Origin of the sequence: Xanthomonas sp. NCPPB 1638, assembly GCF_041475635.2 — a bacterium.
GTDB classification, from domain to species: Bacteria; Pseudomonadota; Gammaproteobacteria; order Xanthomonadales; family Xanthomonadaceae; genus Xanthomonas; species Xanthomonas cucurbitae.
In genome coordinates, this window is the sequence record NZ_CM192984.1 from 4001399 (window position 1) to 4059069 (window position 57671).

The 57671-nt window shown below is 61.6% G+C and carries 40 protein-coding genes and 5 pseudogenes (2 of these 45 running past the window's edge); 27 read left to right on the plus strand and 18 right to left on the minus strand.

The window, feature by feature from the left end:
- The 3 genes in view from sctJ to ACCQ13_RS17320 are tightly spaced (at most 31 nt apart) and all read right to left on the minus strand, a layout consistent with a single transcriptional unit that may run on beyond the window.
- Window positions 1–443, minus strand: the 5' portion of a protein-coding gene (gene sctJ / locus ACCQ13_RS17310; protein WP_159407635.1) for a type III secretion system inner membrane ring lipoprotein SctJ. 334 nt of this gene lie to the left of the window's left edge; 443 of the gene's 777 nt are visible here — the first part of the coding sequence; its start codon is at window positions 441–443; the stop codon falls past the left edge of the window.
- Window position 444: 1 nt separating this feature from the next.
- A complete protein-coding gene (locus ACCQ13_RS17315; RefSeq protein WP_159407636.1) occupies window positions 445–837 on the minus strand; it encodes a type III secretion protein HrpB2 in 393 nt (130 codons plus the stop codon).
- A 31-nt stretch (window positions 838–868) separates the two neighbouring features.
- Window positions 869–1324, minus strand: coding sequence for an HrpB1 family type III secretion system apparatus protein (locus ACCQ13_RS17320; RefSeq protein WP_159407637.1), 456 nt, complete (start codon window positions 1322–1324; stop codon window positions 869–871).
- Between the two features lie 214 nt (window positions 1325–1538).
- Between ACCQ13_RS17320 and sctU the strand changes: the two genes are divergently transcribed.
- The 16 genes from sctU (at window position 1539) to ACCQ13_RS17400 (ending at window position 15353) form a co-directional block, all read left to right on the plus strand.
- Window positions 1539–2615 carry a type III secretion system export apparatus subunit SctU gene (sctU, locus tag ACCQ13_RS17325; RefSeq protein WP_104605273.1) on the plus strand — a complete coding sequence of 359 codons (1077 nt, stop codon included), beginning with the start codon at window positions 1539–1541 and terminating at the stop codon, window positions 2613–2615.
- 8 nt (window positions 2616–2623) lie between these two features.
- Window positions 2624–4546 carry an FHIPEP family type III secretion protein gene (locus ACCQ13_RS17330; protein ID WP_104605271.1) on the plus strand — a complete coding sequence of 641 codons (1923 nt, stop codon included), beginning with the start codon at window positions 2624–2626 and terminating at the stop codon, window positions 4544–4546.
- A complete protein-coding gene (gene sctP / locus ACCQ13_RS17335) occupies window positions 4546–5163 on the plus strand; it encodes a type III secretion system protein SctP (RefSeq protein ID WP_159407638.1) in 618 nt (205 codons plus the stop codon). The genes ACCQ13_RS17330 and sctP overlap by 1 nt, the downstream gene beginning before the upstream one ends.
- 152 nt (window positions 5164–5315) lie before the next feature.
- Window positions 5316–6212: a type III secretion system cytoplasmic ring protein SctQ gene (sctQ, locus tag ACCQ13_RS17340; RefSeq protein ID WP_104605267.1), complete on the plus strand. Its 897-nt coding sequence runs from the start codon at window positions 5316–5318 to the stop codon at window positions 6210–6212.
- Window positions 6199–6843 carry a type III secretion system export apparatus subunit SctR gene (sctR, locus tag ACCQ13_RS17345; RefSeq protein ID WP_104605265.1) on the plus strand — a complete coding sequence of 215 codons (645 nt, stop codon included), beginning with the start codon at window positions 6199–6201 and terminating at the stop codon, window positions 6841–6843. The genes sctQ and sctR overlap by 14 nt, the downstream gene beginning before the upstream one ends.
- Before the next feature lie 4 nt (window positions 6844–6847).
- Window positions 6848–7108 (plus strand): type III secretion system export apparatus subunit SctS, encoded by a 261-nt coding sequence (gene sctS / locus ACCQ13_RS17350; RefSeq protein WP_104605263.1) that lies wholly within the window; start codon window positions 6848–6850, stop codon window positions 7106–7108.
- Window positions 7109–7263: 155 nt separating this feature from the next.
- Window positions 7264–7905, plus strand: coding sequence for a 4-hydroxyphenylacetate catabolism regulator HpaA (locus tag ACCQ13_RS17355; protein ID WP_223214368.1), 642 nt, complete (start codon window positions 7264–7266; stop codon window positions 7903–7905).
- Window positions 7902–8840 (plus strand): HrpD5 family protein, encoded by a 939-nt coding sequence (hrpD5, locus tag ACCQ13_RS17360; protein ID WP_159407640.1) that lies wholly within the window; start codon window positions 7902–7904, stop codon window positions 8838–8840. Before ACCQ13_RS17355 ends, hrpD5 begins: the two co-directional genes overlap by 4 nt.
- Window positions 8841–8875: 35 nt before the next feature.
- Window positions 8876–9118, plus strand: coding sequence for a serine kinase (locus ACCQ13_RS17365; protein WP_104605257.1), 243 nt, complete (start codon window positions 8876–8878; stop codon window positions 9116–9118).
- A 75-nt stretch (window positions 9119–9193) separates the two neighbouring features.
- Window positions 9194–9460, plus strand: coding sequence for a serine kinase (locus ACCQ13_RS17370; protein WP_104605255.1), 267 nt, complete (start codon window positions 9194–9196; stop codon window positions 9458–9460).
- A 63-nt stretch (window positions 9461–9523) separates the two neighbouring features.
- Window positions 9524–9994, plus strand: a complete 471-nt coding sequence (locus ACCQ13_RS17375; RefSeq protein WP_104605253.1) for a CesT family type III secretion system chaperone — start codon at window positions 9524–9526, stop codon at window positions 9992–9994.
- 270 nt (window positions 9995–10264) lie between these two features.
- Window positions 10265–11242, plus strand: a complete 978-nt coding sequence (locus ACCQ13_RS17380; protein ID WP_104605293.1) for a pectate lyase — start codon at window positions 10265–10267, stop codon at window positions 11240–11242.
- A gap of 684 nt (window positions 11243–11926) precedes the next feature.
- Window positions 11927–12226, plus strand: coding sequence for an IS66 family insertion sequence element accessory protein TnpA (gene tnpA, locus ACCQ13_RS17385; RefSeq protein WP_274391989.1), 300 nt, complete (start codon window positions 11927–11929; stop codon window positions 12224–12226).
- Window positions 12220–12561, plus strand: a complete 342-nt coding sequence (gene tnpB, locus ACCQ13_RS17390) for an IS66 family insertion sequence element accessory protein TnpB (RefSeq protein WP_159406699.1) — start codon at window positions 12220–12222, stop codon at window positions 12559–12561. Before tnpA ends, tnpB begins: the two co-directional genes overlap by 7 nt.
- 20 nt (window positions 12562–12581) lie before the next feature.
- Window positions 12582–14162, plus strand: coding sequence for an IS66 family transposase (tnpC, locus tag ACCQ13_RS17395; RefSeq protein ID WP_506185078.1), 1581 nt, complete (start codon window positions 12582–12584; stop codon window positions 14160–14162).
- Between the two features lie 228 nt (window positions 14163–14390).
- Window positions 14391–15353: an IS1595 family transposase gene (locus tag ACCQ13_RS17400; RefSeq protein ID WP_159407642.1), complete on the plus strand. Its 963-nt coding sequence runs from the start codon at window positions 14391–14393 to the stop codon at window positions 15351–15353.
- Between the two features lie 138 nt (window positions 15354–15491).
- On the opposite strand, the gene ACCQ13_RS17405 is transcribed toward ACCQ13_RS17400, so the two are convergent.
- The 3 genes from ACCQ13_RS17405 to ACCQ13_RS17415 form a co-directional block, all read right to left on the minus strand.
- The gene (locus ACCQ13_RS17405) at window positions 15492–16610 is read right to left on the minus strand and encodes an ISL3 family transposase (RefSeq protein WP_159407643.1); all 1119 of its coding nucleotides are present in this window, start codon (window positions 16608–16610) and stop codon (window positions 15492–15494) included.
- Window positions 16611–16833: 223 nt separating this feature from the next.
- Complete coding sequence (locus tag ACCQ13_RS17410) at window positions 16834–17025, minus strand: hypothetical protein (RefSeq protein ID WP_104605773.1); 192 nt, start codon at window positions 17023–17025, stop codon at window positions 16834–16836.
- Between the two features lies 1 nt (window position 17026).
- Window positions 17027–17233, minus strand: a complete 207-nt coding sequence (locus ACCQ13_RS17415; RefSeq protein WP_104605775.1) for a hypothetical protein — start codon at window positions 17231–17233, stop codon at window positions 17027–17029.
- Window positions 17234–18108: 875 nt separating this feature from the next.
- Between ACCQ13_RS17415 and xopN the strand changes: the two are divergent.
- Window positions 18109–20213: pseudogene (xopN, locus tag ACCQ13_RS17420) on the plus strand (type III secretion system effector XopN).
- A 324-nt stretch (window positions 20214–20537) separates the two neighbouring features.
- Here the strand turns inward: xopN and ACCQ13_RS17425 are convergent.
- Both ACCQ13_RS17425 and xopAD read right to left on the minus strand, forming a co-directional pair.
- A complete protein-coding gene (locus tag ACCQ13_RS17425) occupies window positions 20538–21656 on the minus strand; it encodes an ISL3 family transposase (protein WP_506185079.1) in 1119 nt (372 codons plus the stop codon).
- 475 nt (window positions 21657–22131) lie between these two features.
- Entirely contained in the window at window positions 22132–30405 is an 8274-nt protein-coding gene (gene xopAD / locus ACCQ13_RS17430; protein ID WP_274391990.1) for a XopAD/skwp family type III secretion system effector, read from the minus strand.
- A 240-nt stretch (window positions 30406–30645) separates the two neighbouring features.
- On the opposite strand from xopAD, the pseudogene ACCQ13_RS17435 reads away from it, so the two are divergent.
- Window positions 30646–30720 (plus strand): annotated as a pseudogene (locus ACCQ13_RS17435) (hypothetical protein); the annotation flags it as partial.
- 59 nt (window positions 30721–30779) lie between these two features.
- On the opposite strand, the pseudogene ACCQ13_RS17440 reads toward ACCQ13_RS17435, so the two are convergent.
- The 8 genes and pseudogenes from ACCQ13_RS17440 to xopAE form a co-directional block, all read right to left on the minus strand.
- Window positions 30780–30923: pseudogene (locus ACCQ13_RS17440) on the minus strand (transposase); the annotation flags it as partial.
- Window positions 30924–31038: 115 nt separating this feature from the next.
- Window positions 31039–32019 (minus strand): IS5 family transposase, encoded by a 981-nt coding sequence (locus ACCQ13_RS17445; RefSeq protein WP_159407646.1) that lies wholly within the window; start codon window positions 32017–32019, stop codon window positions 31039–31041.
- Window positions 32020–32083: 64 nt separating this feature from the next.
- A pseudogene (locus tag ACCQ13_RS17450) lies at window positions 32084–32155 on the minus strand (transposase); the annotation flags it as partial.
- Window positions 32156–32226: 71 nt separating this feature from the next.
- A pseudogene (locus ACCQ13_RS17455) lies at window positions 32227–34725 on the minus strand (HrpF/NolX family T3SS translocon protein); the annotation flags it as partial.
- A gap of 544 nt (window positions 34726–35269) precedes the next feature.
- Window positions 35270–36388: an ISL3 family transposase gene (locus ACCQ13_RS17460; RefSeq protein ID WP_159406429.1), complete on the minus strand. Its 1119-nt coding sequence runs from the start codon at window positions 36386–36388 to the stop codon at window positions 35270–35272.
- A gap of 276 nt (window positions 36389–36664) precedes the next feature.
- On the minus strand, window positions 36665–38050 hold the full coding sequence (locus ACCQ13_RS17465) for an IS701 family transposase (protein WP_223214363.1): 1386 nt from the start codon (window positions 38048–38050) through the stop codon (window positions 36665–36667).
- Between the two features lie 105 nt (window positions 38051–38155).
- Window positions 38156–39106: an IS30 family transposase gene (locus ACCQ13_RS17470; protein ID WP_159407000.1), complete on the minus strand. Its 951-nt coding sequence runs from the start codon at window positions 39104–39106 to the stop codon at window positions 38156–38158.
- Window positions 39107–39251: 145 nt separating this feature from the next.
- Window positions 39252–40856, minus strand: coding sequence for a type III secretion system effector XopAE (xopAE, locus tag ACCQ13_RS17475; protein WP_223214467.1), 1605 nt, complete (start codon window positions 40854–40856; stop codon window positions 39252–39254).
- A gap of 612 nt (window positions 40857–41468) precedes the next feature.
- On the opposite strand from xopAE, the gene ACCQ13_RS17480 reads away from it, so the two are divergent.
- Window positions 41469–42569 (plus strand): IS5 family transposase, encoded by a 1101-nt coding sequence (locus tag ACCQ13_RS17480; protein ID WP_159407650.1) that lies wholly within the window; start codon window positions 41469–41471, stop codon window positions 42567–42569.
- 260 nt (window positions 42570–42829) lie between these two features.
- Complete coding sequence (locus ACCQ13_RS17485; RefSeq protein ID WP_159406429.1) at window positions 42830–43948, plus strand: ISL3 family transposase; 1119 nt, start codon at window positions 42830–42832, stop codon at window positions 43946–43948.
- 61 nt (window positions 43949–44009) lie between these two features.
- On the opposite strand, the gene aceK is transcribed toward ACCQ13_RS17485, so the two are convergent.
- Both aceK and ACCQ13_RS17495 read right to left on the minus strand, forming a co-directional pair.
- Window positions 44010–45749, minus strand: a complete 1740-nt coding sequence (gene aceK / locus ACCQ13_RS17490) for a bifunctional isocitrate dehydrogenase kinase/phosphatase (protein WP_104603869.1) — start codon at window positions 45747–45749, stop codon at window positions 44010–44012.
- 245 nt (window positions 45750–45994) lie between these two features.
- Complete coding sequence (locus ACCQ13_RS17495) at window positions 45995–48226, minus strand: NADP-dependent isocitrate dehydrogenase (RefSeq protein ID WP_104603868.1); 2232 nt, start codon at window positions 48224–48226, stop codon at window positions 45995–45997.
- Between the two features lie 202 nt (window positions 48227–48428).
- Between ACCQ13_RS17495 and ACCQ13_RS17500 the strand changes: the two genes are divergently transcribed.
- The 7 genes from ACCQ13_RS17500 to cas1c all read left to right on the plus strand — a co-directional run.
- On the plus strand, window positions 48429–50135 hold the full coding sequence (locus ACCQ13_RS17500) for an SWIM zinc finger family protein (protein ID WP_159407651.1): 1707 nt from the start codon (window positions 48429–48431) through the stop codon (window positions 50133–50135).
- Window positions 50136–50344: 209 nt separating this feature from the next.
- Window positions 50345–52627, plus strand: coding sequence for a CRISPR-associated endonuclease Cas3'' (locus tag ACCQ13_RS17505; RefSeq protein WP_104603877.1), 2283 nt, complete (start codon window positions 50345–50347; stop codon window positions 52625–52627).
- Between the two features lie 84 nt (window positions 52628–52711).
- Window positions 52712–53386 carry a type I-C CRISPR-associated protein Cas5c gene (gene cas5c, locus ACCQ13_RS17510; protein WP_104603866.1) on the plus strand — a complete coding sequence of 225 codons (675 nt, stop codon included), beginning with the start codon at window positions 52712–52714 and terminating at the stop codon, window positions 53384–53386.
- The gene (gene cas8c / locus ACCQ13_RS17515) at window positions 53383–55227 is read left to right on the plus strand and encodes a type I-C CRISPR-associated protein Cas8c/Csd1 (RefSeq protein ID WP_104603865.1); all 1845 of its coding nucleotides are present in this window, start codon (window positions 53383–53385) and stop codon (window positions 55225–55227) included. Before cas5c ends, cas8c begins: the two co-directional genes overlap by 4 nt.
- Window positions 55224–56090, plus strand: a complete 867-nt coding sequence (cas7c, locus tag ACCQ13_RS17520) for a type I-C CRISPR-associated protein Cas7/Csd2 (RefSeq protein ID WP_159407652.1) — start codon at window positions 55224–55226, stop codon at window positions 56088–56090. The genes cas8c and cas7c overlap by 4 nt, the downstream gene beginning before the upstream one ends.
- Before the next feature lie 20 nt (window positions 56091–56110).
- Window positions 56111–56743, plus strand: a complete 633-nt coding sequence (gene cas4 / locus ACCQ13_RS17525; protein ID WP_159407653.1) for a CRISPR-associated protein Cas4 — start codon at window positions 56111–56113, stop codon at window positions 56741–56743.
- 2 nt (window positions 56744–56745) lie between these two features.
- Window positions 56746–57671: the 5' portion of a type I-C CRISPR-associated endonuclease Cas1c gene (gene cas1c, locus ACCQ13_RS17530; RefSeq protein ID WP_159407654.1), read on the plus strand. The gene runs 109 nt beyond the window's last position; the window shows 926 of its 1035 coding nt (coding positions 1–926); the start codon lies at window positions 56746–56748; its stop codon lies beyond the right edge, outside the window.

Sequence of the window (57671 nt, forward strand, 5' to 3'; positions counted from 1 at the left end):
GCGCTGGATGGCTTGATCGACGTGGAAAGTGGGTCATTGTTTGGCAATACTATCTCCACGTCGGCAGCGATGACACCGTCGATATTCGACAAGGTCTGCGACAGTTGCTGGGAGACACCATAAATAAAACGTACGCGCTCTTCGGTCGGGGTGGAAATCAGCCCATCCTTCTTGAACATCTCACCGAGGTTGGCATGACGCTGATGAGGCATGCCATGGGTACGCAACACATCCAGCGAGTAGGACACCTGATCGCGAGGGGCATTGATCGCCCAGGTCTTGCCGTCGTCGGGCGTGACCTTTTCCGCGTCCACGCCCGCACGCAACAGCACTGCCAACATGTCGTTTGCATCGTTTTCAGTAAGTCCGGAGTACAGCTGCTGGCTGCAAGCGGACAGCAGCAGCACCAAGAGCAACACCACCACATATCTGATCGAACGCATGTTATTGGTTCTTGAACAGTGTCTGCACGGCGGACTTCCCCGACTGAGCAACGCCTACGCTTACATTGAGATTGAAGCCAACCATCGTGAGTTCGTTCATCAGCTTTATTTGCTGCGCTGCCATCTCCTGCGGGCCCAGGTTCGGTGCCTGTGCGCTGAATGCCTCGATATGATCGGAGATGGTGCGCACACTGTCGTTCTGCACATCGACTATCCTGCTCATCATGCTCGGCTCTCCCACACGCTGCATCTGGGGCGGCAACGCACTGGATGACTGCATCAGAGCCTGGAATCGATTGACCAGTGTCTGGTGTGGCGCTACGCCAGGCGCTAGCGCTTGCGTCGAAACACCGGTGCTCGCGGCAATCGGTGCGACAGGAGGAATAATCGTCATGGCGAATCTTTCCTGCTGGATTGAAGTCGGATCAGGCGCGCAGGTAATGCGCGTTCGGCATCTCTATTGGCGCACTTTCGTCGACTGACACGTCAGATGCGTCAGGCATCGCCGAGTAGCGGCCTGACAGCGCCTTCACCAAAGCGACTGCATCGGCATCAGCATCCGCTTCGATCAGGCTATCTGCGATGCCGTGCCAAGAAGCATCTCCCACCGCGAACATGCAGCATGCATAAAGCGCCTTGCACAGTGGATTGGAGGAGGTGTCAACCTCCATCTCGCGCAGCAGGCGCGATCCTTCCAAATAATTTCCGCGCTTGATCGCAATCCATGCATCAAACGTGTCCAGCGCTTTCAGTTCCGGCCGAAGCACTCGCACGGCAGCGAGTACAGCGCCTGCCTCATCCAGCTTATCATGCGTCAATCCAACCGTGATCAACTCAATCAGACCCGTGACTACCGATGCCGGGCATTCAATTTTCTCCATATTTCACCTCGTTGCTTGACGGCGTCGAATAGCGGACGTGCGTAACGTTACCTACTTGCACAGAAAACAACTTCCTTAAAGCGAATATCGGCCCACCATTGCGAAAGGACACGCCACACTTCGCCCGTCCACACATACGTTCGCGCGGGACGTCTACGGCCTCGAAAAGGTGTGTACAAACTAATTTCCTGGACATACAGGCCGGAGTTCGTGAATGTCCGATGAAAAAACCGAAAAGCCGACTGAAAAGCGGCTCCAGGATGCGCGCCGTGATGGTGAGCTGACTATCAGCCCGGATGTAACCGCAGCTGCCGTTCTTCTGGGAGGATTGTTGGTCATCACTCTCGCAGGCACCTATTTTGCCTCGCACTTGCGCGCGCTGGTGACCATTGGCTTTGACATCAACGCCAAAACGCGCGATGGAATTTCTCTGCAGCGCGCGATTGCTTCGATCGGATTGCAGGCCCTCTGGCTTGCAATTCCGTTTCTCGTCGCCTGCATGATCGCAGCGCTGACTGGTGCCTTCCTGCAAACCGGAATGAACGTTTCGCTGAAACCTGTCACGCCCAAGTTCGACTCACTCAACCCGGTCAACGGCTTAAAGAAGCTCTTCTCGCTACGAAGCTTTATCAACCTGGTCAAGTTGACCGCCAAGGCGTTGATTATCGGCGTAGTGCTCTGGGTAGGCGTGCGTTCCTTGTTGCCGGCCATCATCGGCCTCGCCTACCAGCCCCCATCCAACATCGCACAAATAAGCTGGCGAGCGCTCGGCACGCTATGTGCGCTGGCAGCGCTCACGTTCGTCATTGTAGGTGCTGCGGACTGGAGCATTCAGCACTGGCTATTCATTCGGGACAAGCGAATGAGCAAGGATGAGCAGAAGCGCGAGCACAAGGAAAGCGAGGGCGACCCGGAAGTGAAGGGGAAGCGCAAGGAGTTCGCCAAGGAGCTGGTATTCGGCGATCCGCGCGAACGGCTGGCGAAGGCCAAGGTCATGGTGGTCAACCCGACCCACTATGCGGTCGCGCTTGCCTACGATCCCGACGGCTTCGGATTGCCGCAGGTGGTCGCGAAGGGAACGGATGATGAGGCAATGGCGCTGCGTGCGTTTGCGCACCAAACCGGCATTCCGATCGTAGCCAACCCTCCCCTTGCGCGCGCCTTGCACCAGGTTGAACTCGGCGATGCGGTTCCCGAAGCACTATTCGAAACCGTGGCAGTCGTGCTGCGGTGGGTGGATGAACTCGGCGGCGCTAACGACAACGACGGCCACAGCCATCTGCCTTGCTAGGAGACTACATGCGACTGACACGCTATTTCGCATATACCGGCGAGGTGGCCATCGCTGCCCTCGTCGTGGCCGTGATCGGACTGATGATCCTGCCGCTGCCCACGCCGCTGATCGACATGTTGCTCGGTATCAACATCACACTCAGCGTGGTGCTGTTGATGGTGACGATGTATGTACCGGACTCGATATCACTCTCTTCGTTCCCCTCGTTATTGCTCTTCACCACCCTGCTGCGGCTGTCCTTGAACATCGCCTCCACCAAATCGATCCTGTTGCACGCCGAGGCCGGCCACATCATCGAGAGCTTCGGGGAATTGGTGGTCGGCGGCAACATCGTCGTAGGCCTGGTGGTGTTCCTGATTATCACCACCGTTCAGTTCATTGTGATAGCCAAGGGCTCCGAGCGCGTTGCGGAGGTGGGCGCACGCTTCACGCTCGATGCAATGCCCGGCAAACAGATGAGCATCGACGCAGACTTGCGAGGCGGCAACCTGACTGCCGAAGAAGCGCGCGGCAAACGCGCACGTCTGGCCATTGAGAGTCAGCTACATGGCGGCATGGATGGCGCCATGAAGTTTGTAAAGGGCGATGCGATCGCAGGGCTGGTAATCACGCTGGTGAACATCCTGGCTGGCATTGTCGTTGGCGTTACCTATCACGGCATGACGGCGGGCGAGGCCGCAAACCGCTTTGCGATCCTGTCGGTGGGCGATGCCATGGTGTCGCAGATCGCCTCGTTGCTGATCTCGGTGGCCGCTGGCGTGATGATCACCCGCGTGGCCAACGAAAACGAGACCAAAGTCAGTTCGCTAGGCCTGGATATCGGTAGGCAGCTGACCAGCAATTCTCGCGCATTGCTCGCTGCAAGCGTGCTTCTGGCGTGTTTTGCATTCGTGCCGGGGTTCCCGGCCGTGCTGTTCCTACTGCTGGCGGCCGCAGTGGGTACCGGCGGATACACGATCTGGCGCAGGCAACGCGACGGCGGCAGCGACGACAAGCCGGGGCTACCATCGATGAGCCGCAAAGGTGCCAAGGGTAATGTGCCGCATATCCGCAAAAGTGCGCCCGAATTTGCCTCGCCACTGTCGATGCGCTTGTCCGCACAACTCGCCGCCAGATTAGATCCAGCATTGCTGGATAAAGCAATCGACAGGGAACGCACCCAGCTGGTCGAATTGCTTGGCCTGCCGTTCCCAGGCATTGCGATCTGGGAGAGCGACGCGCTGCAAGGCATGCAGTATGAGGTCCTGATTCACGACGTCCCGGAACGGCGCGAAGAGCTGAGCGACAGCGCCGACCTGCAGACATCGCTTGCCGAACATGCCATTGCCCCCCTCAAGACCCGGGCCCATTTGTTCGTCGGTATCCAGGAAACACAATGGTTGCTCGAGCAAGTGGAAGTGGACTATCCGGGTCTTGTCGCGGAGGTCAATAAGTCCATGCCGCCACAACGTATCGCCGATGTCCTGCGACGACTGCTGGAGGAGCGCATTCCGGTCCGCAACATCAAGATCATTTTCGAGAGTCTTGTGGTCTGGGGCCCCAAGGAGAAGGATCTGTTGATGCTGACCGAATATGTCCGCTGCGACCTCGGTCGCTACCTTGCACATACCGCAACCGCAGGAACCGGGCAGTTGCCGGCGGTTATGCTAGATCACGACGTCGAACAACTGATTCGCCAGTCAATTCGTGCCACGCCTGCTGGTAACTTCCTGGCCCTTCCACCCGATCAGGCCAATCAACTCATCGAGCAGGTGGAACAGATCGTACAAGATAGGCAGCAGCACCCACTTGCGATCGTCGCCTCAATGGACGTGCGTCGGTATGTCCGCCGGATGATCGAGGCACGTCTCAACTGGCTACAGGTCTACTCGTTCCAAGAATTGGGTACGGAGGTTCAATTGCAGCCAATCGGCCGGGTGGTGGTGTGATGCGCAAGCTCCCCATGCGCCCGGTGCGTATTCTATCCACTCCGGCTATGACCGTGACGCCGTTACCACTACGGCAGGCACAGCGTGTGCAGTTCCTGCAGCTGCGTCGGCGCCCTCATCCGGGCCGCATTGCCGAGCCGGACATGCCGGGGGGCGAGATGAACGGACTCCAAACACGCGACGACATAATCGGCATCGCAGCCTGCGAGCCCTCCGCAGAGGACATCGTGCAGGCAACGCCTCCACACGTCGATCAGTACGGTGCGCATCAGCAGGACGAGGGCCGCGAGTGTCTGGACCAAAGGATCGCAGCCGAATTCGTCAGAACGCAATGTGCGCAGATGTCCATCGACAGCATTGCGTTACACGTGGCCGATTTCTGCAATTCTCAGCCGGTGCGTGATGCGGGGATCTGGGAGGCCACTTTGCCCATTCGCCAGGACATGATTGGGAAAACCACGTTATTTCTTAGGCTTTCGCCCGACCAGCTATTACTTCGCTTCGACAGTAGCTCTCCCGATGCACGCGAGCTACTTTGGAGCGGAAGGGAGCAATTGCGCGTTGCCCTGAAAGCTGCACTCAGCAACGTGCATGAGATCCGTATCGAGGTTATCTAGAAAAATTATCCCCGCATACCTGGCAACTGCATTACTAGAGGGATTCCGTCTTGTCATCCGAGCCGAGCCCAGTACCGTCGGCACGTGCAGTTTCTCAGGCGCTTACCAACGTGCCTTCGGGACTTGCGCAACTAGCCAGATTGCTAGGCGACATGAGACTGTCCCATCACTGCGGCGTGAGGCTGCATCAGCGGCCCATACCGCAGGCCGACGCGGTGCGCGCATGCCTGCAACTGGACAGCGGCAACCTGGAATTCTGCGTGGCCGCCCGCGACGGATTAGCGTTGGTAGCCAACGAGGCAGACGGAGAGGTTCGCGTGGCGCTGGCGGGTCTGCTCATGGGCGAACCGCTGCGCAGCCTTGAACCGCTGGGACTTGGCGAGGCGCAGCTCCTCGCTTTCGACCGCTGCGACGAGTTGTCTGAACCCGCCGGTATAGGCGTGACGGTCGGCGGCATCGACATGATCGCGGAGGCCGCGAGTCCCGCCTTGCTGTCGGCCCTGCAGAGAGCTGTCGAGGCACTTCAGATGCCTGTGTCCGGGTGGCCAGGTTCGCTGCGCATCCCCACCAGCTTGTGCATCGGCCAACGCTCTGCTTCCGCCGGGATGTTGCAGTCGCTGCGCGCGGGCGACGTGCTGCTGCACTGCCTTGCCAGCTCGCCGCTGCGCGCAGGCGAGCTGCTTTGGGGGGCCCCGGGTAGCGGCTCAATGCGTGCCGCGGTGCGCCTGACCCCACAACAGATGATTCTGGAGACTTGCCCCACCATGCATGACGATCTACCTCCACCCAATGCCGCACAGCCGGCGTCGGACCTGTCTTCGCTGGAATTACCGGTTCGCCTCGAAGTTGACCAGCTTGCGCTTTCGCTCTCGGAGCTGTCGGCATTGCAGCCCGGTCAAATCCTGGAATTGTCGGTTCCACTGGATCAGGCGGACATCCGGCTAGTCGTCTATGGCCAGACCGTGGGCATTGGTCGCCTGCTGGCGGTGGGTGAGCATTTGGGCTTGCAAATCCTCAGCATGTCGGAGACACCTCGTGCAGATGCCTGACGTAGGCTCTCTGCTGGTGGTTGTCATCATGCTGGGGCTTTTGCCCTTCGCAGCGATGGTGGTCACCTCCTATACCAAGATCGTGGTGGTGCTAGGCCTGTTGCGCAACGCCATTGGCGTACAGCAGGTTCCACCCAACATGGTTCTCAATGGTGTCGCATTGCTGGTGTCCTGCTTCGTGATGGCACCGGTGGGTATGGAAGCGTTCAAGACCGCACAAACCTACGGCGCAGGTGCGGACAACAGTCGCGTCGTGGTGTTGCTGGACGCTTGTCGCAAGCCTTTCCGAGAGTTCCTGCTCCAGCATACCCGCGAGCGCGAGAAGGCTTTTTTTGTCCATGCAGCGCAGCAGATCTGGCCAAAGGACAAGGCTGATGCGTTGAAGTCCGATGATCTGCTGGTACTGGCTCCTGCCTTCACGCTCAGCGAACTTACCGAAGCCTTTCGGATTGGCTTCCTGCTGTATTTGGTGTTCATTGTCATCGACCTTGTCGTGGCCAATGCCTTGATGGCCATGGGCCTTTCGCAGGTCACACCAACCAATGTGGCGATCCCGTTCAAGCTGCTGTTGTTCGTGGCATTGGACGGCTGGTCGATGCTCATTCACGGCCTGGTTTTGAGTTATCGGTGACGCCATGGACCACGAAGATCTGGTGAGATTCACGTCCGAAGCCTTGCTGCTCTGCCTCAAGGTGTCTCTGCCTGTGGTCGGCGTCGCCGCAGCAACGGGCCTGCTGATCGCTTTCCTGCAGGCGGTGATGTCGTTGCAGGATGCATCGATCTCCTTTGCGCTGAAGCTGGTGGTCGTCGTGGCCGCGATCGCGGTGACTGCTCCCTGGGCCGCCGCCGCAATCCTGCAGTTCGGGCAGGCACTGATGCAGGCCGCCTTTCCATGATACGCCGCCTGCCATCAACCGGATCGGTCCTTCCGACGGCCCCCGCACAACCGCAAACCAGTATGGATGTGCCCCACGCGGAGGTGCCACAAGCCGCCGATGCCATCCACCATCGGCTCCGTCCCGCTCCCTCGCCCCGCAGGCGTCGGCGCGGCATGGGTGCACTGGACGGGATGGACGAAGGATTTGATGCCGCAGAACTGCAGGAGGCAGAAGCGGCGCGGGTGTCAGCGCTGCGTGGACGCGTCAAAGTCGTTGCTGCCCCGTCACAGGACAACAAGCACGACGGGCAACGAGACGAAAACTCGTCCGGGCACGATGGCGACCCGCAGTCGGCACAACGACCACTGGCTTCCATAGACCCGTCGAACCTGGAGATCCTTTCGCATATCGACGGTATTCTAGATCGCTATGTACAGGCATGCACCAGCAATGAGGCGGCCTCATCCAATGCGCTGGTGATCGCGCTTGCCGAGTTCCGCGCTATCAAGCTTGCACACCCAGAAAGCGCCCCGCTGACGACAATAGTCTGGAGGCTGATGCGCGATCATTTACGGCATTGCAGCTCGTCACCACCCCAAGAAACGCTAAGGGCCCTGCGCGAGCGTCTATTGACCCTGATCACGCCAGAGTCCAACGCATCCTCGGCTCTGCGCAGCTTTCATCTGCTGATTCCGCTCATGCTGCTCAATGCACAGCGGCCACGTCGCCTGCGGGATCGCATAGGCGCGGTCAAACGGTTGAACGCACTTATGAAAGAGCGCAGCGATTCGTCTTATGAAGAGATTCGCTCATGACCATGCAAATTCGCGTACTCACTGGAACGCATGCCGGCGCACGACTAGACTTGTTGCCTGGTTGCTATGGACTTGGCAGTGATTCACGCGCCGACATCAGGATCGAGGACTGGCCTGGCGGCCCTTTCGTTATTGAGGTAGATTCGGATGGTCAGATTCGCTATCACAACGATGAAGCATCGAGCGCGACATTCACCGCAATGCATCCAGTCCGATTCGGCGATGTGGTGCTGTGTGTTGGCGATTGTGCGTCGCAGTGGCCCAGCGACATGGAGCTCATCGAGCGCCTGCTCCCCTCACCCTCACCCTCGCAGGCAGATGCTCCGCCGCGCAAAAGGCAGCACAAGGCGCTACGCGCAGGCCTCGGGGCGATCCTAGCGCTAGGTGCAGCAGCATTGGTGCCCGCCTTGCAACCGGCCTTCCTTTCCGAGGCTGCTCCGCCACCGCGCGAGCAGAATCAATATGCGCAGGTAAAGGCCGTTCTTGGACAGCTCCGTCTGGGCGAGACGCGCATCGCACATGCTGGAGCTCAGTTGCGGGTTGAAGGCCTGGTAGCAAGCAGCGCTGACGCGGCACGTTTGCGCCTGCGCTTAAGTGGGTATCGGCCCGCAGTGAAGTTGGACGTGATTGTAGTGGATGAAGTGCTGGCAACCATTCGCGATACCTTGGCCGACCGCAATCTCAACGTCCGATATGAGGGGCGGGGCGTCTTTTCCATTGCCGGCCAGAGCGACGATGCAGAGCGGACAGCGCGACGTATTGATGAACTGCGTAGCGACTTGGGATCACAGATCGGCGCGATCCACGTCGATGTCATCCAGCAGGACCCATCCACCAAACTGCCGGCTCACTACGACGCGGCCCTTCTGGCAGATGGCCTGCATTACGTCGAGACCCCGGATGGAACAAAACATCTGAGTTCGACGGGTTACTGAGTTCCCCCGATTTGAAATCGATTGGAGGTACCAACGTGTTTGAATATATCACCGACGAAATCGCCCAAGACATGAGCGCATTGCTCAAGGTCAAGTCCGAGGACCAAACCGGCCATCGTCTGCTTGCCATCACAGACGCCCTGGCTAAGACAAGGCAGCAAGTTCAGGTGCACTGGCAGGCCGCCAGCGACGCAGAAGCACGCGTCGCACTAGGAACACTCCAAGAGGGCATGGCCGCCGCCCACACAATAGTAACGCACATCATGGCTTCTGCTTGACATCTTAACCTGTCCCTCGCTCCAGCGGGGATTCCATGCGCAACTCATGCGCGCTTAAAACAGAGGAGCAATACCATGGGAATTTTTGAAGGCTTGAACAGAGGCGGCTCGTTCAAGGACACAATTATCGGCGGTTTCAAAAATAAGTTTGATGGTGGGTTGAACAACTTCGGTGAAGACATGCAGGAGAGTTCCTTACGATCCTCGGTTGGCGGCTCGGTCTCCGGGCAGATGCGCACCAACAATTTCTTAAGTAAGGAAATGAATGAATTGAATTTCAACGTCGCTCTCAACCAGGTCGTCAAGAAAGCAGGAGAAAATGCAAAGACCCTGACCCAGTAAGTTTCTTTTTCTTTTCGCACAGGCCCGCAAACACGGGCCTGTGGATTGGACGACGGGACGGCAATGCCCTCGGCACGTTTTGAGCAACTGGTTTCGGAACTATGTGATGTCCTTGGGCTTGCAGATAAACAAGGGCTGCTTGAGCATCGCACTATCGAGATCGAAGGATTTGAAGTCTACCTGCACCTGCCAGAGACGCAGCCAGACGATGAGGTCCAGGAAGAATCGCTGTATCTGCGCATGTCCTATGGGCTGGCGCCTGCTGGCAGAACCCTGGTCGTTTTCCGACTGTTGCTAGAAGCTAATCTTTCGGTATACGCGCAGGATCAGGCGCAACTCGGGCTTGACGAGAACGGCGTCATCGTATTGATCGTTCGCGTACCGCTGGATGCCGACCTCGATGGAGCATGGATCTGCGATCTCTTGGCCCACTACGCCGAGCACGGTCGTTACTGGAACAACAATATTTTCATCGCACACGACGACATGTTTGAAGGTATCGCGACGGGAAACTACTTATGGTTACGCGCCTAAGTCACTTCCATCCGTCTGCGGGCAATGCCCGTCACGAGCAGCATGTCCGGGCTGTGCAACACGCTGGCACGTACAATTAAGTCAGCCGTGCTGCGTCATAGCTCACATGCTTAGATGCACAGATTTCGAGACGAACAACGTCACCGGGTTTATCTTGCATAGGGATGTCCGCCAATGAGTCTTTCCATAGCTCCGCATTCAACTGCCAATTTCCAGTCATCGGCATTCTCCGTCTCACAGGAGCAAGCGTTGGCGGCAATGGTCATGAGCATGATGGCGTATTGCATGCAGCGCATGTTCAAGGACCTGATGCAGCGCCAGCATCAATATTCGGGCAACGATCAGCCGCCGGTCTTCATGCCTCCCCCCCCATCGATGCCCAGCAGCCCTATGCCTTGTTTCTCCAATCTCGGCGGACAACACGGCAGCGATACCGGTGGCGGCAGCCGGAACCCCGGGAATCATGGCCGGACCATGGAAACAGACGACGGAAACGCCCCATCTGACACCGGGCCTAGCCGCCCCACACCGGCATCCAGTCCAACAGGTACGCATGCGTCGCTTCCGCCCGGTACCGTCGTCACTGCGCCCCCTGGCATCCAGAACAAGACCATCGTGGTGCACAAGGGCGAAGTGTTTGATGGCAAGAACCAGACCTACATCGGCGGCAGCAGCCTGGGCGATGGTTCCCAAAACGAGCACCAACAACCATTGTTCATCGTGGAAGACGGCGGCTCCCTATGCAATGTCCGTATGAAAGGCGGCGGCGACGGTGTGCATTTTCTGGGCAGTGGCAAGATGGTCAATTGCGTCAACGAGGACGTCAGCGAGGATGCCATAACCATTGATGGGCAGGGCAACCGTGAGCATGATTCTCGCATTGCCGGCTGCGGTCCCGGAGTCAGCGGACGGCCGCACGTCGAGATCATCAATTGCACATTCAACAATGCCTCGGACAAAATCGTGCAAGACAACGGCCCTGCAGACGTGGTGATGCGTGGCTGCACCGTGAACGGTGCCGGCAAGGTTTTCCGCACCAATGGCGGGCATACGGATATCAACACGCATCTGCAGATCGAGAACTGCCAATTCAACCATGTGAAGGAAGCGGTCTTCCGTACAGACGCGCCCAGTGCAATGGTCAATTTTACAAACCTGAGGACCGATGCGCCCTACCAGGTAATTGCTCCTAATGCATCCCAGGCGATCGGGGCGACGCGTATCGGTCATAAGGCCTACAGCGGTTAGCCGCGTTCCTGCAGGACGTTATCCCCGTCGCGCCCCGGCGGATGCGATCTCTGCAGGGCGCGGCGATGGCTGTATCGCACCTGCCCAACTGACGATCACCTGGCACCTCGATGCAGTGGCTTGCCCTTCAGCGTCGACGAGGCGTCTCGCGCGGCACATGACCCGGTGCCAGGCATTCGGTTATCTGAAGATCACGACGGAGAGGGGCGGCCCACGCGGCGCCACGTATGCGAACTCCCTCGCCTCTCTGGGACAGGTATCACGCACCAAAGTTCGACACTGCAGTGCTTGTCTTCCCGGGTACACCCACGGGTTTCGGCGGTGCCGACGGTCCGCCCCTGCGAGGGCAAGCGATCGACTCAGGCCGCCAGGTATTGGAACGGATCAAGGCCACAGTCAGGCCTGGAAAGTCGCACGTATTTCCGGCAAATCATGCTGCCACGGACCTACGCCCACTCGCCAGTCGCTTGCCAGCACTACCCTGAGATGGCCGCCGCGCAGTCACTGTTGCTGCCGCTAGTCCACTGAATCCGAGAAATCGGCTGTAATGCGCCGAGTGGGATCGGCGAACGTCTACTTCAACGGCTTGGGGTCCTTGTTGTACTGTAAGCGTCCGCCAACCTCACCTATACAAGCAGCCAGCAGCCCGTTGGGATATCGCGTTCTTCCCAACGGATCTCCCCGATGTCTTCAAAGCACGATGATTGGTCCCACCGCATTGCTGCCTGGTCCGCCAGCGGCGCCACGCCATCGGCGTGGTGCAGCGAGCACAGTGTCTCGTTGAGCAGCTTCACCTACTGGCGCGGCAAACTTGCAGCGTCCGCAGCGCCTGCAGCACTTCCAGCCACACTACCGCTGCACATCACCCCCGCCGTTCCCACGACCAGCGTGGAGATCCGTCTCGCCGGTGGCATCAGCCTCAGCGTGGCGGCCGGTGATCCGGGCTGGCTTGCGCGTCTGCTGCGCGAGCTTGGTGCATGCTGAGCGTGTCGGCGTGGCATCTTGTCACCGCCCCGGTGGATCTGCGCTGTGGCATGGACCGGCTCTTGCTGCAGATGCAGTCACTGCTGGATCGCCCCGTGGCCGAGGGCGAGGCCTACGTCGTCGTCAATCGCGCGCGTAGCCGCCTCAAGGTGCTGTGCGTTGATCGTCATGGTGTCTGGCTGTGCGCGCGCCGGCTGCATCAGGGACACTTCATCTGGCCGCGTGTGGGCGATACCGCGTGGACCTTGAGCGCTGAGCAATGGGCCTGGTTGTGCGTGGGCGTGGACTGGCAGCGGTTGTCCATTGCACCAATGGCAGGTGTGCGTCAGCTGTAACCCGTGGCATCGTGGCGGACATGGACCTGTCCGCCCTCGATACGATTGATGATCCGCATGCGCTGCGCCAGGCTGCACGCGCCTTGCTGGCGACCGCGCAGACCACCATTGAACGCCAACAGGCGTTGATCGATACGCGCGAACGCACCATCACCCTGCGCGATGCGCAGATCGCCGCGCTCACCGCCGAGATCGCCCGCCTGCGCCGGCTGCAATTCTCGGCCAAGACCGAGCGCATGGACCCGGACCAGCGCCAGCTGTTCGAAGACACCATGGCCGCCGATATCGCCGCAGTGGAAGCGCAGTTGGCCGCGCTCCAGGCCGAGGGCGAGACCGCAGCGGTGACCCAGAAGCGTCGGCGTGCAGCAAACGCCGGGCGCAAGCCGTTACCCGAGCATCTTGAGCGTGTAGAAACTCGGCACGAGCCGGCCAGCTGCAACTGCCCGCAGTGCAACAGCGCGCTGGTGGCCATCGGCGAGCATGTCAGCGAGCGTCTGGCCTGCAAGCCGCTGGAGTTCTACGTCAAGCGCGATGTGTACCCGCAGTATTGCTGCCGTCGCTGTGAGCTGATCGTCGCCGAGCCGGTGGCGGCGGCGATCATCGAGCGCGGCCAGGCCGATGCCAGCCTGCTGGCCCAGGTCGCTGTCGCAAAGTATGTCGATCACTTGCCGCTGTATCGGCAGGAAGCCATTTATGCACGCAGCGGCGTTGCCTTGTCGCGTAGCACGATGGCCGAGTGGATCGGCGCCATCGGCGTGGCGCTGCAACCGTTGGCCGACCGCCTGGCGGTGCGGATGCAGCAGCAATCGGTGCTGCATGCCGATGAAACCCCGGTGCAGCTGCTGGATCCAACAGCAGGCTCCTCCAAGCGTGCGTATCTGTTTGCGTATGCCACCGCCCACCACCCGGGCGCCGATCCACCGATGGTGGTATTCCAGTTCCAGACCAGCCGCAGCGGCCAGCACGCACGCGATTTCCTTGGGAAGTGGCGCGGCGCACTGATGGTGGACGACTACAGCGGCTATAAAGCCAGCTTTGCGCAGGGTGTCACGGAGCTGGGGTGTTGGGCCCACGCCCGGCGCAAGTGGCATGAGCAGCATGCGGCCAGCGGCAGCGCGATTGCGGCTGAAGCGATCGCGCGCATCGGCGTGCTTTACACCATCGAAGCGGCAGCCAGCGCGCTGAAGCCCGATGAGCGTCTGGCTTACCGACAAGAACACGCCGTGCCGGTGCTATCGCGGCTGAACTGCTGGTTGTTGGAGTTGCAGCAGACGGTGATGGGCAACAGCGGCACCGCGCGTGCACTGGCCTATACGCTCAAGCGATGGGACGCGCTGACGCGTTATGTCCAGGACGGACGTTACCCGATCGACAACAACCTGATCGAAAACGCGATTCGTCCGGTGGCGCTGGGACGCAAGAATTGGCTGTTTGCCGGCTCAGCGCAGGCGGGCAGGCGCGCGGCGGCGATCATGAGCCTACTGGCCACCGCCAAGGCCAACGGTATCGAACCGCATGCCTGGCTGCATGACACCCTGGCGCGGCTGCCGACGACCTTGGATCGGGACATCGATCAATTGCTGCCGTTGCGCACGGAGTGAGGTTTCGGGGTAGGTGAGGTTGGCGGACGCTTACGTTGTACTGGCGGATGTAGCACATGAGCTTCTTGTCCAGGTCTTTGATAGAGGTGAAGACACCGCGCGTGATGACGTCTCGCTGGATTCGGGAGAACCAGTTTCCTGATTAGCCCCATTCCTCAGCCGGTAGTTGCAGGATTTGCGACGGGTCGGCTGGACAATGGCCCCACTTGAAGGCAACGGAGGTGGGGCATGGGTATCAACATCGTGCAGTTTCAGCCTGGATTGTCGATGACAGAGTTCGTGGATCGTTACGGAACCGAAGCCAAGTGTTATCGGGCCTTGTATCGGTGGCGCTGGCCGAATGGATTTCGCTGCCCGCAATGCGAAGGCCGCGCGCGCTCGCGCTTTCGACGCGATGGGCAGGTGGACTACCAGTGCCGTGCGTGCCGGCATCAGACCACCTTGCGTGCTGGCACGCTGTTTCAGTCCAGCAAGCTGCCCTTGCGCTTGTGGATGCAGGCGATCTACCTGCTGACATCCAGCAAGACCAACCTGGCGGCGCTGGAGTTGAAGCGGCATCTTGGAGTGAACTACAAGGCGGCCTGGCGCATGAAGCACAAGATCATGCAGGCGATGGTCGAGCGCGAAGAACCGCGAAAACTCAGCGGATTTGTGCAAATCGATGACGCGTACCTTGGCGGCGAACGCACCGGAGGCAAGCGCGGACGAGGCTCGGAGAACAAACAGCCGTTCGTGATCGCAGTGCAAGTGGACCAGAACAATGAACATCCTACCTTTGCGGTGATCGAGCCGGTGAAGGCTTTTGACAACGCCTCGCTGAAGGACTGGATCGAACGGCGTCTGGAGCCGGAATGCGAAGTTTACAGCGACGGATTGGCTTGCTTTCGCCGTCTGGAGGAGGCTGGGCATGCCCACACCACCCTCGATACCGGCGGTGGTCGTGCCGCAACCGAAGTCCAGGGAGCACGTTGGTTGAATGTGGTGCTGGCCAACGTCAAACGTGCCATCAGCGGCACCTACCATGCGGTGCGCCAAGCCAAGTATGCGCGGCGCTACCTGGCCGAAGCAGCTTATCGATTCAACCGCAGATTTCGTCTGGAACAGATGCTGCCGCGACTGGCGACGGCGCTGATGCGCTGCAAGCCTTGCCCAGAGCGAGTTTTGCGCATGGCAAGCAACTTTCTTGGCTGAGGGATGGGGCTAATCAGGTAGAGAAATTTCCGAATCTAAGATGTAGAGCGGTTTCTGCGCAGTTTATGCAGAATGGGCGAATCGCGATGTTCGAGTTGGCAATGCAGGACGATGATATTAAAGTGGGGTCTTCGCGGATCACTGTGGGTGCAATCGAGCATTTTCGGGTAGCGCGGGCAGGAAGCTGGCGATGATCTTGAGCCTCAGGAACTCCTCGTCGCGATAGCCGTAGGCGCTGCGCTGGATGACCCGGATCTTGTTGTTGAGCCCTTCCACCAGGCCGAGGCTGACCTTGTTCTCCGGCCTGCAGTACGCCGCGATGCCGTCCCAGTGCCGCTCGATCATCCCCACGAACGTCTGGTAGGGCGCAAGCCGCTGCCAGCGCAGACTCTGCTTCCAGCGCTCGAAGAACTCCCATGCACCTCGCTCGGTGCGGTAGCTCCACAGCTGCCCGAAGGACTCTTTCAGCAGGTACGCCGTGTTCAGACGTTTGTTGGCCGCCAGCAGCTTGGCGAGCGCCTTTCGACCGTCCAGGGTAAGGTTTTCGCGGTTGCTCAGCAGGGTGTAACGCTGGCCCTTGATGTAACTGCGATCCTGGCCTTGAAGGCGCTTGTACTCGTCGCGCCGCACCTGGTCGAGCGCGTCGGACAGGTGGCGCATGATGTGGAACTTGTCGAACACGATGCTGGCGTTGGGCGCATTCTTGCCCACCGAGTTGCGAAACGGCCGCCACATGTCCATCACCGCCACGTCGATGCCGGCGCTACGTTTTGGGCCCAATTCGGCGAAGAACTGGTCGATGTCCGCCTCGGTGCGCCCACTGCCGCCGAACCAGATCGGTCGGCCGCGCTCCAGATCGCTGACCACAACGCGGTAGTCATGGCCCTTGTGGATCGCGATCTCGTCGATGCCGATGGCGCGCGGCGCCGGCGTCCCCGCCCGGCGCACCTGCTCGGCCATGTACAGCTTGGACAGCTCCTTGACCGTGCTGTCGTGCAGGCGCTCCAGCTCAGCCACGGCCTTGTGCGTCATGCTCCGGCACAGATTGCCCACATGCAGGGCGAATCGCTCGGTGTAGCGCGGATTCTTGGCCAGCCAGTCCAGCCGCTCTACGTGCACGCCGCCGCACCCCGGGCAATCGACCCGCCAGCGCTCGAACTCCACGAACAGCATCCAGCCGGCCGCCCGCAAGTCGCGGGCGCGGCACAGGCGCTTGTCGTAGCGGCTGCGACACCGATGGCCACAGTTGGAACACACGGCCGTTTTTTTCGGCGCCGCAAGGTCACGATCCGCGCCTTCGGGGCGCCGAACACGCCCTTGAGCGTGGACTCCGCCGCAAAGCCGGGGAAGGAAAACAACTCACTCAGCCGACGGCCCGTTTTCATGCAGAACACCGCGTCAAGAAGTCAGCACAGGATGTACCACCTTCTGGGACGGTGGAAAGGGCCTGTTTCCAAGGCTCAACGCAGATTCAGGGGCCTCAAGGCACCCACACGAATCCGCGATGAGCCTTTTTTGAAAGCACCAGCAACGCGGCGGTTTCTGCCAATGCCGTATTGTTGCGAAGCAACTCCCGCTCAAGCATCGCGGGTGCGACGCCGATCCTGCCGGTCCTGCCGCGTGTCGGTCCCACGCTCACCCGGCCCGGCAAGGCTCTGCTGCGCAAGATCATGCTACTGCGCCAACCCATGTGGATACACGCCTTGACTGCAGCACCGCGCATTGCGCGTGGCTTGGTCCAGCAACGCTGTCGTCAGCACCGCGTCGAACCGCGACGCTGCCGTCCACACCCGTCCCCGCGCCGGGTCACCCAGCGACTGGCTCAGCCACCGCTCCAGCGTCGCCTCGCTGATGCCACTCGCGCGCGACACTTCCCACATCGCCGCGCTCTCCGGCGGCAGCAAGCACGCCACCCTTTTGTTCTTGAACTGCTGTCCGTATCTGGCCACATCCACCTCGCGTTATCGCCCCATGTCTGATTCCTATCCGGGCGACAACTAGGCTGACGTAGGGGGCGGCTTCCCATTATCCGGGAGATGAATTCGTCGCAGTCGGCGAGTACGGATTTGCGATGTGAAAAACGAAATGGGATGGCACTGCCATCCCATTTCAATCCCGCCGATCGACTACTGACTACTGACTACTCGGTCAAGCCACGGATTTCCAGCAGGGACTTCGCTGGGGTCCCTGCCGCAGAAATCGCAATACAGCGCGGCCAGGTCGACCGATTCTTGAGCTGTTGTTCCAACATCAGCATCCCAGCCACGAGGGGATTCCGGTATGGCAACACCGATTCGCTGACCGGTCAGGATGCTGCCAGCGGAGTCATTTAGCCTACGCGCGATGCGATTCGCCATTGAATATCTCTTCTCACAAACGCCTGCATCGCGTTATTTATCTTGATATTTTTTCGGAACCATGGTCAACGCGCTGCTCATCGACACTGGGCCCGGTTCCGGGATTGCGTAGCGATCGCATTCTTCGGCACTAGATATCGATCGATGCCGCCACTCCAAAGAGAACCAAGGAATATCTGATGAAGAGCGCAATTTCATCCAATCCACTCAACCCCAGTGCATCAGCCGCAAGTCTGCATCTCCACGAGACTGAACTCACGTCCCCGAAAGCCTCGCCCAGCCGTCCGGATCAACGGCCCGAGGGCGCATTGACCAAGCTATCGCCGCGTCCGAGTAAGGGCAGCAAGCAAGCTGCTCGCCCCCCTGGTGCGACTGGCCCGCAAGTTGCACAGTCTGTTCTGTCCTCGCCGCCTGGCACGGCGGTAGAAGCCAGTGGATCCGCCAATTCACTCAAGCCCGGTGCGCCGACCTCAAGCCCGTCCTTCCACGAGATCGAAGAGACGTCCCCACCTGGCTCGCCCGAGGGCGCACTGCTCATGCCGTCGCCCCGCCAGAGCAAGCGCAGCAAGCAGACCGCCACTGACACGGGACAGATAGCTCAGGCTGCTAGCCCCGTGGGTGCGTCAGATCTGCGGGTTTCGCAGCCTGCAACTTCCTCGTCCAGCTGCACAGCATCGCTGGTTCGACTCAAGGAAACATTGATTTCCGATAACCTGCGCCAAGTCAGGGCGGAACTGGCCGCCGAACTCATCAACAAGATCAGGCCGATGGAATCACCGGCCGCTAACGGAACCCGTGAACGCGCAGCAACCCATGCAGATCTGCTGAATCGTATTCACGAAGCAGATGCAATGGCATGGTATGAGGCGCAAGGATTAAGCGAACGCGAAGTATTCAGGATGAGGCGCACTGCATTGCTGTCCGGTATGCCCAATCCCACCGGCAGTTTCCTCAACAATGCGATGCAGTACATCGTCTCGCCCTGGATCAACAACGCAACCGGTCGGCCTTGGGCAGGCACTGGATTCGGAATAGGAACGATGTTCATCGCCGCACCGATGAACGCCGCACAGCAGTCGGCGGTGGTCAGCCTGTGCGAGTCCATCCGCGAGCATGGCGGTCACGTCATCGTGCCGGACAAGAATGAGATCAACGACAAGCACTGGCTTCCGGATCTGGCGAAAGCGCTGGAAAGCCACCTCAAAGAATTCGGTGCATGCTGCGACAGGTTCCGCGAAGCCAAGGACCCCGCCACAGCCCAACAATTGCTTGAGTCAGAAAGGCGCCTGCATCAAGCCCAGCACGACTTTGTGATGACCCAGGGTGCGCACGAACGGCAATGGATGGGCAATCGCTGGCAGGCCGTCCCTCGCATCCTGCGTTCGCCATTGGCGAGCACGCTGGGCCTGCTCATCAAAACCGGTGCAATGCGGGCATTGTCGCCAACCGCGCAGACCGTCGGTGCCCTGCTGATGACAGCGGCGCAGCATGTGGCTGCCGGCTTCGACGAACAGGCCAAGCAGGATTACAACAACAAGCTCAACCTGCTGTACGCGGATGTAGTGACAGAAACAGGCAAGTCGAAACTTGCACGTGGTGAGCCGATTGCGGCAGAGGAGATCGACCAGAGCAAACTCAAGAAACTGATTCAATCGCCCACTCAGGCTTTGGTGAAACGTGTCATCAACGGATTGGCGTCGATGGAAGAAGTGCTCAAGGAGGAAATTGCCGCGTCGCCCTCGCCGCAGGGATTGGCAAACGCGGACGACCTTGATCTGGAGGCGGGCCACGGTGGCGGCCTGACGAAGAAATTGAACTTGCTGAGCCAGGACCTGCAAGCCATGCGTGAAGGCAGGTTGGACGAACTCGACCCCAACGGGGTCGCTGCGGCATTGCTGCTAGGCGCCGAGAAGTCGGTGATGTCGCCTCAACTGATCCGCGATATCCTCAGTAAGTACACATCTCGCGAGTTCTCCGCACAGACTGCCCAACGCTTTGGCCAAATGTTCCATCTCGGCGTACTGGGCAGCGCAGCGTCGTCGGTGATCGGCAAGGTCACCTCTGCGGCACAAGGCGGAACGCAAAATGTTTCGACCGCGCAGACACTGGGAATCGCAACATTGTCGGGAGCCATGGCTGCGGTCGGCGCGCTGAATCAGCACACCGCCATCACCGTCAAGAACAATCGCCGCGAGGGCGACATCGACATCGGCTTGAAGCAGCAAGTCCTGCGCGGCGTGATGGGTGGTGTCAACGAAGCGCTATCGCAGCGTCGGGCGACCAAGGCGAGTCAAGCGATCAACACATGTTTGCAGGGCAGCGATGTGGAAGAATTATTGTGTCACGCCAAGGCGCTCATCCAATAGTTCGGGCAACCTCATGCGCAGCGCAGGGAGCGCTGCCGCAGACCATGAAAAACCTGCGACCGGCTGCGGTATTCCGCGCCGGCATCGCAGGCAGTGATCGTGCACATCGGGACGATCAGACGCCGCCGCTGGCGTAATGCGGCGGCAACCCGGGAGATGCTGTATGAAAGGGGATGCCCACCAGGCATCCCCTTCCGCTCGTTGCCGGTATCGGGGGTATGCGTGCCGATATCTCACCGGGTCAGCCCACGATTGTCCAACAGCGCCTTCACGCCGGGATCCTCGCTTCGGTGTCTCCATCTGGGGGTTCAGGGGAGCGGACGACTATCGTGACATGGAGGCCCGCCGATCGCGCGTTTTCGCTAAGGCGCTCCAGTCACCCGTCTCGTCGCTATCCAGTGAAGCTTGCCACCATCGCGGGGGCGCTCAAGCATGCATGCAGAAAAAAGGGTCTTCGCGGATCACTGTGGGTGCAATCGAGCATTTTCGGGTAACGCGGGCAGGAAGCTGGCGATGATCTTGAGCCTCAGGAACTCCTCGTCGCGATAGCCGTAGGCGCTGCGCTGGATGACCCGGATCTTGTTGTTGAGCCCTTCCACCAGGCCGAGGCTGACCTTGTTCTCCGGCCTGCAGTACGCCGCGATGCCGTCCCAGTGCCGCTCGATCATCCCCACGAACGTCTGGTAGGGCGCAAGCCGCTGCCAGCGCAGACTCTGCTTCCAGCGCTCGAAGAACTCCCGTGCACCTCGCTCGGTGCGGTAGCTCCACAGCTGCCCGAAGGACTCTTTCAGCAGGTACGCCGTGTTCAGACGTTTGTTGGCCGCCAGCAGCTTGGCGAGCACCTTTCGACCGTCCAGGGTAAGGTTTTCGCGGTTGCTCAGCAGGGTGTAACGCTGGCCCTTGATGTAACTGCGATCCTGGCCTTGAAGGCGCTTGTACTCGTCGCGCCGCACCTGATCGAGCGCGTCGGACAGGTGGCGCATGATGTGGAATTTGTCGAACACGATGCTGGCGTTGGGCGCGTTCTTGCCCACCGAGTTGCGAAACGGCCGCCACATGTCCATCACCGTGACGTCGATGCCGGCGCTACGTTTTGGGCCCAATTCGGCGAAGAACTGGTCGATGTCCGCCTCGGTGCGCCCACTGCCGCCGAACCAGATCGGTCGGCCGCGCTCCAGATCGCTGACCACAACGCGGTAGTCATGGCCCTTGTGGATCGCGATCTCGTCGATGCCGATGGCGCGCGGCGCCGGCGTCCCCGCCCGGCGCACCTGCTCGGCCATGTACAGCTTGGACAGCTCCTTGACCGTGCTGTCGTGCAGGCGCTCCAGCTCAGCCACGGCCTTGTGCGTCATGCTCCGGCACAGATTGCCCACATGCAGGGCGAATCGCTCGGTGTAGCGCGGATTCTTGGCCAGCCAGTCCAGCCGCTCTACGTGCACGCCGCCGCACCCCGGGCAATCGACCCGCCAGCGCTCGAACTCCACGAACAGCATCCAGCCGGCCGCCCGCAAGTCGCGGGCGCGGCACAGGCGCTTGTCGTAGCGGCTGCGACACCGATGGCCACAGTTGGAACACACGGCCGTTTTTTTCGGCGCCGCAAGGTCACGATCCGCGCCTTCGGGGCGCCGAACACGCCCTTGAGCGTGGACTCCGCCGCGAAGCCAGGGAAGGAAAACAACTCACTCAGCCGACGGCCCGTTTTCATGCAGAACACCGCGTCAAGAAGTCAGCACAGGATGTACCACCTTCTGGGACGGTGGAAAGGGCCTGTTTCCAAGGCTCAACGCAGATTCAGGGGCCTCAAGGCACCCACACGAATCCGCGATGAGCCAGAAAAAAATCCTGTTTTCAGGCCGTTCTCGGACGCCAGGCAGTCGATCACCTTTACGGTGACCGACTCACTCGCCGCTTACTACAAGCCCTAGTCGTCCTGATGTTTCAGCAGCAGTAGGGCTCGGCGCTCATGCCTTTGCGTTGGAGACGTCGTCTGGCTCACACCTCCCTCTTCTCGAAAGTTGCAGGTCTCCGACGTCTTGAGCGATTGATTGGACCTCATGCGCGCCCCCCGATACGCTCGACGCCGACAGGCTTGCGTACGTTCGCCGTCATCTCGTGCATCGCCTTTCTGTGCCCTGCGATCTCCTGCGTCAGCTTTGCCTGCCTGACGGGGTCGGGCTGAGATTTCTCCTTCTCCCTGTCAAGTCTGGTCTGTGCCAACTGCATCCGCTTGTACAGCAGGTGCGTTTGCGCCTTGACTTTAAAGCTCTCGGCAGTGTGAAACTGCACTTCAAACGCATAGCCCTCGGCATCGGTGAAGCTGGCATTGATGCCTCTGTAGGTGCCATCTCCTGAGACAAAGTAGTTTTTCAGCGTCACGCACGTCATTCCTTGCCGTTGCAGCGCGTCATCTGCCGCCAACACCTTCGCCACGAAATCTTCGGAAGGCACTTCAAACACATAACGCAGCGCATCGCCCACGCTCTGACCGGCCTGTGCACCCGTCATGCCGCCTCGTAGATGGCGCCGAATCTTGTCCTTGATCGATGCGACCGATTTCTGGAACGGCGCCTGTCGCTCCTGCTCGATCCGGTCCTCTGCCGCGTTGTAGCGCACATTCCCCCAGAGCTGCAGGCCGAGGTTGTCGGCCAGCTTGTTGAACACCGGCGTCAACACCCCCTGCTTGCCTGCGGCGATATTGAACACGGTGTATGCAGGCGAGACGTCTGCACTTACGGGATTCTGCTTGGAGTCGAGCATCGACGCAGTACTTGCCAAAGCCGGGGCGATCTCTTCCTGCCAGTCGTCGATCTGCTCGCACTCCGGGGGCGAGGCGACGCGCTTGAATGCCTCTACCGCAGGCGCCTGCAGCTCGCGCTGCTCGGACCGCGAGGCACCGCCAAGCGCCAATGCATGTGAGCGCTTGTAGAGATCGTGAAATTGCTCCTTGAGCTCAAAGGTCTCCGGCGTGTGGAACTGGATCTCCCACAACGCACCCTCAGGGTTTCGCAACGTGACGTTGATGGCCTTAAAGATTGGCGGGTACTTGGTGAATTGATTGGTCAGCTTGATCCGCGCATGTCCCTGATTGTCCAGTGCGGCCAGCACAGCGCGCAGGCCGGCGGTAAAGTCCTGCGGTTCCAGGACCACGCTGTAACGCAACGCGTCGTTGACGCCGGCTACCGCTTCTTCCAGCGTCTGCTTTTTCACCGCGATCCGCTGCGTGAGCTTTTCCTTCAACGAGCCAAACGACTTCAGTTGATGTTGTGTTCCGGCCAGTTGACCACCATGGCGCTCGGCGATATGCCGCAGCATGTCGGTGACCTGGGGTTCCATCTGGCGCGCACGGGTCAGCAAAGCCTGCGCTTCAAACGCAATGTCCTCTGGCTGCACGGCGCGCAGCCGCGCGGCTGGCGGCTGCGGCAGGTCGATCAAGCCTGCCTGCTGCAGCGCGTGAAGCGCGTCTTCCATGACGCCGGCTGCCATCGACGGCATGCGCTGCAGAACTCCCTTGGTCTGTTCAGGATCGAATCGCCCCTCCTGCATCGCCCGGGCGGTCGCCTTGCTGTACGGCACAAAGCGCACCCGGTCGTCGAACCCACGCTCGCAGCGTTCGCACGCCTGCACGATCTTGCTGAACAGCGCCGTGCCGGTGTCAGACTTCAGCGCATCGGTGCCGACCTTGATCGCGATGGTGAAAAGATTGCGCATGGTCAGTTCCGGCTCGTCGGGGATGAACCCTGGTTGCCCATCCGGGAACTGCGCATGCGATAACTGGAGCACCGGGTAGTTGTCCAGGATGGCGTGGATGCGCGCTTCGACGCCAGAGGCGGCCTCGTAGGCCTTGGCCAGGCCCGGAAACGCCTCAGCCAGAACCTCGGGCAGAACGGGCGCCTCGCTGGTAGCGGGCGCATCCGGCGCAAGCCCAAGCAGCTGCGCGTGCAGCAACTCGGCGGCTTCTCGCGCTTCAGGCAGGTGGGCGCGTTCGATCGCTTCGCGCGCCTGGAAGCGAAGGTTCGCCAACACCTGAGGATCGAGAGCCTGCTCCTCGAGCACTTCGCGCAAACCATTGCGCAAGTCGCGCTCGATGCCATCGTAGGTGCCGAACATCATTTGGCGTGCAAGCGCTTCTCGCAGGTCGTCCGGTTGCGCCATGAAGCGCGCCGCTAGGGTGGCGGCCGCGGAGGTGACTTGCTGACCGCGCTTGAGGGACATGATCTCCGACAGCCGCCCGGGCTGGTACTGGCCGCTGGCCGGGTCGATGGCCGGCGTGGCCGTCTTCGGCGGCTTGAAGGATTGTTGCCGACCGCGCCTGCCCTCGCGATCGACCATCACACGCGAAATCAGCGCGGCCAGCTTGGGATAGCCTGCGTAAACGAAGGCGTCGTCCCCGTCGGTGTCCATGTTGCGTTTGCGCAATTCGGCAATCGGCAGTGCGCCCAGGCGCCCAGGCTCCACAATTTCCTTGAGCCGCAGGCTGCCGGTGCTGAGCATGTCGCGCGGCAGGGCACTGCGGTCACGGCCGTTCGTCCAGCACGACAGCGTCTTCAGATCCTCCTTGGAGCAGACCAGGTCCGTGTCGGCGAAATCGACCGGCCAATTCTTCTCCGGCACGACGACCAGCATGCCCTTGCTGTGCAGCATCTGGAGATCGAGGCCGGAGCGATCATCGAAGCCGGTGTAGCTGTACTGGATGCCGAATGACTGCGAGAGGAACTCAGCGGTGGCGTCGCCCTTGGCCACGGTCGCAATGCGGTCCTCCGGCACCGGCAGCAGATTCTCCTTGTCATAGGGTGGCTTGCCCAGTAGCAAGGGGCCACCTGCGACGTCGAAGGCCTGGCTGCGCTGCTGCGGCAGATGCACCTTGTCGTCGGCCGAGGGCACCGCACGGACCCTCTGGCCCTGGTACCCGCCCCCGACGGCAAGCCTGTACAACGCCAAGGGTTCACCCTGTACGGGCTGGAGCGCCTCGAGCTGACGCTGCATCGCCTCGTGTGCTTCTTCCAGCGCCGCCTCGTCGCGCGGATAGTGCTGCAGCGCCTGCGCTGGCATCAGCGAAGGCCCCCTGTGCTTGGCAACCAGATCGCGCTGCTCTTGGCTGGCCTGGTTCGCCTGTACGGCCTGCCAAGCCTCGTAATGCTTGCGGAAGGCAGGGATGGACAAGGCCACCTCCAATTTCAAAAAGCCGCAGCCATCGTTGGGACATAACGCTAGGGCAGTTCCATCCACGGTCAACGGCTTGAACGGATGCACAGGGCCGTCGACGTCATCGAACACGCCCAGGCGCAGGGTGCCCTCCACGACATGGTCGCTCGGGACCATCTCCAGCAGCGATCGCTGCATGCGCGACCAGTCCTCGCGTTGCGGAGCGAGCTTGGCGGCCAGCTGCATCAGGCTACTGCCCGGGGCGGTGTCGGCATAACGGAACGCCGGCAGCAGCGACGCCTTCTCAGGCCCGCGAGACGGCACAAGGCTGCTGCTACCAGATTTGCTGCGCGCGGCGCGACTACCGCCGAACATGTCGAAGCGCCAGGGCTCGCCGTTGTAGTTGAACGTGCGCGCAAGCATGAATGTCGAGATTTCCCCGGGCAGCTGGACCTCCACCAGCGGCAGCCCGGTCAGACGCGCAAACAGCGAGTAAGGCTTGTCTGATTCGGTCTGGTTATTCGAAATTTCCTTACCCTGCAGATCGACCACGACATGGGTCGTGCTGCCGCGGCCGGTGGCCGGCACAACCGGCTGGCCAGGAACCGAGCACATGCTCAGATGCCCACTGCCCAGGTCAAAACGGGTCGGTGGATGGGCCTGGGTAATCGTCGGCGCGTCCTTCGCCATGCGCAGGTCCAGAGCGTCGAACACTTTGTCGCCGGCCTCGATCTGCGCGATCAGGTTCCAGCTCATCTCTCCGAGGTCCGCCTCAATGGCCTTGCGGGTCCGCTCTAGCGTCAGATCCACCCATTGCGCCAGTTGGTCGCGGCGCTGGCGCAGTTCCCCCCGCGAGCCTTCAAGGTTGCGCGGTTTCCATTGCCGGCTCACCACCGCATAGGCTTTGAGCACCTGGAAGAAGGTCAGCGCAGGGCGGCGCGTTGCGTAACGCTCGGTGTCGGCCGAAGGCTGCGGGCCACCGCCGCTCAGGTACAGGTCGATCTTGCGCGCGACGATGGGCTGCAACCTGTTGAACACGTGTAATGCCTGGCCGCGATGGCGGGAGCTCAACTCCGGACTGAAGATAAACGGCAACAATCCCATGCAGAGGCTGCCGATCCCCTCAAGGCTGGTCTGGCTTAATCCGTCATCCCGGACGAGTGCCGACACCTGCTCCAGCGCTGGCTGACCCAGCGGACGCATCTGGCGTTGCAGCCGCGCCGATGCAAGGGCCTTTAAGAGTACCCCGATATCTGCGGCCGAGGCGGACGCAAAACGCTCGCGGTGCAGGTCAAGGTGCCCGGCCATGGCCTGCAGTTTGGCCACACCCAGGGCCTGGAATGGCCCATCGTCCTCTTCGTCCATGTGCAGCAGGCGGGACATCGCGTTCGCCATCATGGACATTCCACGCATACTGAACTGCTGCCAGGGCAGCTCGGCCGAGCCTGCACGCTCGCTGAGCAGTACCCCTGCCGATTGACGCGCCGGCATTCCGGAACATCTGCTCATCGCATTGAGCGCCACGGCCACGTCTTGCGCTTCCATGACGTGTCGCAGATCGTGGTCCTCAACCAGCCTCGTCGCCAAGAGGTCCATGGCCCCCTCGCAAGCCGGCATATCGGGCCATCTGCTCAGGGCGCTGAGCGTGCTGGACACGCCTTGCGGGTCCAGGTCCTTGCGCAAGGTGCTCTCGTCGGCCAGCCGCTCGGCCAGCGCGCCGACGGCGGCCCCACAGACCGGCGTGTCGGGCCATTTGCTCAGGGCGTTGAGGGCGGTGGCCACGTGTTGCGGCTCCAGGGCCTTGCACAACCCGGGATCGTCGCACAGCCGCCCGGCCAGCGCGCTGGCGGCGGCCGCACAGTCCGCCGTGTCGGGCCACTTGCTCAGGGCATTGAGCACATTGGCCACGCCCTGCGGGGTTAGGCCCTTGCGCAAGGTGCTCTCGTCGGCCAGCCGCTCGGCCAGCGCGCCGACGGCGGCCCCACTGACCGGCATCTCGGGCCATTTGCTCAAGGCATTGAGTACATTGGCCACGCCCCACTGGTCCAGGTCCTTGCGCAAAGTGCTCTCGTCGGCCAGCCGCTCGGCCAGCGCGCCGACGGCGGTCGCACCGGTCGGCATGTCGGGCCATTTGCTCAGGGCATTGAGTACATTGCCCACGCTTCGCGGGGTTAGGTCCTTGCGCAATGTGCTCTCGTCGGCCAGCCGCTCGGCCAGCGCATTGGCGGCATTCTTACAGTCTGGCGTGCCGGGCCATTTGCTCAGGGCATTGAGCACATTGGCTACGCCTCGCGGGTTTAGGTCCTTGCGCAAGGTGCTCTCGTCGGCCACCCGTCCGGCCAGCGCGCCGACGGCCGCCGCACAGGCCGGCATGTCGGGCCATTTGCTCAGAGCATTGACCACATTGACCACGCCTTGCGGCGTGAGGTCGTTGCGCAATCTGCTCTCGTCGGCCAGCCGCTCGGCCAGCGCGCCGACGGCGACCCCACAGACCGGCGTGTCGGGCCATTTGCTCAGGGCGTTGAGGGCGGTGGCGGCGTCTTGCGGCTCCAGGGCCTTGCGCAACCGGGGATCGTCGCACAGCCGCCCGGCCAGCGCGCTGGCGGCAGCCGCACAGTCCGCCGTGTCGGGCCATTTGCTCATGGCATTGAGCACATTGGCCACGCCTTGCGGGTCCAGGTCCTTGCGCAATGTGCTCTCGTCAGCCAGCCGTGCGGCCAGCGCGCCGATAGCCTCTCCACAGACCGGCGTGTCGGGCCATTTGCTCAGAGCGTTGAGCGCATTGCTCACTTCTTGCGGCGTGAGGTCCTTGCGCAATGTGCTCTCGTCGGCCAGCCGCTCGGCCAACGCGCCGACGGTGGCCGCACAGGCCGGCATATCGGGCCATTTACTCAGAGCGTTGAGCACATTGGCCACGCCTTGCGGATCCAGTTCGTTGCGCAATGTGCCCTCGTCAGCCAGCCGTGCGGCCAGCGCGCTGACAGCCTCCCCACAGACCGGCGTGTCGGGCCATTTGCTCAGGGCGTTGAGCGCGATGGCCACGCCTTGCGAACTGAGGTCGTTGCGCAATCTGCTCTCGTCGGCCAGCCGTGCGGCCAGCGCGCTGACAGCCTCCCCACAGACCGGCGTGTCTGACCATTTGCTCAGGGCGTTGAGCACATTGGCCACGCCTTGCGCGTCCAGGTCCTTGCGCAATGCGCTCTCGTCGGCCAGCCGTGCGGCCAGCGCGCCGATAGCCTCCCCACAGACCGGCATGTCGGGCCATTTGCTCAGGGCATTGAGCGCTTGGATCACGTGGATGGAGTTCTGGATCTTGCCCAACCCGGGATCGTCGGCCAGCGCGCCCACAGCGGCCGCACAGGCCGACATGTCGGGCCATTTGCTCAGAGCGTTGAGCGCATTGGCCACGCCTTGCGAACTGAGGTCGTTGCGCAATTTTCTCTCGTCGGCCAGGCGTGCAGCCAGCGCGCTGACAGCCTCCCCACAGACCGGCGTGTCGGGCCATTTGCTCAGAGCGTTGAGCGCATTGCTCAATTCTTGCGGCTTGAGGTCCTTGCGCAATGTGCTCTCGTCGGCCAGCCGCTCGGCCAGCGCGCCGACGGCGTCCGCACAGGCCGGCATATCGGGCCATTTACTCAGAGCGTTGAGCGCATTGCCCATCTCTTGCGGGCACAGGCCCTTGCGCAATGTGCTCTCGTCAGCCAGCCGTGCGGCCAGCGCGCCGATAGCCTCTCCACAGACCGGCGTGTCGGGCCATTTGCTCAGAGCGTTGAGCGCATTGCTCAATTCTTGCGGCTTGAGGTCCTTGCGCAATTTGCCCTCGTCGGCCAGCCGTGCGGCCAGCGCGCTGGCGGCGGCCGCACAGGCCGTGTTGTCGGGCCATTTGCACAGGGCGTTGAGCGTATTGGCCACGCTCTGCGCATCCATTGCATAACCCAAGCGTTTGTCGCTGGCGACAAGCGCGGCGAGCCGGTGCGCCGTGGCCTGGCAATCCGGATTATCGAACCACTTGCTGAAGGTGTTGAGTGCCAGGCCAACTTCCCACGGGATCAAAGACTGCTGGACTTGTTTGTCACGCAGCAGGTGACGTGCCAAGCGAGCCACCGCGCGTTCACACCTGCCGCTGTCAGTATTCTTTGCGAAGGCGTTCAGGAGGAGCGCCGACAAGTAGCCACTCAGCCCCACTAGATCATCGGCCTGATTGACCTGCCCGGCGATCCACGCGATTGCCTCCATGCACGCGGGCTGGTTCGGGTGCTTGCTCAGCTTGTTGCTCACATGCGCCAGCTGCGCCAGTGATGCACCTTCGAACCATCCGGTCTGGTAGAGGTAGTGCGCCGCGAGCTCGGTGCAACGATCGAGATCGCGGGGTGTCACGCCTGTCCTGGCGCGCCGTGCGCTGGCAATCAGACTAAGGTATTTGTCGAGTCGCTGCGCGTTGATCTGAGCGTTGACACCTTCTTCCAAAAAGGGCAAAGCCATTCCGTCACGCATACGGTGCGCCAGCTCGTTGTCATATGCCATGGACACGCACAGGCCGGCGTTGTGGTTCCGAGCGATTCCGTGGGGCTCACTTAAGTGTAGCCGCTGCTGCTCTCGCTGCGCCTGTAGCCGTTTTTTTGCCGCCGAGTCCAGCTGATGTTCGGCCCTGCGGAGATCGTCCTTCGTCAGCCCCACGTCATTGACTTGCCGCTTTGACTGCCGATATGGCTCTTGCTCTTCCCGCGGCCGTTTTCCTGCGATCCGGTCGGACGGTTGTTCGGACGGTCGAAGATATGTGCTGGCCTCCAAACGATCATGCGTTGATCGTTGTGGCCGCCGATGCGACGACGCGCCGCTGACGTCAGCGGGCACTCTGTCCAGGCGCTGATCGGGTGCGATGCCGTGCCGGTCGGCGGGATCATCGGGCAAGTGTGAGCGGGTGACTGATTGCCCGACGCGCCTGTCCCATGCGCTTTCGCTGGCTCCGGTTCGCTCATTCACGAGCAAGCGCTCCGTGCGTCGCATCGACGCCCCAGGTTCATCCGACTCCAGCCGCCGCCGTTTGCTAGGCGGCCGTCCAAGTGGTGGAGGGTTGCCCCTGGTGCTGGTGGTTGCGTGATTCTCCGCTGGACCGGGTTGTTCCTCATGAACGTTAGGCAAGTTTGTACGTAACGAATTTGAACTGGTGGTATAGGTTTTCATCCACCAAATTTAGTCAATCCGCTCGCGAGCGACTTCTACGATACGAAACCTTGATAACGAATGCGACGCTCGCTGCGATGTAAGCGTCCGGCAATCTCACCTTTACAAGTCACCAGCAGCCCGTTGGGATATCGCGCTCTTCTCAACGGATCTCCCCGATATCTTCAAATCACGATGATTGGTCACACCGCATAGCTGCATGGTCCGCCATCGGCGTGGTGCCGCGAGCACGGCGTCTCGTTGAGCAGCTTCACCTACTGGCGCGGCAAACTTGCAGCGTCTGCAGCACTTCCGGCCACGCTACCGCTGCACGTCACCCCCGCCGTGCCCACGCCAAGCGTGGAGATCCGCCTCGCCGGTGGCATCAGCCTCAGTTCGGTCAGCAACTTCTTCAGCCGCACGTTCTCAGCCTCCAGGTCCTTGAGCCGCTTGCCATCGGGCACACTCATTCCGCCGAACTTGCTGCGCCACAGGTAGTAGGAGGCCTCGGTGAAGCCATGCCGCCGGCACAAGTCCTTGGGATTGTCTGATCAACGCAGCCAGGAGACGGAAAAAGCCGTCCTGGGTCGCGTAAAACTCGTTCAGACCCTCGATTTTCGCCGTTTTCAGCGCATTTCCGAGGGTTTCCCCGGATTACAGACGCAACTCGGCCATAGGAGGCAATAAGTGCTTTCGCTTCTGCCACAGGTTCGACAGCGCAAACAGCGTCAACACCTGCGCGGTGTTCTTCGCCAAACCGCGATAGCGCACCTTGACGTAGCCGAACTGGCGTTTGATCACGCGGAACGGATGCTCCACCTTCGCCCGCATGGCCTTGGTGTGCTCCCAACGCTTTGCCCGCTTCAACGCGCGTTTGTTCTTGATCTGCTTCAACTTCGAGCGCTTTTCTGCGATCAGGTAGCGCAGCTTGCGCTTGCTCGCCATCTCTTCGCGCTTGTCCAGTCCGGTGTAGCCGCTGTCCCCGCTCACCGTGTCTTCCTTGCCGTGCAGCAGTTTGTGCGCCTGCGTGATGTCCGCCGCGTTGGCTGCCGTGCATTCCACGTGGTGCACCAACCCGGACTCATCATCCACGCCAATGTGCGCTTTCATCCCGAAGTAGTACTGGTTGCCCTTCTTGGTCTGGTGCATTTCCGGATCGCGTTCGCCCTGCTTGTTCTTGGTCGAACTGGGCGCAGCAATGATCGTGGCATCCACGATCGTGCCACCACGCAAGCTCTGGCCCTTGCGTGACAGATGCGCGTTCACTCGATCAAACAGCTTGCGTGCCAAGTCGTGCTGTTCCAGCAGATGCCGAAAGTTGAGAATCGTGGTCTCATCCGGCACCCCATCCAGGCCGCCGATCTTCGCAAAACGCCGCATCGACACCGTGTCGTACAACGCCTCTTCTGCCCCAGGGTCGCTCAGCGCATACCACTGCTGCAGAAAGTGAATCCGCAGCATCGTCTCCAGTCGATACGGCTGTCGACCAGGCTGGCCCGACTTGGGATAGTGCGGTTCGATCAGCGCCAGCAAGGCCTTCCACGGCACCACCTGATCCATCTCGGCCAGGAACACCTCCCGCCGTGTTCGCTTGCGCTTGCCGTTGTACTCCGCGTCGCCAAAGCTCAGTTGCATCGAAATCGTCCGCTTGGGTCGTCGGTTAATTGTCGCAGATCAGGCTGCTTTGTTCAGAGCGTCCCTTGATCGCCACGCCGCTTTCAGCCTCGCGCAGAAAGCCGATGACCTGCTCGTCAGTAAAACGTTTCTTCACTTCCAATCTCCGGGTAGGGAATTGGACTCCAAACTGCGGCGCTACTCAAAATTAGAGGGACGTCACATTCACTGCCCCCCCCCCCTTGGTTGTGACTCTGGTTGTGACCCTGGGCCGCCATTGACTACACTCTTGACCCCCTCCTTGACTATGCTCTTAGCGAATCTCTTGGCTAGCACCTTCGCTGTAAGCCTGGCGGATGGCCCACCGACTACGCCAGCCACTGCTCCCGCCATGTTGATACCAACGCGCTCCCACGCGAGCTTCACGTCGTCGCCTTGCACTACAGCGTCGAGAACCTGTAACGCTTGCGCTTCGGCTTCCAATGCAATCGCTGCTGCATCGGCAATCTCGCCGATAACAGGGATAAAACTCAGCGCACTCAGGGCTACCGAGATCCCATCCAGAATCTTGCTACCCCATTTGAGGATGGTATGGAGCACCTTGTTGATAGTACCCTTGTCCTTCTTTGGCGTCTTGATGTCGGGTTGATCGGCTTTGCCCATCACCATGTCCACGAAAGCCTTCTTCTGCTCAGGCGCTGTGGCGGCATGTGTAGGTGCCTTTTCCGCGGTCCTGTTAGCCGCACTCATCCGCTCGTAGAAATTCTTGAAATCGTAGTTACTAATATTCCCGGAGTCGATGGTAGGGCCATCGCCGAAGAAAGTATGCTCCACCTTGTAGCCCGTGATAGAGTTGTTCAAAAACCCAAACAGCAATGGGTCGCCCAATAGCTGCTTTGCGGCATCGCGAACCGCAGGGTCGGCTTTATCGTCTTTGACGATTGCGGCGAGCTTGTCGCGGGTCATCACCTTCTTGGGAAGTAACCCGGTGTGCTTGACCTTGTCGAAGAACGCATCCTGATGCCCATTGATCGTATCCAGCGTTTTCAGCTCGGATTCTGTCAGATGTATCTGCGAGACGGATTTCTGCAGGAAATCCGGCGTACTTATCGAGCCCGAGTCTCCTGCCAGCTCCTTCCACTGATCGGGGTGGTCTCGAAAGTACTGTGCTGCGGCGATGACCTGCGGCGGGCACTTCTGGGTATTGCTGTCGCCTTCGACCAGTTGCTTGAACGCATCCTGGTTCAGACATCCCGGCAGATAGTCAGAGTAGCGATAGAACTCGCGCATCGCATCGTTTTCGGTCATGACTGTCGGCTGGGTGTTGTCCGGGCTGTCAGAGGCCACGTAGTTCTGCGTGTAGTTTTTGGCTTGCTGGGTGGCATACACCGCCACTTGCCAGTGACTGGCCGAGAACTTGCTGAGGTCGTCAGCCTTGATGTCGCCGTCGCACTTGCCATCGCCTTGCGAGCCGATCGCAAAGAACAGCCGTGGATCGTTCTGTAGCTCCGTCAAAGCCTTCTTGAGATCCGGCGGCGTCGCGGGATCGTCGATCTTTGCATCGAGATCGGCCCACGCCATCGGCAACTTGTCCTTGTGACGATCAAGCGTGGTGACGATCTCCAGTTCGTTCTGGTTTAGCATCCCGCGATCCCACCTGACCGAAGAGCCTTCGACCGGCGGCGGCAGGTCGGACCCCTTCATTTTTTCGGGGTTGTAGGTTGCGTTCTTCCCCCCCATGGCGGTGACCTGTGGATGACGGTCGGCAAAATCGTATAGATTCGCCGCGATCAACGTGCCATCGCACTTGCCCTGATCGTCAAGATGGTTGTTGCCGCGCCCCTGGGAAGCTATGGCGAAGAACAGGCCAGGATCCCGCTGCAGGCCTTTCAGTGCCTCTTTCAGGTCGGGCGGTGTGGCTGGATCGTTGATCTTTTCATCGAGCTTGGCGAACTCGATCGGCATCATGTCGCGGTGTTGATTGAGTATGTTGACGATCTCCAACTGAGATTCCGTCAGCATGCCGCCGTCCCATGTGACCGTTGAGCCCTCCGCCGACGGTGGCGGCGTGTCTCCTATGATCTTTCTGGGATTGAACTCAGCGTTTTTCCCGCCCAGATCGGTCACTTGCTTATGACTGTCCGCGAAATCCCACAGATCTTGAGCATCGATCCTGCAGAAGAGCTGCGCGAGGCCCTTCTTCCCACGCGAGCCGATGGCAAAGAAAAGATGTCGATCTTTCTGCAGGCCTTCCAACGCGAGCTTCAAGTCCGGAGGCGTGGACGGGTCGTTGATCTTCTCGTTGATATTGGAAACATCAATTGGCATCTTGTCCTTGTGCTGATTGAGCGTCGAGACAATCTGAAGCTCGGATTCAGTGAGCGTTCCGCCATCTCGCGTCAACGGCGACCCATTGACCGCCGGAGGAGGCGTGGCTCCCTTGTTGTCGTTGGCCTCGAACCGGGTCGAAGACGTCGGTAAGAACTCGCGCTGGAAATCTGGAAACGGAGTTGCGAACGACACGGGCAAGTCATCGTTTGGCGCATTGCCGTAGCCAGCGGCGATCATGCGGCAGATCTGCTGCAAGAAGAGATTGTCCATTCGCAACAATAGATCGGAGTCGGTCATGCCAGGTCCGGGCCCCGGTAGTTCCGAAAATGAAGATTCATCCGTTGGGGGCAGAAGCGGATCTGCGTTTCTCCCTGTCGAAAGCATGTTGAGCGACATGTAGGCGACCTCGCATTGATAAAGTATTGGGCGACGCCGCTGCATCTGAGGAAATGCACATGCCGTTGAGGGGACATGTCATGCGGCGATTACAAATGTTCTCCACTACCGGGGCGAGATGCATGCCCAGACAGACTATTTTGGCGAAAAAAGCGCAACCGACCGTGTATTGACGTCAGATCGTATCTGGATCCGATCAGGGCTTTGAAGGCTTCCTACGCAACTCTCGTAGCTGCCGCCAATTCGTAATAGCACAGCAAGTCACCGACGCGGGCGCCCTGAACAGGTGCCAGCAACCTGCGGTAAATTTTCAGAAACTTCCAGTGAGAACGGCGCTCTCACCAGAGCCCCTGACATCGAAGACACTTGCTGAAGTGAGGATAAAAAGGCCTCATCACCACGAGCAGTCAGTTTTGGGAGAGCATTACACAGCAGTGAAACGCTGGCAACGAGTAGGAACCTGGTCTCGTGATCCGCTTGATGCGCCGGGCATTTTCCACGCCCGAGACGCCGCAGCCCTGATAATTTTCTGGGTCTTCGCGGATCACTGTGGGTGCAATCGAGCATTTTCGGGTAGCGCGGGCAGGAAGCTGGCGATGATCTTGAGCCTCAGGAACTCCTCGTCGCGATAGCCGTAGGCGCTGCGCTGGATGACCCGGATCTTGTTGTTGAGCCCTTCCACCAAGCCGAGGCTGACCTTGTTCTCCGGCCTGCAGTACGCCGCGATGCCGTCCCAGTGCCGCTCGATCATCCCCACGAACGTCTGGTAGGGCGCAAGCCGCTGCCAGCGCAGACTCTGCTTCCAGCGCTCGAAGAACTCCCGTGCACCTCGCTCGGTGCGGTAGCTCCACAGCTGCCCGAAGGACTCTTTCAGCAGGTACGCCGTGTTCAGACGTTTGTTGGCCGCCAGCAGCTTGGCGAGCGCCTTTCGACCGTCCAGGGTAAGGTTTTCGCGGTTGCTCAGCAGGGTGTAACGCTGGCCCTTGATGTAACTGCGATCCTGGCCTTGAAGGCGCTTGTACTCGTCGCGCCGCACCTGATCGAGCGCGTCGGACAGGTGGCGCATGATGTGGAATTTGTCGAACACGATGCTGGCGTTGGGCGCGTTCTTGCCCACCGAGTTGCGAAACGGCCGCCACATGTCCATCACCGCCACGTCGATGCCGGCGCTACGTTTTGGGCCCAATTCGGCGAAGAACTGGTCGATGTCCGCCTCGGTGCGCCCACTGCCGCCGAACCAGATCGGTCGGCCGCGCTCCAGATCGCTGACCACAACGCGGTAGTCATGGCCCTTGTGGATCGCGATCTCGTCGATGCCGATGGCGCGCGGCGCCGGCGTCCCCGCCCGGCGCACCTGCTCGGCCATGTACAGCTTGGACAGCTCCTTGACCGTGCTGTCGTGCAGGCGCTCCAGCTCAGCCACGGCCTTGTGCGTCATGCTCCGGCACAGATTGCCCACATGCAGGGCGAATCGCTCGGTGTAGCGCGGATTCTTGGCCAGCCAGTCCAGCCGCTCTACGTGCACGCCGCCGCACCCCGGGCAATCGACCCGCCAGCGCTCGAACTCCACGAACAGCATCCAGCCGGCCGCCCGCAAGTCGCGGGCGCGGCACAGGCGCTTGTCGTAGCGGCTGCGACACCGATGGCCACAGTTGGAACACACGGCCGTTTTTTTCGGCGCCGCAAGGTCACGATCCGCGCCTTCGGGGCGCCGAACATGCCCTTGAGCGTGGACCCCGCCGCAAAGCCAGGGAAGGAAAACAACTCACTCAGCCGACGGCCCGTTTTCATGCAGAACACCGCGTCAAGAAGTCAGCACAGGATGTACCACCTTCTGGGACGGTGGAAAGGGCCTGTTTCCAAGGCTCAACGCAGATTCAGGGGCCTCAAGGCACCCACACGAATCCGCGATGAGCCAAACAACTAGACATGCCTACTCCTACTGTGTCATTAAATGCGAAGGTGCGGAGACATCGTTCCAAGTAGTGTCACTGCGATTTCTACGGCGATTGTCCAGCGCAGCGTCGCGATCGAGTCCACTACATGGCGCTGAGCCCGCATCGGTCGCCCCGCGCGGGCTGTAATCTTCGGGTAGGGCAGGTTGCGGGCGTTGTGACGGTTTTTTTTGATGCGCCCCGCGCAAGCGCTCAGCAACCAGAAACCCGTAAGCAGCAATGCATAGCGTGGCGTGATGATGAAACCCCCGCCAACCGCGCCCTTCGTAGTGATCCAGACCAAACTCCTGCTTCAGGTCCTGATAATCGCGTTCAACCCGCCAGCGCGCTTTGACCGTATTCACCAGATCCTTGCGGAGCGTGCTTGCCGGCAAGTTGGAGAGGAAGTAGCGCGTTGGCTTGTCTTCGTTTTCGGGCCATTCGATCAACAACCACTCCTCCTGACGCAAACGATCTCCCTGCGCGGCACGCACGCGCAGGGCCGCAAAGCGTCCGGACAACGGTGCGTTGCTGCCTTCCCGCCATGACACCGTCCGGAAGGCACGCCGAGGCAGGGACTGCGCCAGTGCCTCCACCGACTGTGGCTGGCGATCCGCCGTGCGGCGATGGCGAATCGCAGGACGGCCCTGCCCCTTCCAAGGCGCGGGCGGCTCGGGCGTTTGCCCCGGCGGCCAGACCTTGACGCTCGAAACAATCCCCACTGCATAAGTCAGTTCCAAGGCAGTCAGCGCATCACGCCAAGCCGTATTGCTGCCATAAGCTGCATCGGCCAACACGGTGCCGCGGACGACACCTGCAGCACACGCGGCCTGCATCTGCGCCAGCGCTATCTCTGGCTTGGTGGCGAACGCGATCTCTTCCGGAACACCTGCCTTCTCCCGCTTCGCCGCATCGGCCGCCCAAGCCTCAGGAAGATACAGCCCAAAGGCCATCGGCACGCTCGCCGCAGGCGTCGCCAGCGAGACGCTCACCGCCACCTGGCAGTTGTCCTGTTTGCCGATCTCCCCGCAGTACTGTCGGGTCACACCGACCGAATGCTTGCCCTTCTTGCGAAAACCCGTGTCGTCCACGATCCAGTACACCTCGCCCTTCAAATCCATATGCGATGAGACGTACTGACGGACGCGCTCCAGCACCGCCGCATCGGACCAGTCCGACTTGGCCACGAAATGGTGCAACGCCTGATGCCGAGCCCGTGTCCGCAGCGGATCCACATGCGCCGCCAGCGGCTCTACGCTTTTGCGCTCCAACGGCAGCATCAATCCTCGGCAATAACCGTGTAAGCTCGCCGCGCGATCAGCATGACCAAGCGCAGCGGATAGGTCATCCAAATAGGCGGAAAAACGCGCTTGGTGACTGACTGCGGCCATGTTCATCTCAGCACGGTGTGGATTGCCTGCAGAATAACATTTTTATGACACAGTAGGACTACGCGTCCTGTCAAAAGCATCATTTTGAGTTTCGACCCGGTGGATTCACTCACGAAGTGCAAGGGTATCGTAGTTGAAGAAGACCTCGGCTGGAGTGAGATAGCTCAATCGTTTTCTGGGTCGGTTGTTGAGTGAATGTTCAACCTGCTGCAGCTCTTGCGCCGTGATGGTGCTGAAGTCACGACTGCGCGGAAAATACTGCCGGAGCAGTCCGTTGAGATTCTCATTGCAGCCGCGTTGCCAAGGGGCATGTGGGTCGGCAAAGTACACCTTGGTCGATAGCCGGTCCTCGATGCGGGCATCCTGGGCGAACTCGCTACCGCGATCGCAGGTCAGCGTCAGCACCTTATCGCGCACACGCCATAGGCGCGCGCAAATGACCTCGGCAACAGCATCGGCGGTGCCGTCAGGACTCCAGCCCAGACGCACATAGCCACTGCTGCGTTCGACATGCGTCACCAGCACGCCAGTGCCGCGCGATGGGCGGACCGTATCCAATTCCCAATGGCCTAACTGCGCACGTGAGGCCACATGTGCGGGGCGTTGGTGAATGGATTTGCGCTCTTCAAATCGCTTGGCACGGCCACGCCCATAAGGACGCCGCCGTGTTGGCAGGCGTAGCAAATGCCGTAACCGGTGACGCTTGAGATAGCGATACACACTGGCCACCCCTACCATCGGTTGACCCAGCAAGCGCGCACGGCCGTGGATCTGCGCAGGGCTACATTTTTCGGCCAGCCCGGCCAGCAATGCAGCCTGCATCGGCCCGTCCATCTGCGCGTGGCTACTGCCTTGACTGCGACGCTGGCGGGCGGTGCGGTGCGCCTGCTGGGCACGGTACGTTCCACTACTGGCATTACGATTGCGCGCGCGCTCGCGGCCAATCGTACTGGCATGACGGCCGAGCTGACGGGCGATGTCCGCATTGGAGACAGAGAGATCACACCCCCAGGCAATCTGGTACCGTTCGTCCTGGGTCAGGTGTCGATAGCGCATGTGCAACTCCACTTGGTCGTGTAGGGGCTCAGGCTACGACACCTGGCCCGCTACGTTATAGGACTGTTGCACTTCGCGGGCGAATCCACCCCCCACCTAATTTCTCAGGAGGGCGCCTGCACCGTTGCCAGAGCGGCACAGAATACTAATTGATGCTCCACTCCCTCAACAGTGCACGAGCGCGCTGCTCTATTGAGCGGTTCGCCTGGACTTCCGCCCATTCAGACTCTTTCTTGGCTTCCGCTTCACCAATGACACCTTCCTGTGCTTCGTCAAACTGCGCCATGGCCCAGGTTGTTGCAGCCTCCTGTGCGGTCTTTCCCTCGACATCGTGCATGGATACGTAAGCCCGTAATGGCGGCCATATCTCCTCTTTTCCCGTCAGCGCGTTCCTGCCGTGGAGCAGGCTGCCTCTGGTCAGTCCCAAGTCCCGGTTTCGAATGGCCTCCAACAACTGGCTCAGCGCAACCCCTTGATCCTGCGTGTGCATGAGCTTGTGCTTCAGCATTTCCGAGAACGCTGTTCTGACATCCCCACGGACTGCAGGCCCCAGACCACCGACCTGGGTCGTGCCATCCATGTTGAGCGTCTTGACGGTATGCTCGGCCAAGAACTCTCTGAAGCTGCTTCTGAATTCGGTAGACGTGATGGCCTCGGCCACTACCTGGTCCAATAGGGTCATGTCAGCCGGGCTGAGGGGTTGCCTGAAGAGCCCGGCATTTTGGGTAAGCCCATGCATCCACTTTTCAAAACGGCCACCCAAGTCAGCATCGATGCCGCTCAGTGCGCGTACGAATTCGGTGCCTCGGTTCCACGACGGTCCGGCCAGACTCGTAGAGCCCCCCCCTCCTGGTGGCAACCCTCTGCCGGCCAGCCGTTGTGGTGCAGCCGGAGCGGCGTGCGGCATGCGTATCAGAGCAAGTTGGCCACTCAAGTGCTCCGGCACCTCGATCTGACAGTCAGCGGGAAGTCGAGCCAGGGATTGTGGCAGCTCATGCAGTCCAGTGCCGCGTAGATCCAGCTTTTGTAGGCGAGAAAGGTCCCCTACACTGTCAGGCAGCGTCCGGAGCGCGGCGCAGTTTTTCAGCGACAGTACTTCGAGTCTACTTAGCCGCCCAATATCCTCTGGAAGTTGTGCCAACCTACGGTTGTAAGAAAGGCTGAGTTCTTTCAACCGGCCCAACCGAGTCAGACCGTGCGGTAATTGCTCTAGGCTGTCATTTGACTCAAGTTTCAGCAACCTGAGCTGCCGCATTTTTCCGATGTTTTCGGGCAATCCCTTTAAATGGCGCGAACTCGACACCGCTAAGCGAGTCAAACTTGCCAGGTCAGTCACGCTGGCCGGCAATCGTTCATAGCTCCCGCCACCCAGGATAAGCTCGCGCAGACTTTGCATGCGCCCCAGGTCTTCTGGCAGCTCGGCCAACGGGGTTGTAGTCAGCTGAAGGATTTCCAAGACAGGCAAGCGTGTTATCGACGCCGGCAGTTTTTTCAGACCCAGCGTGGCAGCCACCGTAAGGCGGCGGAGCCCACGAAGTTGTCCCAGGTTGTCCGGGAGCGACGTCAGTCCCGTATTGGCCAACGAGAGTTCCCGTAGCGTTTGGAGCTCGCAGATCCCATCGGGCAGTGTTGTGGCAGGTAAACCGTAGTGCAGTTCAAGGCGGGTTTCGCCGGCGGCGGCTACACGCAGAATCGAGTTTGCCACATCCTGCAGGGCCTGCCGGGAGGTATCCCCCGTGTGGTCGTGCATGTTGTAGCCGGTACGTATTCTCTCTGCATGCGGCAGGCTCTCGGAAAGCCAGGAGCTAACGTCGTCTTCCAGGCTCGGCGGCGACGTCGGCGCACCTGCCATTGCAGGTTGCTGAATCGGCGAGCGCGCAGATGACCGAGGCGGACGTGCCAATCGTGGGCTCCCCGGCGTCCTGGTGGCGGAGGCCGATGTATTGGCACTCGTGCGTCGCCGCGGATTGGTCAGTAGCGGTCCGAGTACGCCCTCCATCGGACGAGGTGGTTCGCTTGGCCGCGCGGTTTCATTCGCTGGTTGCTCTGCGGTTTCGGGTCGCTGACGTGAGCGTAGTAGACGGTTCACATTAAACATGGAGCTGTCTCCTGATAATGCAGCAGGCCTGCATGACCTCGTGATATGCAGGTTATTCATGCGCGGGGACGGATGCTGCGACGAGGCGAAGACATTACTTCACTAAACGAATCGAACTTTTCGCAGCGTCAGCGGGGATTAACCTGCTTAACAGAACGTCCGGCCGCGCTTGCCTGGCGGCTGGGCAGTCGTTGTGCCAGCCGCGCTTAGAGGGTGTTTACATAATGATATAATAGTGCCATCTCATCACAGACAGTCATCGAAATGGGCCGCCCACTGAAGATTCAAGTCGAACATGAAGCTATGTTGATGGACATCGTCGCGTCGGATCCGACGGCGACGTTGGAGGAAATCAGGCTTGAGCTTCTCCGCCGCTGCAACGTGCATGTTCATGAGCAAACGGTGGTCTCGACGTTGAAAAGGCTTGGTATCGAGCGCCGCCCTAGCCATGAGGTGGTAACGATCGAGAAAGTCCAGATCGATAAGTCGCGTTATGGCTATACCGATGCGCACGCTCGCCAGGAGCCGGAACAGACCTACCCGAGTTGCCTGACCAACGCCGAATGGGCACTGGTCAGGGATATTTTCGAGAAGGAAGGCGGGCGCGGTTTGCCGCCGCGCATCAGCCGCAGAACGCTGGTGGATGCGTGTTGTTATGTGGTGCGCAGCGGTGGGTCGTGGCGGATGCTGCCAGTACATTTTCCACGTTGGCAAAACGTGTATCGCACCTTCCGCCGCTGGAGCGAGCAAGGCAAGTTCGAGCAGATGCACGACCGCCTGCGCGGGCAATGGCGCGAGCGCGAAGGAAGGAACGAAGAACCCACCGCCGCAGTGATCGATGCACAATCCACGCGCGGTTCTGCGCAAGGTGGCGACACTGGCTATGACGCCGGCAAGAAGGTCAAAGGGCGCAAACGGCATCTGGTGGTGGATACGCTCGGATTGCTGCTTGCCGTGAGCGTCACCGCCGCCAGCATGCAGGACCGCGATGGCGCTTATCCGGTGGTGGAACGGGCGATGGAAAAATATCCGAGCATCCAGACGCTGTACACCGACAGCGGTTACGCAGGGCAGTGTGCGCAGCTGCTGTCGCAGTGTCACAACATCCGGGTACAGGTCGTGCGGCATCCGGCCAACAAGAACGTGGGGCGTTGGATGGGTCCAGAGCAGCCGGACCTATTCACGGTGAAAGCCAGTGCTCAGGGATTTGTGGTGCTGGCCAAGCGTTGGGTGGTCGAACGCACGCATGCCTGGAACGACCGTGCACGCCGACTCGTCATGCACCACGATCGGCTGCCCAAGGTGGCCGAGGCGTGGGTATGGCTGGCTCAAGCGCGATTGCTGCTGGCGCGGCTGACTGGTTAATTATGTGGCTCATCGCGGATTCGTGTGGGTGCCTTGAGGCCCCTGAATCTGCGTTGAGCCTTGGAAACAGGCCCTTTCCACCGTCCCAGAAGGTGGTACATCCTGTGCTGACTTCTTGACGCGGTGTTCTGCATGAAAACGGGCCGTCGGCTGAGTGAGTTGTTTTCCTTCCCTGGCTTCGCGGCGGAGTCCACGCTCAAGGGCGTGTTCGGCGCCCCGAAGGCGCGGATCGTGACCTTGCGGCGCCGAAAAAAACGGCCGTGTGTTCCAACTGTGGCCATCGGTGTCGCAGCCGCTACGACAAGCGCCTGTGCCGCGCCCGCGACTTGCGGGCGGCCGGCTGGATGCTGTTCGTGGAGTTTGAGCGCTGGCGGGTCGATTGCCCGGGGTGCGGCGGCGTGCACGTAGAGCGGCTGGACTGGCTGGCCAAGAATCCGCGCTACACCGAGCGATTCGCCCTGCATGTGGGCAATCTGTGCCGAAGCATGACGCACAAGGCCGTGGCCGAGCTGGAGCGCCTGCACGACAGCACGGTCAAGGAGCTGTCCAAGCTGTACATGGCCGAGCAGGTGCGCCGGGCGGGGACGCCGGCGCCGCGCGCCATCGGCATCGACGAGATCGCGATCCACAAAGGCCATGACTACCGCGTTGTGGTCAGCGATCTGGAGCGCGGCCGACCGATCTGGTTCGGCGGCAGTGGGCGCACCGAGGCGGACATCGACCAGTTCTTCGCCGAATTGGGCCCAAAACGCAGTGCTGGCATCGACGTGGCGGTGATGGACATGTGGCGGCCGTTTCGCAACTCGGTGGGCAAGAACGCGCCCAACGCCAGCATCGTGTTCGACAAATTCCACATCATGCGCCACCTGTCCGACGCGCTCGATCAGGTGCGGCGCGACGAGTACAAGCGCCTTCAAGGCCAGGATCGCAGTTACATCAAGGGCCAGCGTTACACCCTGCTGAGCAATCGCGAAAACCTTACCCTGGACGGTCGGAAGGCGCTCGCCAAGCTGCTGGCGGCCAACAAACGTCTGAACACGGCGTACCTGCTGAAAGAGTCCTTCGGGCAGCTGTGGAGCTACCGCACCGAGCGAGGTGCACGGGAGTTCTTCGAGCGCTGGAAGCAGAGTCTGCGCTGGCAGCGGCTGGCGCCCTACCAGACGTTCGTGGGGATGATCGAGCGGCACTGGGACGGCATCGCGGCGTACTGCAGGCCGGAGAACAAGGTCAGCCTCGGCCTGGTGGAAGGGCTCAACAACAAGATCCGGGTCATCCAGCGCAGCGCCTACGGCTATCGCGACGAGGAGTTCCTGAGGCTCAAGATCATCGCCAGCTTCCTGCCCGCGCTACCCGAAAATGCTCGATTGCACCCACAGTGATCCGCGAAGATCCAATTATGTAACCACCCTCTTAGGCCCCGCACCGCCGGTTGGCACAGGTTCAAGCCAATCGCAGTGCATCCGCATAGGGCGAGGTGTCCGGGTAATCGTCCTCACGCAGGCGGGCTTGCAGATCTCGCCACCATTGCGGGTCGAACAGTTCTGGATGGATGTGCCTGACCGCTTCCAGCTGCGAGGCCGGCAGGCCCATGAACAGGGCGAAGCGCTCGGGAAAGACATCGCGCGGGCCGACGTGGAACCAGGGTTCGGCGGCCATCTGTTCTTCGTAGTTGGTGGGCGTGGGCCAGTTGCGGAAAGTGCACTCGGTAATCAGGCACAGCTCGTCGTAGTCGTAGAACACCGCGCGCTGGTGCCGGGTAATGCCGAAGTTCTTCAACAGCATGTCGCCGGGGAAGATGTTGTTGCGCGCCATGTCCTTGATCGCCTGGCCGTAGTCCAGCGCCGCCGCATGCGCGGCCTCGGGCAGTTGTTCGCGCAGATATAGATTGAGTGGGCGAAGGCGCCGCTGCACGTAGCACAGCGCGATCAGCACGTCGTCGCCATCTTCGCTCAGGCTCATTGCGCAGCTGGTCTGCAGCTCTTCCAGCAAGGCCGGGGCAAATCGCGCCCTGGGAAAGCGCAGATAGCGATAAGGCTGCGCGTCGAGCAGGCGGCCGATGCGATCAAGCTGGAACACCAACTCGTACTTGCCCTCCACCTGCGCGCGGCTCATGGTCTTGGGATAGGCGAAGCGGTCGCGGATGAGCTTGAACACCAGCGGATAACTGGGCAGGGTGAAGACCACCATGACCATGCCGGGAGTGCCGTCGGCATGCACCAGCAGCTCGGATGGCTGCGCCTGGAAATGGCTGAAAAACGTGCGATAACGCTCGGTCTTTCCCTGCTTCGCACGGCCCAGCATGGTGTACAGCTCGTCCACCGGCTTGTGGGTCAACAGGCTGCGCAGGAACACCACTGCATCGCCGACAGTCGACAGGTCGGCTTGAAAATAACTGCGCGAATTACTGAACAGTTGGGCGACGTCGCTGCGCTTGGTCAACACCGCTTCGGCACGCAAGCCGGCGGCGTCGTTGACCAGCGCGATCACGCACGGCGAAAAGCGATGCTCGCCGAACACGCGGCCGACCAGGTAGGCGCGACGCTCGCGGTAGAACACCGTCTCCAGCAACTCCACGCTGCGCACCGGGTGTTCGCCCCAATGCGCAAGATCATCGAGCAGGCGCACCGCGATCGCCGCCGCACACCGCGTGCGGTGCGCATACGCAGGCGCAAAGGCATAGTCACCCAGCACCCGCACCAGCATGTCGGTCAGCCGACCCGGCGAGACCGCATAGGTGTGGCGCGCCACCGGCACGGTGATGGCATCGGTGGGTTCGATATCCAGCGCAATGAATTCGATATCGGCATCCACGCCGTGGGTGCCGAAGTAGCGCCGGGTCAGGGTGTTGTAGAAGGTCTTGTACAGCTCCTGGTCGATCAACCCGTCCAGCAGTGCAGCGTAGTGGTTGCGTGCGCGCATCCACAGTGCACGGTCGTGCGCCTGACCCAGCAACACCGCACGCAGGCGCAACATGCATTCAGTGATGTACTGGTCGTAGAGCGCGATGCGCGCGACTGCATCGTCGCGCGCACCACTCCAGTCGCGGGTTTCAAAGCGCGCCCGCGCCCGCGCGGTGATTTCGGAAAAGCGGGCGTGGTAATCCTCGAAGGCTTCGTACACCGCGTGGGCGATTGCCAACGCGCGGCGTTCGGATTGCGGCGGTAACGATGGCTGGCGCATGCCCGCAGTGTACCCAGCATCCCTGCGCAGGCGTGCGGTGGCCGCCTGCCCATGCCATTGCCAGGCAACGGCGCGCGCGGGTGGTGCCTGGCATCGCAGCCGGCGCACGCCCGGCCGCACCGTGCCGAGCCGTCAACCCGGCCCGGTGCCACCAAGCTGCCTGCCCAAACGCCAGGGCCAGCCCCTGAAGCAGGCGGGCCCTGGACAGCGCTGGGTGCGGACGCAGCGGCTGGCGGCGTTACCGATCAGGCCTTCAACGTGGCCAGGATGGCGTTGAAGGTGGTGCTCGGGCGCATCGCCTCGCTGACCTTGGCCAGATCCGGATGGTAGTAGCCACCGATCTCCACCGGCTTGCCCTGCGCACCGTTGAGCTCGGCCACGATGGTGGCTTCGTTCTCGGTCAGCGCCTTGGCCAGCGGCACGAACTTGGCCTGCAGGGCGATGTCTTCGGTCTGCGCGGCCAGGGCCTGCGCCCAGTACATCGCCAGGTAGAAGTGGCTGCCGCGGTTGTCGAGTTCGCCCACCTTGCGCGCCGGCGACTTGTTGTTGTCCAGAAACTGGCCATTGGCCACGTCCAGCGCCTTGGCCAGCACCGTGGCCGAGGGGTTGTCGTAGCGGTTGCCCAGGTGTTCGAGCGAGGCGGCCAGCGCCAGGAATTCACCCAGCGAATCCCAACGCAGGCAGTTCTCTTCGACAAACTGCTGCACATGCTTGGGCGCCGAGCCGCCGGCGCCGGTCTCGAACAGGCCGCCACCGGCCATCAGCGGCACGATGGAGAGCATCTTGGCGCTGGTGCCCAGCTCCATGATCGGGAACAGGTCGGTGAGGTAGTCGCGCAGCACGTTCCCGGTGACCGAGATGGTGTCCTGGCCCTTGCGGATGCGTTTCAGCGAAAAGGTGGTCGCTTCCACCGGCGGCAGGATACGGATGTCCAGGCCGTTGGTGTCGTGGTCCTTCAGATACGTTTCGACCTTGGCGATGACCTGCGCATCGTGTGCGCGGGCCTTGTCCAGCCAGAACACGGCCGGGGTCTGGCTCAGGCGTGCGCGCTCGACGGCGAGCTTGACCCAGTCCTGGATCGGCGCATCCTTGACCTGGCACATGCGCCACAGATCGCCGGCTTCCACCGCGTGTTCGAACACGGTGTTGCCGTTGCCATCGCTGACCTTGACGGTACCGGCGGCAGGCAGCTGGAAGGTCTTGTCGTGCGAGCCGTATTCTTCGGCCTTCTGCGCCATCAGGCCGACATTCGGCACCGAGCCCATGGTGGCCGGGTCGAAGGCGCCGTGCGCGCGGCAGTCGTCGATCACCGCCTGGTACACGCCGGCATAGCAACGGTCCGGGATCACTGCCTTGGTGTCCTGCAGCTTGCCTTGCGCATTCCACATCTGGCCGGAGTCGCGGATCATCGCCGGCATCGACGCATCGACGATCACGTCGCTGGGCACATGCAGGTTGGTGATGCCCTTGTCGGAGTTGACCATTGCCAGGCCCGGGCGCTGTGCGTATTCGGCCTGGATATCGGCGGTAATCTGCGCCTGCTGATCGTCCGGCAACGAGCCGATACGTGCGTACAGATCGCCAATGCCGTTGTTGGGATCGAAACCAACCGACTTGAGCGCATCGGCATGCTTGTTCAGCGCGTCCTTGTAGAACTCACCGACCACCACGCCAAACAGCACCGGGTCGGAGACCTTCATCATGGTGGCCTTCAGGTGCACCGAGAACAGCACGCCGCTCGCCTTGGCATCGGCAATCTGTGCATCGATGAAGCTGGCCAGCGCGCGCTTGCTCAGCACGGCGGCATCGACGATCTCGTCCGCCCTCACCGCCACCTTGTCTTTCAACACGGTGCTGTTGCCATCGGCACCGACGAATTCGATCGTCAGCGTGCCGGCGTCGGCCATCGTGGTGGACTGCTCGCTACCAAAGAAATCGCCAGCGTCCATGTGCGCCACATGCGACCTGGACTCGCTGCTCCACTTGCCCATGCGGTGCGGATGCTTGCGTGCGTAGTTCTTCACCGACAGCGGTGCACGGCGGTCGGAATTGCCTTCGCGCAGCACCGGGTTCACCGCACTGCCCTTGACCCTGTCGTAGCGCGCCTTGATGTCCTTTTCGGCGACGTCCTTGGGCGCGTCCGGATAGGCCGGCAGCGCGTAACCCTGGCCCTGCAGTTCCTTGATCGCGGCCTTGAGCTGCGGCACCGAGGCGCTGATGTTGGGCAGCTTGATGATGTTGGCTTCCGGCGTGGTGGCCAGCTCGCCCAGTTCGGCCAGGTCGTCTGCGATCTTCTGCGCATCGCCCAGGTGTTCGGGAAACAGCGCCAGGATGCGCCCTGCCAGCGAGATATCGCGCGTTTCGACCACGATGCCAGCGGTATCGGTATAGGCATCGATGATGGGCAGCAGCGACTGGGTGGCCAGGAACGGAGCTTCGTCGGTGAGCGTGTAGAGGATCTTGGGTGTCTTGGACATGGCGCAGGTTATGACCTTGGGGAAGGAACCAGCCAGCGACAATACGAGACGGTATGTTGCAGGCTGGATCGGGGCGGCACCGGGATGGCCTCCGATGTGCAGGGCGCCCGATTGTCGCGTGTCTGCAGTGTTCTGGCAAAATCTGCGCGGATTTTGCGTGACTGCAGTGTCTTCATCAGCACGGTTTCGGCACACTACGCAGATGACCTCCAGATTCTCCCCCAGCAAACTCGATCAAGCCTTTCTGCTGCGCATCACCACGCCCAGCTACTACGTCCGTGGCCTTGACTATGCCGACCAGGGGCGCGCCACGTTGCTGACCGTTGACGCTCAGTCCGTCAGCGCCACGGTGAGCGGCAGCGAGGACTATGCCGTGGAGCTGACCTGGCGCAATGGCACACTGCATGGGCAGTGCGACTGTCCGATTGGCCAGCAAGAGGAGTTCTGCAAACACCAGGTTGCCGTGGCGCTTACCTGGGCACGCGTGGCCGCCGAGGGTCCTGCACCTGCACGCCGAAAGCGCGGTGCCGTTGCCGCCCCTGAGGCCGCTTCTCCCGAACAGGTACTGCGGCAGTGGCTGTCCACACAGAGCCAACAGGCCCTGCAAGCCTTGCTGCTGGAACTGGCCAACAACGACAGTCAGCTGCACAAGCGCTTGCTGAGCCAGGCGCAACTGGCCACCGCGCCGCTGCAGGACTGGCGCAAGGCCATTACCACCCTGCTGGGCCGCAAGCGCTACATGGATTGGCGGGACACCGTTGCCTACAGCCAGCAACTTGCGGGGTTGACCTCCTTGCTGGAACAGGCGCGACAACGCGCCCCCCTGGCCGCATTGGACCTGCACGAATACGCCTTCAAGCGGCTGTTGACGATCTACGAAGAAAGCGACGATTCGCGCGGTGATCTGGGCGAGCGCCTGAGCGAAGTGGCACACGCGCATCTGGATGCCGCACGCGCAGCAGCGGCCGACAATCTCGGCAGTCGCCTGTTCGAATTGCGCATGCTCGACGACTGGGGCCTGCTGCGGCCGTTGTCGGACTATGCCGCGTTGCTGAGCGCCGCCGACATCGCACGGCTGGAACACGCGGTACTGAAGGTGCTGCAGACCGACGGCATCGGGCGCACCCGGCAAGTGCTGGCCGCATCGCTGCTTGAAGACACCGCACGCTGCGGTGGCAATGTGGACGCCATGCTGGACTTTTTCGGCAGGAACAGCCGTTCCGGCCTGGAGTGTCTGGAGATGGCGCGCCGTTGCACCGAGCACGGACGCGAACGCCGGGCACTGGATTGGCTGGAGCGCGGCGCCAAGATCGCCCCGGACGACACCCGGCTGCTATCGGCGCTTGCCCAGGCCTATCTGCGCGATGGCTTCACCGAAGATGCGCTGGAGTTGCGCTGGAAGATCTATCTGCTCAGCCTCTCCGAGGATGCCTACCTGGCGCTACGCGAGGTTGCCTCGGTGCCGGGCCAGTGGGACACCTGGCGCGAACGTGCCTTGCAGGCGCTCGATGCCAAATCTGTTCCGCGCTACGTCGACCCGCACGAGACCCGCATCCGCCTGCTGCTCGCCGAGGGCCAGGCCCAACGCGCGGTGGACCTGGCGGCCGACCAGACCCGCACGCTTCCACTGAACACCTCCATGCGCCTGCTGCCGGCTGCCGAAACCTGCGACCCTGCCGCCGCGCTGCGGATCTGCCATACCGTGATCGAAGCGCACATCGCGCGCACCCAGCGCCAAGGCTATGCCGCAGCGATCAGCCTGCTCCCCACCCTGCAGCGCCTGTATCGGCATCAGCACGGCAAGCGGGGTCAAGCCGCATTCGACACGGAACTCGGCCGGCTGAGAGAACGCTATCGCATCAAACGCAACTTCATCGCGTTGCTGGACAAGCAGTTTCCGGCAGGCTAGGCAGCACGCATCATGGCGTGCTGCGTCTCGTTCTGGGTAAATCGCAGCATACTGAAGAATGACATAGCAGGCATAGCCGCGTGGTCGAGCAATACCTTGCTCGACCACGGCAATGACGCGATGGATCTGCACCTACCGGCAACATGCATTTCGCTTCCAAGACAAAGTCCGCCAGCGTATTCTCATCTGCAATGCACATGGAGGGAACCATGGAATTTTTTGCGCATTCGACCCAGCGGCAGGATCGCAGCGACTGGCAACGGCTGCCCGATCACCTGCTCACCGTCGGCGAACGTGCCGCCGACGCTGCTGCACCCTTCGGCGGCCAGCTCCTGGCCAGCCTGGCGGGCCAGTTACACGACCTTGGCAAGTACACACTTAAGTTTCAGCGCCGCCTGGATGGCGACCCCGCCCGTGTCGATCATGCGACCTGGGGCGCACGGGTCGCCCATGAGCGCTATGGCACTGCCGGCACCCTGATTGCCTACGCAATCGCCGGCCATCACGCCGGGTTGCCAGACGGCAAACCCGGCTACGCAGCGCAATCGCGTCCAGCACTGTCCGAACGCCTGTCCGAGGATTACCGAGAACGCGAACTGCCCCCCTTGCTGCCTGACTGGGAACGGGACCTGGCACTGCCGGACAAAGCAACATTGCCGGATGGTTTCAGTGGACATCCCCGCCAGGAGCGCCGGCCATTCCAGCTCACCGTCCTGGCCCGGATGCTCTTCTCCTGCCTTGTCGATGCCGATTTCACCGACACCGACGACTTCTACCGGCGCGTGGAGGGCCTTCCATCGCGTGCCGAGCAAGCCGGCACGCGTCCATCGCTGACGCAGCTGCGGGAGTCCCTGGATGCACACCTGGCCACCTTGCCTGCCGAGGGTGGCATCAATCCCTTGCGCGCGCAGATCCTGCGAGACATCCGCGCCAAGGCTGGCATGCGCCAGGGCCTGTTCTCGCTCACCGTGCCCACTGGCGGTGGCAAGACCTTGGCCTCGTTGGCATTCGCGCTGGATCATGCCATCGCGCACGGCTTACGCCGGGTGATCTATGTGATTCCGTTCACCAGCATCGTCGAACAGACGGTGCAGGTCTTCCGGCAGGCGCTGGACGTGCAGGAGCGCGACGATGTGGTGCTGGAACACCATAGCGCCTTCTTCGACGACCCCTCCAAGGCACCGCAAGCCATCGACAAGCGCAAGCTGGCGATGGAGAACTGGGACGCACCGATCATCGTCACCACCGCAGTGCAGTTCTTCGAAAGCCTGTTCGCCGACCGTCCCTCGCGCTGCCGCAAGCTGCACAACATCGCCGGCAGTGTCGTGGTGCTGGACGAAGCGCAGACCCTACCGCATGCACTGCTGCGCCCGTGCGTGGCGCTGCTGGACGAACTGGCGCGCAACTACCGCGTCAGTCCTGTGCTGTGCACCGCCACGCAGCCAGCACTCCGCCTGGACCAAGGCTTCACGGGCGGCCTGGAACAGGTACAGGAACTGGTGGACGATCCAGCGGCGCTGTATGCACGGTTGCGGCGCGTCCGGGTGTGCCATGTCGGCACACTCGATGACGATGCGCTGGCCGAGCAGCTGCGCCAGCGCGAACAGGTGCTGTGCATCGTCAATAACCGCCGCCATGCCCGCCACCTGTTCGAGACGCTCGCCGACCAACCGGGTGCGCGGCATTTGACCACCTTGATGCACGCGCGTCACCGCAGCGCGGTGCTGGCCGACGTGCGCCAGGACTTGAAGGCAGGCAGGCCATGCCGGCTGATCGCAACAAGTTTGATTGAAGCTGGGGTGGACGTGGATTTCCCTGCCGTGCTACGCGCCGAGGCCGGCCTGGACTCCATCGCCCAGGCCGCCGGCCGCTGCAACCGCGAAGGCCGGCGTCCAGCAGAGACCAGCGCGGTGCTGGTGTTCGCGCCGGCCAACCCGGACTGGGCAGCGCCAAAGGAGCTTGAACTGTTCGCCGAGGTGTTTGGTGATGTGCAGCGCACCCACCACGACGACCTGTTGGCCATGGATGCGATCGCGGCCTATTTTGCCGAACTGTACCGACGCCTGAGCGATGCCAAGCTCGATCGCGAAGACCTGCTCGGCCTGCTGCGCGGGTCCTGGATCGACAGCCTGCCGCTGGACACCCTGGCCCGGACATTCAAGATGATCCAGACCACGATGCGGCCCCTGATCGTGCCCTACGCCGCAGGCAGCGACAAGGAAGTGCCGGAGGTGGCAGAGACCCTGCGCCAGCTCGAACACGCAGAACACGCGGGCGCGGCCGGCGCCGCCCGCCGTCTGCAACCGTGGCTGGTACAGGTGCCCGAGCAGGCTTACAAGGCACTGTGGCATTCCCATGCCATCGCCCCGGTCGCGCCGGAACGCTATGGCGAACAATTCGTACGGCTGGTCAACCCACGGCTGTACGACCCGCAGTTCGGTCTGCATTGGGACAACCCGCAGTTCATTGCGGCCGAAGCCCTGGTCAACTGAGAAGATGTCTGCACACAAGTCTCAACATTTGAGATACCGACCACGCAAACTCAAAGAACGCAACGCCAGAGGAGGGAACCAAGGATGAGTTACGGAGTCAGGCTCCACGTCTGGGGCGAACGGGCGTTGTTTACGCGCCCGGAAATGAAGGTGGAACGGGTCTCCTACGACATCATCACCCCGTCGGCGGCGCGCGGAATTCTGGAAGCGATCCACTGGAAACCGGCAATCCGCTGGGTGGTGGACAGCATCCAGGTCCTCAGGCCGATCCGCTTCGAGTCGATTCGCCGCAACGAGGTGGGGGGCAAGCTCTCTGCAGCCAGCGTGAGCAAGGCGCTCAAGGCCGGTCGCACCGACGCGTTGATCAGCTACGTCGAGGAAGACCGGCAACAACGTGCAGCCACCCTGCTGCGCGAAGTAGGTTACGTGATCGCCGCGCATTTCGTGCTGACCGAAAAGGCCGGCACCGACGACAACGTCGGCAAGCACCTGGATATCTTCAATCGCCGTGCACGACGCGGGCAGTGCTTCCAGGCGCCGTGCCTGGGCGCCCGTGAATTCCCGGCCAGCTTCGCGCTGATCGAAGACGATACTGCGGTGCCGGCCGTTGACCCTACGCTGGCCGGCGAGCGCGACCTGGGCTGGATGCTGCACGACATCGACTTCGCCGACGGCATGACCCCCCGCTTTTTCCGCGCGCGCATGGTCGATGGCCGGGTCGAAGTGCCGGCAGCGGAAGATGCAGGAGTACGCACATGATCCTGTCCGCGCTCGCCGACTACTACCAGCGGCTGCTGGACGATCCGGCATCGGGCATCGCCGCGCCCGGCTACAGCCAGGAGAAGATCGGCTACACCATCGTGCTGACCACCAGCGGCGAGGTCGTGGCGGTGGACGACGAACACGACTACGAAGGCAAGAAGCGGACTCCCAAGTCGCTTTCGGTGACGGCCTCGTCCAAACGACCCGGGACAGGAACCAAATCGTTCTTCCTTTGGGACAAGACCAGCTACACGCTCGGCGTCAGTGCCAGCAGCAAGCGCTGCGAGCAGGAGCATGCCGCGTTCAAGGAATTGCACCGGCAAGCGCTGGGCGGCAGCGACGATCCCGGCCTGCGCGCACTGCTGGCCTTCCTCGACAGCTGGTCACCTGCTCGACTGGCCGAGCACCCGCACTTCGCGCGGCACGGCGAGGCACTGCTAGATGCCAACATGGTGTTTCGCCTGCATGGCGATGCCGGCTATCTGCACCAGCGCTCCGCCGCGCGCGCGGCCTGGGAGCGACTGCAAGGGCAAGCTGCTGGCGGCGCGTCCGGCATCTGCCTGGTCAGTGGCGAACGCGCACCGCTGGCGCGGCTGCATCCGGCGATCAAGGGCGTGAACGGCGCACAGAGTGCCGGGGCATCGATCGTCTCGTTCAACCTTGATGCCTTCACCTCCTACGGCAAAAGCCAGGGCGAGAACGCCCCGGTGTCCGAACACGCCACCTTCGCCTACACCACCGCACTCAACCACCTACTGCGGCGCGACCCACGCAACCGGCAGCGGCTGCAGATCGGCGACAGCACGGTGGTGTTCTGGGCGCAGGCCCGGACAAGCGCACAGGCCGAAGGAGCAGAAGACCTGATCGCCGATTTCCTGCGGGGCGGGGATACCGATGGCGCGGGGGTCGCCGACGGCCAGGCCACCCAGCGCCTGCAGTTGGCGTTGGAGCAGGTGCGACAGCTGCGGCCACTGCGTGAGCTCGATACCACGCTGGACGACGACGCCCGCATCTTCGTGCTGGGCCTGGCACCCAATGCCTCGCGCCTGTCGATCCGTTTCTGGGAAACCCAGACGCTGGCCAACTTCGCTCAGCGCCTGGCCGACCACTACCGCGACCTCGCCCTGCAGCCACCGGCGTGGAAGCGCCCGCCCACACCGTCATTCCTCGCCCTGCAGACCGCTCCGGTCTACGGCGAGCACGGCAAGCCCAAGGCCGAGGACGTCTCGCCGCTGCTGGCAGGCGAACTCACCCGCGCCATCCTCGCCGGTACGCGTTACCCGCGCAGCCTGCTCGGCGCCATCGTCATGCGCTTCCGCGCCGACGGGCAGGTCAATCCGCTGCGCGTGGCGTTGTGCAAAGCCGTCCTGGCGCGCGAGGCGCGTCTGGCGTCGCAACAAGGACCGTCATCCACCAAGGGAGAACCCCCCGTGAGTCTCGATATCGCCAATACCGATCCTGGCTACCTGCTGGGCCGGTTGTTCTCGTCATTGGAAAACCTGCAACGCGCCGCACTGGGCGCGCAGGTCAACGCCACCATCCGCGACCGCTATTACGGCGCGGCCTCGGCAACCCCGGCCAGCATCTTTCCGGTGCTGTTGCGCAGCGCGCAGAACCATGTCGGCAAATTGCGCAAGGACAAGGCCGGCCTGGCAGTGAACCTGGAAAAAGAGATCGGCCAGATCATCGATGCGCTTCCAGCCAGCTTTCCGCGCAGCCTACCGATTCATGAGCAAGGCCGCTTCGCCATCGGCTATTACCACCAGACCCAGGCACGCTTTGCCCGCAGCAACGGCCAGGACGCCCCCGACACCGCTTCCGAAGGAGAACCCGCATGAGCGCCATCACTCACCGCTACGAATTCGTCTACCTGTTCGACGTGACCAACGGCAATCCCAATGGCGACCCCGACGCCGGCAACCTGCCGCGCCTTGACCCGGAGACCAACCGCGGCCTGGTCACCGACGTGGCGCTCAAGCGCAAGATCCGCAACTATGTGGCGCTGGAGAAGGAAAACGCACCCGGCTATACGATCTACATGCAGGAAAAGTCGGTGCTGAACAACCAGCACAAGCAGGCCTACACCGCGCTCGGCATCGAACATGAAGCCAAGAAGTTGCCCAAGGACGGCGACAAGGCGCGCGAACTGACCGCCTGGATGTGCCAGAACTTCTTCGATGTGCGCACCTTCGGCGCGGTGATGACCACCGAAGTGAACACCGGCCAAGTGCGCGGCCCGGTGCAATTGGCGTTTGCCAGCTCGGTCGAGCCGGTACTGCCACTGGAAGTCTCGATTACCCGCGTGGCGGTCACCAACGAAAAGGATCTCGAAAAGGAACGCACCATGGGCCGCAAGCATATTCTTCCCTATGGCCTGTATCGCGTGCATGGTTTTGTTTCGGCCAAACTGGCTGAGCGCACTGGTTTCTCGGAGGACGACCTGCAACTACTGTGGCGCGCGCTGACCAACCTGTTCGAGCACGACCGCTCTGCCGCTCGCGGTGAGATGGCCGCGCGCAAATTGATCGTTTTCGAACACGAACACCCCATGGGTAATGCGCCGGCACACCTGCTATTCGATAAGGTCAAGGTCGAGCGCACTGAGCAGGCGGATCAGGGACCGGCACGCAGTTTTTCCGATTACAAGGTACTGATCGATCGCGCGCTTCCTTCCGGCGTCACCTTGACCGAACTGTTCTGACCACCAGGAGAGCGGGAACCATGGACGACGACGACCTGATCCCGCTCTCTGCCCTGCAGCACTACCTGTACTGCCCGCGCCAGTGCGCGCTGATCCATGTGGAACGCCAATGGGCAGAGAACAGACAAACCGCGGAAGGCCGCCTGCTGCATGAGCGCGCTGACACGCCCCACGCCGAGCGCAGGCGGGGAGTCCGCACGGTCACCGCGATGCCGCTGCTGGCACTGGAACTGGGTATCACCGGCAAAGCCGATGTGGTCGAATTCCATCGTGACCCCGCCGGGGAGTTCGCGCTACCTGTGGAGTACAAGCGGGGCAGACCGAAAGCACACCGAGCCGATGAGGTGCAGCTATGTGCCCAGGGGTTATGCCTTGAAACCATGCTCGGGCGCCCGGTGGCTGCCGGCGCGCTTTTCTATGGGCAGACGCGCCGCCGCAAGGATGTCCTCTTTGATACAGCGTTGCGCGAGCTGACTCACCGCACCATCACCGACACCCGTGCGCTTCTGTCACGCGGTGTGACTCCCGGCGCCCGCTACGACAGCAGACGCTGTGACGCTTGCTCACTGATCGACCTGTGCCAACCGCGGCTGCTTGGGCGTGGCAGCGTCAACAGCTGGCTGCGCCAGCAACTCGATGCCGAACCGGACTGACCATGCGCCGCCAACTCAACACACTCTATGTCACCACCGACGGTGCCTGGCTACGCAAGGACGGCGCCAATGTCGTTCTCGAAGTGGATCGGCAGGAACGTACCCGGTTGCCGGTTCATATGCTGGAGAGCATCGTCTGCATTGGACGCGTGGCAGTGTCGCCCCAGTTGCTTGGCTTCTGTGCGGAGCAAGGCATCAGCATCTGCTACCTGACCCCGCAGGGACGTTTTCTTGCCCGTGTCGAAGGCACGGTTTCCGGCAATGTCCTGCTGCGCCGCGAGCAGTACCGGCGCAGCGACGATCCTCTGCGGTGCGCCGATATCGTGCGCCACCTGCTGGCAGGAAAGATTCACAACCAACGCGCCGTGCTCGCGCGCGGCTGGCGCGACCATGGCGACCGTCTCACCGACATTTCCGCCTTCCAGCATGCACTCAAGCGACTCAAGCGCATTCCACACCGCCTGCTCATCGAGACCAGCGTGGACGTGCTGCGTGGTCTCGAGGGTGAGGCCGCACAGTCGTACTTCGGCGTATTCGGTCAGCTCGTGCGCGCTGAAGCGCCGCTACTACGCTTCGGTGGCCGCAATCGCCGCCCACCGCGCGATGCCTTCAACGCGCTACTGTCGTTTCTCTATACATTACTTACCCACGATTGTCGTTCAGCTCTGGAGACCGTTGGTCTGGATCCTGCAGTTGGCTTCCTTCATCGCGACCGACCCGGACGGCCAAGCCTGGCACTGGATTTGACAGAGGAATTCAGGCCACTGCTTGGCGAGCGCCTGGCACTATCTCTGATTAATCGCCGCCAGTTGAACGAGCGCGACTTCCAGGTCTTCGACAACGGCGCTGTTCTCCTCAAGGACGACGCGCGCAAAACTGTACTGGTCGCCTACCAAGAGCGCAAACGCGAGCAGCTCCAACACACCTT

What these genes read in the sequence shown, in the direction of transcription:
- ACCQ13_RS17315 (WP_159407636.1), bottom strand. Translation starts at nt 837, where the DNA reads ATGACGATTATTCCTCCTGTCGCACCGATTGCCGCGAGCACCGGTGTT.
- aceK (WP_104603869.1), bottom strand. Translation starts at nt 45,749, where the DNA reads ATGCGCCAGCCATCGTTACCGCCGCAATCCGAACGCCGCGCGTTGGCA.
- ACCQ13_RS17445 (WP_159407646.1), bottom strand. Translation starts at nt 32,019, where the DNA reads ATGCAACTGAGCTTTGGCGACGCGGAGTACAACGGCAAGCGCAAGCGA.
- tnpC (WP_506185078.1), top strand. Translation starts at nt 12,582, where the DNA reads ATGGACCTGTCCGCCCTCGATACGATTGATGATCCGCATGCGCTGCGC.
- hrpD5 (WP_159407640.1), top strand. Translation starts at nt 7,902, where the DNA reads ATGACCATGCAAATTCGCGTACTCACTGGAACGCATGCCGGCGCACGA.
- ACCQ13_RS17480 (WP_159407650.1), top strand. Translation starts at nt 41,469, where the DNA reads ATGGGCCGCCCACTGAAGATTCAAGTCGAACATGAAGCTATGTTGATG.
- ACCQ13_RS17505 (WP_104603877.1), top strand. Translation starts at nt 50,345, where the DNA reads ATGGAATTTTTTGCGCATTCGACCCAGCGGCAGGATCGCAGCGACTGG.
- ACCQ13_RS17410 (WP_104605773.1), bottom strand. Translation starts at nt 17,025, where the DNA reads ATGATCTTGCGCAGCAGAGCCTTGCCGGGCCGGGTGAGCGTGGGACCG.
- xopAD (WP_274391990.1), bottom strand. Translation starts at nt 30,405, where the DNA reads ATGAAAACCTATACCACCAGTTCAAATTCGTTACGTACAAACTTGCCT.
- ACCQ13_RS17380 (WP_104605293.1), top strand. Translation starts at nt 10,265, where the DNA reads ATGATGGCGTATTGCATGCAGCGCATGTTCAAGGACCTGATGCAGCGC.
- xopAE (WP_223214467.1), bottom strand. Translation starts at nt 40,856, where the DNA reads ATGCACGACCACACGGGGGATACCTCCCGGCAGGCCCTGCAGGATGTG.
- ACCQ13_RS17470 (WP_159407000.1), bottom strand. Translation starts at nt 39,106, where the DNA reads ATGCGCTATCGACACCTGACCCAGGACGAACGGTACCAGATTGCCTGG.
- cas7c (WP_159407652.1), top strand. Translation starts at nt 55,224, where the DNA reads ATGAGCGCCATCACTCACCGCTACGAATTCGTCTACCTGTTCGACGTG.
- ACCQ13_RS17400 (WP_159407642.1), top strand. Translation starts at nt 14,391, where the DNA reads ATGGGTATCAACATCGTGCAGTTTCAGCCTGGATTGTCGATGACAGAG.
- sctS (WP_104605263.1), top strand. Translation starts at nt 6,848, where the DNA reads ATGGACCACGAAGATCTGGTGAGATTCACGTCCGAAGCCTTGCTGCTC.
- cas4 (WP_159407653.1), top strand. Translation starts at nt 56,111, where the DNA reads ATGGACGACGACGACCTGATCCCGCTCTCTGCCCTGCAGCACTACCTG.
- ACCQ13_RS17495 (WP_104603868.1), bottom strand. Translation starts at nt 48,226, where the DNA reads ATGTCCAAGACACCCAAGATCCTCTACACGCTCACCGACGAAGCTCCG.
- sctU (WP_104605273.1), top strand. Translation starts at nt 1,539, where the DNA reads ATGTCCGATGAAAAAACCGAAAAGCCGACTGAAAAGCGGCTCCAGGAT.
- ACCQ13_RS17330 (WP_104605271.1), top strand. Translation starts at nt 2,624, where the DNA reads ATGCGACTGACACGCTATTTCGCATATACCGGCGAGGTGGCCATCGCT.
- cas5c (WP_104603866.1), top strand. Translation starts at nt 52,712, where the DNA reads ATGAGTTACGGAGTCAGGCTCCACGTCTGGGGCGAACGGGCGTTGTTT.
- sctQ (WP_104605267.1), top strand. Translation starts at nt 5,316, where the DNA reads ATGAGACTGTCCCATCACTGCGGCGTGAGGCTGCATCAGCGGCCCATA.
- tnpA (WP_274391989.1), top strand. Translation starts at nt 11,927, where the DNA reads ATGTCTTCAAAGCACGATGATTGGTCCCACCGCATTGCTGCCTGGTCC.
- ACCQ13_RS17370 (WP_104605255.1), top strand. Translation starts at nt 9,194, where the DNA reads ATGGGAATTTTTGAAGGCTTGAACAGAGGCGGCTCGTTCAAGGACACA.
- ACCQ13_RS17415 (WP_104605775.1), bottom strand. Translation starts at nt 17,233, where the DNA reads ATGTGGGAAGTGTCGCGCGCGAGTGGCATCAGCGAGGCGACGCTGGAG.
- ACCQ13_RS17375 (WP_104605253.1), top strand. Translation starts at nt 9,524, where the DNA reads ATGCCCTCGGCACGTTTTGAGCAACTGGTTTCGGAACTATGTGATGTC.
- ACCQ13_RS17465 (WP_223214363.1), bottom strand. Translation starts at nt 38,050, where the DNA reads ATGGCCGCAGTCAGTCACCAAGCGCGTTTTTCCGCCTATTTGGATGAC.
- ACCQ13_RS17355 (WP_223214368.1), top strand. Translation starts at nt 7,264, where the DNA reads ATGGGTGCACTGGACGGGATGGACGAAGGATTTGATGCCGCAGAACTG.
- tnpB (WP_159406699.1), top strand. Translation starts at nt 12,220, where the DNA reads ATGCTGAGCGTGTCGGCGTGGCATCTTGTCACCGCCCCGGTGGATCTG.
- sctP (WP_159407638.1), top strand. Translation starts at nt 4,546, where the DNA reads ATGCGCAAGCTCCCCATGCGCCCGGTGCGTATTCTATCCACTCCGGCT.
- cas8c (WP_104603865.1), top strand. Translation starts at nt 53,383, where the DNA reads ATGATCCTGTCCGCGCTCGCCGACTACTACCAGCGGCTGCTGGACGAT.
- ACCQ13_RS17500 (WP_159407651.1), top strand. Translation starts at nt 48,429, where the DNA reads ATGACCTCCAGATTCTCCCCCAGCAAACTCGATCAAGCCTTTCTGCTG.
- ACCQ13_RS17320 (WP_159407637.1), bottom strand. Translation starts at nt 1,324, where the DNA reads ATGGAGAAAATTGAATGCCCGGCATCGGTAGTCACGGGTCTGATTGAG.